This window comes from Streptomyces sp. CNQ329 (assembly GCF_000482585.1).
The window spans coordinates 57,672-115,342 of sequence record NZ_AXVU01000008.1 but is presented as its reverse complement, the minus strand read 5'-3'; the positions used below and the strand labels follow the sequence as shown (position 1 = coordinate 115,342).

The following is a 57,671-nucleotide window of genomic DNA, read 5'->3' as shown; positions in this document are numbered from 1 at the left end:
CCTCGGCGGCGGCCTCCTGCCCGTACGCCTTGGTGAAGCGGGCGACGAAGTTGCTGCGCCGCAGCTCGTACTCCTGCGGGCCCACGGTCTCGATGACCAGCGTCGCCAGCATGCAGCCGAGCTGCGCCGCCCGTTCCATGCTCACGCCCCAGCTCAGCCCGGACAGGAAGCCGGCCCGGAAGGCGTCGCCGACGCCCGTCGGGTCCGCCTTGCGCTCCTCCTCCGGGCAGCCGACGAGGATCGGCTCCTCGCCGGCGCGGTCGATGCGCACGCCGCGGGCGCCGAGGGTGGTCACGCGGGTGCCGACGTGGGTCAGCAGTTCCTCGTCGTCCCAGCCGGTCTTGGACTCGATCAGCCCCTTCTCGTACTCGTTGGAGAAGAGGAACGCGGCGCCCTCGGTGAGGGTGCGGATGCCTTCGCCCTCCATACGGGCGATCTGCTGGGAGTAGTCGGCGGCGAAGGGGATACCGCGGGTGCGGCACTCCTCCGTGTGGCGCAGCATCGCCTCGGGGTCGTCGGCCCCGATGGAGACGAGGTCGAGGCCGCCGACGCGGTCGGCGACGGTCTTCAGCTCGATCAGCCGGGCCTCGCTCATCGCGCCCGTATAGAAGGAGCCGATCTGGTTGTGGTCGGCGTCGGTGGTGACGACGAAGCGCGCGGTGTGCAGCACTTCGGAGATGCGTACGGAGCCGGTGTCGACGCCGTGCCGCTCCAGCCAGGCGCGGTACTCGCCGAAGTCGGCGCCGGCCGCGCCGACGAGAATCGGGCGGGCGCCGAGCTGGCCCATGCCGAAGCAGATGTTGGGCCCGACCCCGCCGCGGCGCACGTCCAGTTTGTCGACAAGGAACGACAGCGAGACGTTGTGCAGTTGGTCGGCGACGAACTGCTCGGAGAACCGACCGGGGAAGGTCATGAGATGGTCGGACGCGATCGAGCCGGAAACGGCAATGTGCACGGCGTACGCTCCTGTAGGCGGGGCAGGTCACGCGGATACGCTCACGCTACCGGGTGAACACCCGCCTCCGGACGGGTTCGACCAGGCCAAAACTACCTGATAGTAGGTCTTACCACTCCTCGCCGCGGGTGCGTACGGTCAGGGCATGCAGAACGAACTGCGGGCCTCCGCCACCCCCCACACGCCGGCGGCCTTCCCCGGCACCGCACCGCTGGAGCCGGACGACGGTCTCGCCGAGCTGCGCACGGACTGCGCCAGAATGGCGCCCCACTGGTCGGGACACGCGCGCACCCCCGAAGGCCACGTCTCGGAGACACGGATCAGCGGTCTCGCGCGGATCATGGTGCCGACGGCCTCCGCGGACCTGCTCCGCGGCATGTCCGAATACGGCGACTGACTTTTCCACCGGACCGGCTTCCGGAGGGAACCGGATCCGCGTGGGCGGCGTCCCATCGGCATCCCGACGAAGGAGCCGAACGGTGAGCACGGAGCACCCCCCAGAGCCCGCCCCCGAGCCCGCCCCCGAGCCCGAGCCCGCGCACGCCCGCGCGGCCGGCCCGGACGGGCGGGACGGCGACGAGCCCGGCACCCCCGGTCATCCGGACGGCGGCGGGCGCCGCCCCGGCATGCTGGTGGCCGCGGCCGTCGCCGCCGCGGTGATGCTGACGGGCGGCGGGGTCGCGTACGTGGTGGACCGGACGGGCGACGGCGGCGCCGGCTCCGGCGGCGGGGAACCGCCGCCGCTGCGCCTCGACGGGCTTTCGCTGGAGTCCGCGGCGGCGCACGCGCGCGGGCCGCTGCGGCTCGTGGGCGAGCTGCCCGACGGGCCGAAGGAGGCACCGGTGTTCACGCCGGAGGGCCGGGTCGGGGCCGCCGACGTGGCGCGGCTCGCGGAGGCGCTGGGGGTGGACGGCAAGCCCCGTCAGGAGGGCGGCGGCTGGCGCGTCGGCGCCTCGGGCGACGGACAGGGGCCGCTGCTCCAGGTCCAGACGGAGGCCCCGGGCGCCTGGTCGTACCAGCAGTACGGGGGGAGCGGCTGCGGCACCCCGGTGCCCGCGGAGCCCGACGGCGGCGATCCGGACACGGCCGTGGCGTCCGACTGCTCGGCACCGGTCCCGGTGCCCGACGACCCGGCGGGCGAGCCGGTCCCGGAGTCGGAGGCCAGGCAGGCCGCCGAGCCGGTCCTTGCCGCGGTGGGCCAGCAGGACGCCGACGTGACGGCCGCCGATCCGTTCGGGGCGATGCGTACGGTGACCGCGGATCCGGTCGTCGGCGGGCTGCCGACGACGGGCTGGCAGACCTCGGTGCAGATAGCCGCGGACGGGCAGGTGACCGGTGGCAACGGCTACCTGGTGGAGCCGGCCCGGGCGGACACGTACCCCGTGATCACCGCGGACGCGGCGCTGAAGGAACTGAACAAGCCCTCCGGCACCGCGGACGACGCCCGCGAGAACCTTGCGGTCGCCCCGGTGTGCGCCTCGGCGGTGCCGTACGACGAGGGCACGGGCCCCGGCAAGCCGCCCGCCGGCAAGGTGGACCCGTGCCTGGGCAAGCTGACGCCGGCCAAGGTGCGCGGCGCCGAGTTCGGGCTCTCCGCGCAGTCGGTGCAGGGGCGGCCGGCACTGGTGCCGTCCTGGCTGTTCGAGGTGACGGGCGACTCGCCGACCCCGTTCCACGGCGGCACACCGGGCACGATCGTGTGGCCGCAACTGGCCGTCGCGCCGGAGTACGTCGCCGCCGCCGAACCGAGCACCCCGCCGGCTCCCGAGCCGGCCCCGCCCACCTCGGCACCGGGCACGGAGCCGGGCGCGGGCCGCGGCTCCGCCGACGATCCCGGCGGTGCGCCGGGCACGGGCAGCGGCTCGGGCAGCGGCTCGGCCCCGGACGCGCCCGGCCGGGTGGAGACGGCACAGCCGGCCCAGCCGCCGTCGTCGGCGCCGGCGGACCGGCCGGAGAGCGGCGGTGCGGCGGAGACCGCGGTGGGCATCGAGTCGTACTCGGTGGACGGACGCACCCTCAAGCTGCACTTCTGGGGCGGAGTGTGCACGGACTACGCGGCGACCGCCGAGGAGTCGGACGGGGCGGTGAAGGTCCGGCTGACGGGCCGGGAGAAGGAGCCGGGCCAGGTCTGCATCAAGATCGCCAAGCGCTTCACGGAGACCGTGGAGCTGTCCGCGCCCCTCGACGGCCGCAGGGTCGTGGACGCGGCGAACGGGGAGCGGGTGGCGGCGAAGTAGGAACCGAGGACTGCCACGCGGGGCGGCATCGCCCACACAAGCGGAAGGCGGCGGAACCGTGGGGGTTTCCGCCGCCTTCCTCCTGCCGGTACGGGCACGGGGCCCGTGCGCTCCGGGCGATCCTCAGCTGAAGGAGTCGCCGCAGGCGCAGGAGCCGGTCGCGTTGGGGTTGTCGATCGTGAAGCCCTGCTTCTCGATGGTGTCGACGAAGTCGATGGACGCGCCGGTCAGATACGGAGCGCTCATCCGGTCGGTCACGACCGAGACGCCACCGAAGTCCTTGACGACGTCACCGTCGAGGTCGCGGTCGTCGAAGAAGAGCTGGTAGCGCAGGCCGGAGCAGCCACCCGGCTGTACGGCGACGCGGAGCTTGAGATCCGGCTGGCCTTCCTGCTCCAGCAGGCTCTTGACCTTCGCCGCAGCGGCGTCGGACAGAATGATGCCGTCGACTGCGGTGGTCTCGCCCTGAACGGTCATTCGCATGTCTCCCGGGTTGTGGACTGCTTGCCGATCGAGTCCAACCGGCCGCGCACCCGATTCATTCCGGCCGGGGGCGCGCATTTTTGCTCCCCTCATGCTCGCATACGCCACCACTTCGGGTCATCCGCCCAAGGTCGCAGGAGGCGGTACGGACCGGTCCGGGCCGCGCGGGCGGCATTCGTCACATTGACGCAAGCACGATCGTCAACCTGACGCTAAGGGGTTATGATTAATAACGTCAATGTGACGAAAACAGAGGTGCCGGCAGCCGGCCGAGACCCGAAGAGAAAGGGTGGAGTGCGCTGTGACCACCGCCCAGGACCTTGATGTGACCCCCACGCCCCTCGCCCTGCTCATGCTCGGCCGGGAGGCGGACCCCTCCAGCGAGCGCGGGGTCGACTGTCCCGGTGACCTGCCCGCCCCCTCCGACCCCGGGCTGGTGGAGCGGGCCCGCGCGGCCAAGGAGCGGCTCGGCGAGAAGGTGTTCGTCCTCGGCCACCACTACCAGCGCGACGAGGTCATCCAGTTCGCCGATGTGACCGGCGACTCCTTCAAGCTCGCGCAGCAGGCCGCCGCCCGCCCCGAGGCGGAGTACATCGTCTTCTGCGGTGTGCACTTCATGGCCGAGTCCGCGGACATCCTCACCTCCGACGCCCAGGCGGTCGTCCTGCCCGACCTGGCCGCGGGCTGCTCCATGGCCGACATGGCCACCGCCGAGCAGGTCGCCGAGTGCTGGGACGTGCTCACCGAGGCCGGTGTGGCGGACGTCACGGTGCCCGTGTCGTACATGAACTCCTCCGCCGACATCAAGGCGTTCACCGGCCGGCACGGCGGCACCATCTGCACCTCCTCCAACGCCGAGCGTGCCCTGAAATGGGCCTTCGCGCAGCGCGAGGCGGACACGGGCAAGGTGCTGTTCCTGCCCGACCAGCACCTCGGCCGCAACACCGCGATACGCGACCTGGGCCTGACCCCCGACGACTGCGTCGTCTACAACCCGCACCGGCCGAACGGCGGCCTGACCGCCGAGCAGGTGCGCGCCGCGAAGATGATCCTGTGGCGCGGGCACTGCTCCGTACACGGCCGCTTCTCGCTCGACTCGGTCGAGGAGGTACGCGCGCGCATCCCCGGGGTGAACGTACTGGTCCACCCCGAGTGCAAGCACGAGGTGGTCGCCGCCGCCGACCGGGTCGGCTCCACCGAGCACATCATCAAGGCCCTCGACGAGGCTCCCGCCGGCTCGAAGTGGGCCGTCGGCACGGAGCTGAACCTGGTCCGCCGGCTGGCCGGGCGGCACCCCGACAAGGAGATCGTCTTCCTCGACCGCACCGTCTGCTTCTGCTCCACGATGAACCGCATCGACCTGCCCCACCTGGTCTGGGCGCTGGAGTCGCTCGCCGACGGCAAGCTGGTCAACCGCATCGAAGTCGACAAGGAGACGGAGCACTTCGCCAAGCTCGCGCTGGAGCGGATGCTGGCGCTGCCCTGACGTCCCGGAGGCACGGGGGTGACGCGGGCCCGGCGCAGGGCGGAGGATTGACGGCATGATCCTGCGCCAGGTCCGCGACTCGAAGGACGACGCCGAGGCCGTGCGCCAGATCGCCGACGCCGCGTTCACGGCCTCGCACGCCGCCAAGGGCGATCCGCCCGAGAAGCTCGGCGAGAGCGAGGCGATCCGGCTGCGCAGCGTCGTTCGGCATCTCGCGCGCACCGACCCCGGCGGCTGCTGGCTGGCCATGGACGACGCGGGCCGGCCGGTCGGCGCGGCGCTGTCCACCAGACGCGAGGGCACCTGGGGGCTGTCGCTGCTGGTCGTCGTGCCGGAAGCGCAGGGCAAGGGGCTCGGCAAGGCGCTGCTCGCGCGCACGCTCGCGTACGGGCGCGGCTGTCTCCGCGGCCTGATCTGCGGCTCCCGCCACCCGCACGCCGCCCGCGCCTACCGCGCCGCGGGCCTCACCCTGCACCCCGCCATGCGGCTGCGCGGCACCGTCGACCACGCCGGTCTGGAGCCGCCGACCGGCGCGGTCGTCGAGGGCGGGCCGGGGCAGCGCGACCTCATGGACTCCGTCGACCGCAGGCTGCGCGGCGGCGCCCACGGCCCGGACCACACCGAGCTGCTGCGCCACTACCAGTGCATCGTCTCCGACGACCTCGCGGGCAGCGGCTACGCGTACCTGCGCGAGGGCCGGGTGGAGCTGCTGGCGGCGACCTCGCGGCGGATCGCGGCGCGGCTGCTGACGGCGGCGCTGCTGAGCCTGGCGCCGGGGGCGGCGGCGCGGGTCCCGCATCTGACGGCGGACCAGGAGTGGGCCGTGGACGTGGGCCTGGCGGCGGGCCTGGAGCTGACGACGGAGGGCTACGTGTGCGTACGGGGCATGCGCCCGCCGGCGCCGTACATCCCGTCGGGGCTGTTCCTCTAGCGGCACGGCCACCCGGCGGGGCCCGGGATCAGGACAGGTCGACGCTCACCTTGTAGAACCTGGTCGTCTGCTTCGCCGTGTTGCCGTTGTTGTCGCTGACCAGGTAAAGGGCGCGGCGGCCGTCCGGCAGGTGCTCGCCCAGGGCCATGCCCTCGATGGTGTCCAGCATGGGGTTGAGCTGAGGCTGCTTGTGAGGTGCCCCGGCGGTGGGGCAGTTCACCAGGTTGGCCAGCGGCTCGACCCGATCAGGTGAGGGGCCCGGCGCCCGGGGGCCGGGCGTCCGCCCGGACAGAGCCTAACCGCCGGGGCGGACGAGGCCCGATTCGTAGGCCAGGACCACCAGTTGGGCCCGGTCGCGGGCGCCCAGCTTGGCCATCGTGCGGTTGACGTGGGTCTTCACCGTCAACGGACTGACTTCGAGCCGGCCGGCGATCTCGTCGTTCGCCAGCCCGCGGGCCACGAGGCCCAGCACCTCGCGCTCCCGGCTCGTCAGTGCGCCGAGGCGGTCCGGCGCGTCCGGGCCGCCGACGGCGTCGGCGGCACCGCCCGCCGCGCTGTCGCCGCCGGCCAGGAAGCGGGCGATCAGCCCTTTCGTCGCCGAGGGCGACAGCAGGGCCTCGCCGTCCGCGGCCACCCGGATCGCGGCCAGCAGTTCGCCGGGCTCGGCGCCCTTGCCGAGGAAGCCGGACGCGCCGGCGCGCAGCGCCTCGATGACGTAGTCGTCGACCTCGAAGGTCGTGAGGATCACCACCCGCACGTGGCGCAGGCTGTCGTCGCCGGAGATCGTGCGGGTGGCGGTCAGGCCGTCGGTGCCGGGCATCCGGATGTCCATGAGGACCAGGTCCGCGTCCGCCTCACGGACCAGCCGCACCGCCTCCGCACCGTCGCCCGCCTCACCCACGACCTCCATGTCCGGCTCGGAGTCGACCAGGACGCGGAACGCGCTGCGCATCAGCGCGTGGTCGTCCGCCAGCACCACCCGGATCGGCCGCGTCCGCGGCGGCGGGACCTCGCTCAACCCTGCTCCTTGATCGCCTCACCGGGCGCGCGGCGCAGACAGCCGCCCGCCCACGCCCCGCGCGGTGTCCGGGCCGTGCCCGGACCCGCGCCGACGGGGGCACCGGCCGGCTCCGTACCGGCGTCCGCGTCCGCGGCCACCCGCAGCGGCAGCCGTACCCGTACCTCGAAGCCCTCCCGGCCGTCCGCGCGCTCGCCCATGGTGCACCGGCCGCCCAGCGCGGCGGCGCGCTCCCGCATGCCGACGAGCCCGAGCCCGCCCGCGCGCTCGCCGTCCCCGACACCGTCGGTGCCGTCCTTCCCGCCGCCGTTGCTCCCCCCGCCGTCGCGTCCGCCGTCCGGCCCGGCGCCGTCCGCGCCCCGGCCGTCGTCGCGGACCGCGATCTCCAGCCCGTCCGCCTCCCGCGACAGGCTCACCACCGCGTGCGCCTGCGCCCCCGCGTGCTTGCGCACGTTCGTCAGCGCCTCCTGGAGCACCCGGTACGCCGCCAGGTCCACCGCCGCCGGCAGCGTGCCGACCACCTCGGCCGCCCGCTCCACCCGCGTCGTCACCGCCGTCCTGCGCGGCCCCAGCTCCGAGGCGACCTCCACCGACACCGGCGTGCCCGCCCGGACGAACCCGTCGACCAGCTCCGTGAGCATCGCCAGCCCGGGCGCGGGCTCGGTGGGCGCGTGCGGGTCGCCGGACTGGCGCAGCAGCCCGACGGTGGTGCGCAGCTCCTCCAGCGCGGTGCGGCTCGCGTCGCGTACGTGCGACAGCGCCTCCTTCGCCTGGTCGGGGCGGCTCTCCATCACATGCGAGGCCACCCCCGCCTGGACGTTGACCAGCGCGATGTGGTGCGCGACGACGTCGTGCAGCTCGCGCGCGATGCGTACCCGCTCCTCCGCGACCCGGCGGCGCGCCTCCTCCTCGCGGGTCCGCTCGGCCCGCTCGGCGCGCTCGCGGATGGCGGCGACCACGGCCCGGCGGCTGCGCACGGCGTCGCCGACGCCCGCGGCCATCCCGGTCCAGCCGAAGACCCCGAGGTTCTCGTCCGCGTACCACGGGCGGTCGCCGAAGAGCATCATCGCGAACGTCAGCACCCCGACGGTGAGCAGCGCGATCCGCCAGGTGGTGTGCCGGTCGGTGCGGGCGGCGACGGTGTAGAGGGCGACCACGACGCTCAGCGCGATGGGCGTCCCCGGATCGCCCGCGGACGCGATGACGTGCGCGATGGTCAGCGCCATCGTGGCGGCGAGCACCGCCCACGGCGCCCGCCGCCGCAGCACGAGGACGGCGCAGGCGGCGGTCGCGAGCACGACCTCGGCGGGGCCGAGGTCGGCGGGCGGTGGCGCGTTCGCCCCGCGGTCCGGGAAGACGGAGCTGATGAGGATCGCGGCGAGTGCGACCGCCGCCAGCAGGGCGTCGGCCGCGAGGGTGTGCGCACGGAGCCGGCGGGGCAGAGCGGCGAGGTGGGTCACGGCAGCGGTGGGTGCAGAGGAGGGCCGGCCCCGGTCCTGACGACCGGGGCGGGAGGCGGCCGAGGCGTTCGTGATGACGGGCCGGGAGTCAGCCGGGGATCAGACCGTCGTCGCTGAGCATCTCCCTGACCTCTTCCAGGGAGGCGTCAGGCGCCGGGAGGATCAGCTCGGACGGCTCCAGCGCGTCGTCCGGCAGCGGGGTGCCCATCGAGCGCACGGCGTCGAGCAGGGCGCCGAGCGTCCGACGGAAGCCGTCCCCGTCGCCCCTCTCCATCTCGGCGAGCAGTTCGTCGTCCAGCTTGTTGAGCTCGGTGAAGTGGCTGTCGTCCAGCTTCACCTGCCCCTCCCCCATGATCCGTACGATCACGGTTTTCTCCCGTTCTTCCGAGCCCGTCGGGGGGCGGTCACTGCTTGTCGAACCGCGGGGCGTCCTGCGGCGGAGCCTGCTGCTGCTGCGTCTGCGCGCTCTGCTGGCCGCCTTCGATCGCCTGCTGCTGCTCGGTGCCGCCACCCGCCAGCTCGGCCTTCATGCGCTGCAGCTCCAGCTCGACGTCCGCGCCGCCGGAGAGCCGGTCCAGCTCGGCGGAGATGTCGTCCTTCGCCATCCCCGTCGGGTCGTCCAGCGCGCCGGAGGCCAGCAGCTCGTCGATGGCGCCGGCGCGGGCCTGCATCTGCGCCGTACGGTCCTCCGCGCGCTGCACGGCCAGGCCGACGTCGCCCATCTCCTCGGAGATGCCGGAGAACGCCTCGCCGATCCGGGTCTGCGCCTGCGCCGCGGTGTACGTGGCCTTGATGGTCTCCTTCTTGGTCCGGAAGGCGTCCACCTTGGCCTGCAGCCGCTGAGCGGCGAGGGTGAGCTTCTCCTCCTCGCTCTGCAGCGTCTGGTGCTGCGCCTCCAGGTCGGTGACCTGCTGGTGCAGCGCCGCCTTACGGGACAGCGCCTCGCGCGCCAGGTCCTCGCGGCCGAGGGCGAGGGCCTTCTTGCCCTGGTCCTCCAGCTTGCTGGACTGGCTCTGCAGCTGACCGAGCTGCAGCTCCAGGCGCTTGCGCGACGTCGCCACGTCGGCGACCCCCCGGCGCACCTTCTGCAGCAGCTCAAGCTGCTTCTGGTACGAGTAGTCGAGGGTCTCGCGCGGGTCCTCGGCCCGGTCCAGGGCCTTGTTGGCCTTCGCGCGGAAGATCATTCCCATCCGCTTCATGACACCGCTCATGGGCCTCGCGCGCCCCCTTCTGACGGACTTCAGCCTCGGCACATACTCTGCAGGTCCCACAGTACGGGCCCTGCTTCCATTACCGCACTGCCTGGGCGCCAATGCGCTCCTCCTGCAGGACGAACCGCCGGGGGTCCGTCCTCCCGCCCAGGGAGTAGACGACCGTAGGGGCTCCCGGTTCGCGCGCCCCCACAGGTAGTGACACGCACGCCGTTGCCGGATCGTTCCCCCTCGGTCTGGGTCGTACACCCCGGTGCCCCTATTCTTGGGCCTGTGTTCGGAAGCCGTTCCAAGGATGACCAGTCCGCTGAGCCCGAGGTGAGCGCGGCGGAGACGAAGCGTGTGCGCCCGGCAGAGGCGCCCAAGGGCAGGCCCACGCCCAAGCGCAGCGAGTCGCAGGCGCAGCGCCGTGCCATGGCCAAGACCCCTGCGACACGCAAGGAGGCGTCGAAACGGGCGCGGGAGGCACGCAGGGCCGACATGGCCAGGCAGCGCGAGGCGCTGGCCACGGGCGACGAGAGGTACCTGCCCCCGCGGGACAAGGGGCCGGTGCGCAAGTTCGTGCGGGACTACGTGGACTCGCGGTGGTGCGTGGCGGAGTTCTTCCTGCCCATGGCCATCATCATCCTGCTGCTGAGCATCACGCCGTCGGCGGGGCTGAAGAACATCTCGCTGCTGCTGTGGCTGTTCGTGATCGTGCTGATCGTCTTCGATTCGATCGCGATCTCCGTACAGGTGAAGAAGCAGCTCAAGAAGCGCTTCCCGGACGAGAGCCACCGTGGCGCCAAGGCGTACGCGCTGATGCGCACGCTCCAGTTGCGCCGGATGCGGCTGCCGAAGCCGCAGGTGAAGCGGGGCGAGCGGCCCTGACGCCGGCGGGCGTACGGGGCGGGGACCGCCGCGTACGCCCGTACCACCCGCGGGCCGCCGGCCCGGTGAGGGACCGGCCGTGACCGGCTTTTACGCGCCCTCCGCCGCCTCCAGGCTCATCGGGCCGTAGACCTCGGCCCCGTCCTCCAGCAGCCGGACCTGCGCGACGCCGCCCTCCAGCAGTTCCTTCCAGACCTCGCCGATCCACGACTCCGCGTCACCCTGGGTCGTGAAGTCATCCGGCTCCACCGCCGGGGTCGCCTCCGTGCCGTCGGCTTTCTCGAACCGCCAGGTCCACGCTGCCATGACTGCCTCCGTCCCACGCCGGATAGTGCGCTCGCAGCGTAACCGAGAGTTCTGAAGCACCGCCCCGCCCGGGCGCGTGGCCGCCGCCCGCGAGACGATCGGGGCGTGGACATCACCCTCCTCGGCACCGGTGCGCCCGCCGGGCTGCCGCGCCCGGGCTGTCCCTGCGCGGCGTGTGCCACCGCCGTCGGGCCCGAGGCGCGGGCGGCGACGTCCGTCCTCGTGGACGAGATCGTGCTGCTCGACCTCACGCCGGGTGCCGCGCTCGCCGCGGCGCGCGCCGGGCGGACGCTGGCGGGCGTGCTGCAGGTGCTGCTCAGCCACCCGCACGACGGGCCCGCCGTGGCACCCCCGGCGGGGGTGCCGGCGCCGTCGCGGGCGCCGGACGGGCAGGAGGTGACGCTGATCAGCGGGCACCGGGTGCGGGCCGTCGCGGTCGACTCCCCCGGCACCGGGTACGAGATCACCGGGCCGGCCGGGGACCGGCTGCTGTATCTGCCGCCGGGTGCTGCCCCGTCGGGCCTCCGGGGGCCGCTGGAACCATACGACCTGGTCCTGCTCGACGTCTGCGGCCGGCCCGGCGCGCTCGCCCGGCTCCGCGCCCACGGCGGCGTCACCGCCGCCACCGACGTCGTCGCCGTCCACCTCGGCGGCCACACCGGCGACGCCTCCGGGCCGGCCCCGCCGCCCGGCCCCGAACTGCACCGGCGGCTCGCCGCCGCGGGGGCCAGGGCCGTACCCGACGGGCAGGGCCTCGTCGCCGGTCACGGTCCGGGCGGCCCCGCCGTGCCGCGGCGCACGCTGATCCTCGGCGGCGCCCGGTCCGGCAAGTCCGTGGAGGCCGAGCGGCGGCTCGCGGCGTTCCCGGAGGTCGAGTACGCGGCCACCGGCGGCACCCGCGACGGGGACGCCGAGTGGGCGGCCCGGGTCGCGGTCCACCGCGAGCGCCGGCCGGCGACCTGGCGTACCACCGAAACCTGCGACCTGGTGCCCCTGCTCGCCGCGGACGGCGCGCCGCCGCTGCTGGTCGACTGCCTCTCGCTGTGGCTCACGGACGCCATGGACCGGGCGGGGGCGTGGGACGGGGGCGACGTACGGCCGCGCGCCGACGAGCTGGTCGCGGCGGTACGCACCACCCGCCGCACCCTGGTCGCGGTCAGCAACGAGGTCGGCTCGGGCGTCGTCCCGGCCACCCCGGCGGGCCGGCTCTTCCGCGACGAGCTGGGCCGGCTGAACGCGGCGGTGGCGGCGGAGTGCGAACAGGTGCTGCTGGTGGTGGCGGGGCAGGTGCTGACCCTGCGGGGATGAACCGATGCCGCAGCCGCCCGCGGACGCGGGGTCCGCAACCGGCCGGGTACGGCGGGCGCCCGCGCCGCCGGCCGGCCGCCGGCCGCCGGGGCCGCGGGGACGATCCGGCGCCACGGCACCGCCCCGCCCGCGGCCCGGGGCGGCCAACCGCGGGGGCAGCGGCGCCCGCGGCGCGGGCTGCGGGTAATCTGCGCCCGTGAGCGGCCTGAATCTGGACGACTTCATCAATGACATCGACCGCCCCGACTCGTCCGTCCGCCGGCGGGCCGAGCAGTGGCGGGCGACCCACGGCCCGCGCCCCGGCGCGCTCGGCCGCCTGGACGACCTCGGCGAGTGGCTGGCGGCGGCGCAGGGCGACGTGCCGGCCAAGCCGGTCGCGCAGCCGCGTCTGGTGCTCTTCGCCGGGGACCACGGCGTCGCCGAGCTGGACGTCTCCGGCCGCACGGCGGGCACCGCCGACACCCTGGCCCGCGCCGCGCTCGACGGCCGGAGCGCCTCGGCGATCCTCGCCCGCCGGTTCGGCGCCGGGCTGCGGGTCGTCGACATGGGCCTCGACTGCGACCCGGAGTCGCTGCCGAAGGAGGTCACCCGCCATCGCGTACGCCGCGGGTCCGGCCGCATCGACATCGAGGACGCGCTCACGGAGGAGGAGACCGAGGCCGCGTTCCGGGCCGGCATGGCGATCGCCGACGAGGAGACCGACTCCGGTACGGACCTGCTGCTCCTCGGCGACCTCAGCGTCGGCGGCACGACCGCGGCCGGCACGATCATCGCCGCCCTGTGCGGCACCGACGCCTCCGTGGTGACCGGCCGCGGCGGCGCGGGCATCGACGACCTGGCCTGGATGCGCAAGTGCGCCGCGATCCGCGACGCGCTGCGCCGCAGCCGGCCGGTGCTGGGCGACCAGTTGGAGCTCCTCGCCACGGTCGGCGGCGCGGACCTGGCCGCGATGACGGGCTTCCTGTTGCAGGCCGCGGTACGGCGCACGCCCGTCGTGCTCGACGGGGTCGTCTCGGCGGCGGCGGCGCTGGTCGCCCAGCGGGTGGCGTTCCGTGCTCCCGACTGGTGGCTGGCCGGCCAGGCGAGCGGCGAGCCGGCGCAGGAAAAGGCGCTGGACCGCATCGCGATCGACCCCCTGCTCGACCACGGCGTGACGACGGGCGAGGGCACCGGCGCCCTGCTGGCCCTGCCGTTCCTCCAGGCCGCGGCGGAACTCTGGTCGGAGCTGCCGGAGAACCCGGCCGAGGCTGAGGCAGCCGTGGCCGAGGGCGCGGTTGACGACATCACCTGACGGGGCGGACCCGGCGGAGGGCTGTGGCCCGGGCCGGGCGGACGAGCCGCACGGCACCGCCGGTCGGCCCGATCCGGCCGGCTCCGCAACCGCCCCCGGCGGCCCCGCCGCACTTCCCGTCGCCCTGCGGTTCGCCTTCGGCACCCTGACCGCGCTGCCCGTGCGCGTCCACCGCTGGGACCGCGCCGCCGCCCGCGGCGGCATGCTCGCCGCACCCGCCGCCGGGCTCGTGCTCGGCCTCCTCGCCGCCGGCACCGGCGGATTGCTGCTGCTCGCCGGCGCCGGGGCGGCCGTCGCCGCCGTGGCCACCGTCGCCCTGCCCGCCGTGCTGACGCGGGGACTGCATCTCGACGGGCTCGCCGACACCGCCGACGGGCTGGGCAGCGGGCGGCCCGCCGCGGGGGCGCTGGCGGTCATGCGGCGCTCCGACATCGGCCCGTTCGGCGTGATCACGCTGCTGCTGGTGCTGCTCGGGCAGGTCGCTGCGGTGTACGAGCTGTACGACGACGGCTCCCGGGCCCGCGCCGCGCTCGCCGTCACCGCCGCGGCGGTCGCCGCCCGCGCGGCCCTGACCCTCGCCGCCCGCGCCGGTGTTCCGGCGGCCCGCCCGGAGGGTCTGGGCGCCGCGGTGGCGGGGGTGCTGTCCGTCCGTGCCGCCGTCGCCGGCGCGGTCGCGGCCACCGCCGTCCTCGCCGGGGCGGCCGGGCTCCTCTCCGGTCCGTACGCGGCGCTGCACACCGCGCTCGCCGTCGCCGCCGCACTGGCGGCCGCCGAGTTCCTGCGGCACCACTGCGTCCGCCGTTTCGGCGGAGTCACCGGCGACGTCTTCGGCGCGCTCGCCGAAACCGCCGCGACCGCCGCGCTGGTCGCCGCGGTCCTGGGTCCCGCCTGAACCCGCCCGCACGGAACCCGCCCCGCGGCGGGACTCCGGCGCACGCACAGCGCGATGCAAGCCTCGTACATACGTCCGGCGCGTCACTCCGCCTGGCGACCGCACCCCCGGAAACCGCCCCTCCCGCCCACCGGCCGGGCCGCTCCGTCCGCCGGGCAGGGCCCGGCCCCGGGGGCCGGCGGCGGGTCCCCGCCACCTGCCCGCACGCGGGCAAACCCGCCGTCAACCCGGCGCCCTCCGCCGGCGTCGTACCGCATACGATGCCGCCTACACCCCCCGAACCCGCACCCGAGAATGGATCCTCACCACCGTGACTGCTCTGACTCTCAGTTCCTCGTCCGCCGCCGGTCTGCGTGCGGACGCCGTCGTCGTGGGTGTGGGCAAGGGCCCCAAGGGCCCCGTGCCGGCACCCGGCGCGGAGACGGTCGATGAGGCGTACGGCGGGAAGCTGGCCGCCGTGCTGGAGGCCCTCGGGGCGTCCGGCGGCGAGGGCGAGGTCACGAAGCTGCCCGCGCCCGACGGCCTCAAGGCACCCCTCGTCGTCGCCGTCGGCCTCGGCGCCGTGCCCGCGAAGGGCGACTCCTACGACACCGAGACCCTGCGCCGTGCCGCGGGCAGCGCCTCCCGCGCGCTGGCCGGTGCGAAGAAGGCCGCGTTCGCGCTGCCGCTGGAGGTCGCCGACGACACCGCCGCCGTGGCGGAGGGCGCGCTGCTCGGCGCGTACGCCTTCCACACCTACCGCGACGGCGGCGCGGACACCGCGGCCGACGACGGCAGGGGCACCAAGGGCGCCAAGGGGAAGAAGGGCAAGGCGAACGGCAACGGCGTCAAGGCTCCGCTCGCCGAGATCGCCCTCCTCGGCGGCAAGCGCGACAAGGCCCACCGCACCGCCGTCGAGCGCGCCACCGTGCTCGCCGAGGAAGTCAACCGCGCCCGCGACCTGATCAACCTCCCCTCCAACGACCTCGACCCCACCGGCTTCGCCGCCGCCGCCCAGCAGGCCGGCAAGGAGCACGGCTTCAAGGTCGCGGTGACGGACGAGAAGGCGCTCGCCAAGGGCGGCTACGGTGGCCTCCTCGGCGTCGGCCAGGGCTCGCAGACCCCGCCGCGGCTGGTCCGCCTGGAGCACCGGCACCCGAAGGCGAAGCAGACGATCGCGCTGGTCGGCAAGGGCATCACGTACGACTCGGGCGGCATCTCGCTCAAGCCCGCCGGCCACAACGAGACGATGAAGTGCGACATGAGCGGCGCCGCGGCCGTACTCTCCGCCGTCTCCGCCGCCGCCCGGCTGGGCCTGCCGGTGAACGTCACCGGCTGGCTGGCGCTCGCTGAGAACATGCCGTCCGGCTCCGCCACCCGCCCCGGCGACGTGCTGCGGATGTACAGCGGCAAGACCGTCGAGGTGCTGAACACCGACGCCGAGGGCCGGCTCGTCCTCGCCGACGCGCTGACGAAGGCGTCGGAGGAGAAGCCCGACTACATGATCGACGTGGCGACGCTCACCGGCGCCATGGTGCTGGCCCTGGGCCACCGCACCTTCGGGATCATGGCGAACGACGACGCTTTCCGGACCCGGATCCACATGCTCGCCGAGGCCGCGGGCGAGCAGTCCTGGCCGATGCCGATGCCGCCGGAGCTGAAGAAGGGCATGGAGTCGCCGATCGCGGACATCGCCAACATGGGCGACCGGATGGGCGGCGGCCTGGTGGCCGGGCTCTTCCTGGAGGAGTTCGTCGGCGAGGGCATCACCTGGGCACACCTGGACATCGCGGGCCCGGCCTTCAACTCCTCCGGCCCGTTCGGCTACACCCCCAAGGGCGGCACCGGCTCCGCGGTGCGCACTCTGGTCGCGATCGCCGAGGAGGCCGCCCACGGCGACCTGGTCTGACGTGCACCGCAGCCCGCCGGCGACGGGTGCCCGGGCCGGCGGGGTGCGGCCCGCGTCCCCGTCTTCCGGCGACAAGTGCGAAGATGGCTGGTGGCAGGACAGGGCCTCAGTAAGAGAGCGGCCGATTTAGGAGCCGCCGCCCGGCCGCACCACGGCCGGCCACCGGCGCACATGCATGGAGGACGTGACGTGGCGAACGACGCCAGCACCGTTTTCGACCTGGTGATCCTCGGGGGCGGCAGCGGTGGCTATGCCGCCGCACTGCGAGGCGCTCAGCTTGGTCTTGACGTCGCCCTGATCGAGAAGGACAAGGTGGGCGGCACCTGCCTGCACCGCGGATGCATCCCGACGAAGGCGCTGCTGCACGCCGGGGAGCTCGCCGACCAGGCGCGCGAAGGCGCATCCTTCGGAGTGAACACCACGCTCGACGGCATCGACATGGCCGGCGTGCACAAGTACAAGGACGGCGTGGTCGCCGGCCTGTACAAGGGCCTGCAGGGACTGGTCTCCTCCCGCAAGGTCACCGTCGTGGAGGGCGAGGGCCGGCTGTCCTCGCCGACGTCGGTCGACGTGAACGGGCAGCGGTACACGGGGCGGCACGTGCTGCTCGCCACCGGTTCGTACTCGAAGTCGCTGCCGGGCCTGGAGATCGACGGCGACCGCATCATCGCCTCGGAGCACGCGCTGGTCCTGGACCGGGTCCCGAAGTCGGCGATCGTACTGGGCGGCGGCGTCATCGGCGTGGAGTTCGCCTCCGCGTGGAAGTCCTTCGGCGCCGACGTGACGATCATCGAGGGTCTGAAGCACCTGGTCCCCGCGGAGGACGAGAACAGCTCCAAGCTGCTGGAGCGGGCCTTCCGCAAGCGCGGCATCAAGTTCAACCTGGGCACCTTCTTCGAGAAGGCGGAGTACACCCAGGACGGCGTCAAGGTGACGCTCGCGGACGGCAAGGAGTTCGAGGCCGAGATCCTGCTGGTCGCGGTGGGCCGCGGCCCGGTCTCACAGGGGCTGGGCTACGAGGAGCAGGGCGTGGCCATGGAGCGCGGCTTCGTCCTCACGGACGAGTACAAGCGCACCAACGTGCCCACGATCTCCGCCGTCGGCGACCTGACGCCGGTACTCCAGCTCGCGCACGTCGGCTTCGCCGAGGGGATCCTGATCGCGGAGCGGCTGGCCGGGCTCGACGTGGTGCCGATGGACTACGACGGTGTCCCGCGGGTGACGTACTGCCACCCGGAGGTCGCGTCCGTCGGCCTCACGGAGGCGAAGGCGAAGGAAACCTACGGTGCCGACAAGGTCGTGGCGCTGAAGTACAACCTGGCGGGCAACGGCAAGAGCAAGATCCTCAAGACCTCGGGCGAGATCAAGCTCGTCCAGGTCAAGGACGGCCCCGTGGTCGGCGTGCACATGGTCGGCGACCGCATGGGCGAGCAGGTCGGTGAAGCACAGTTGATCTACAACTGGGAGGCGCTGCCGGCCGAGGTGGCCCAGCTCGTCCACGCCCACCCGACGCAGAACGAAGCGCTCGGTGAAGCCCACCTGGCGCTGGCCGGCAAGCCGCTCCACGCTCACGACTGAGCCCCGGACACGCCCACCCAACCGCAAAGATCGTTAGGAGCAACCGAAACCATGGCGGTTTCCGTAACCCTGCCGGCGCTCGGCGAGAGCGTGACCGAGGGCACCGTCACGCGCTGGCTCAAGGCCGAGGGCGAGCGTGTCGAGGCCGACGAGCCGCTGCTCGAGGTCTCCACCGACAAAGTCGACACCGAGATCCCCTCCCCCGCCGCCGGAGTGCTGTCGTCCATCAAGGTGGCCGAGGACGAGACCGTCGAGATCGGCGCCGAACTGGCCGTGATCGACGACGGCGCCGGGGGCGCCGAGGCGGCGCCCGCACCGGCCGCCGAGCAGGCCCCCGCGCCCGCGCCCGCCGCCGAGCAGGCCCCGCCGCCCGCCCAGGCGCCGGCCGAGGCCCCGCCCGCACCCGCGGCGCCGCAGCAGCCCGCGCCCGCGCAGGCCGCCGGCGGTGCCCAGGGCACCGACGTCACGCTGCCCGAGCTGGGCGAGTCGGTCACCGAAGGCACCGTGACCCGCTGGCTCAAGCAGGTCGGCGAGCAGGTCGAGGCCGACGAGCCGCTGCTGGAGATCTCCACCGACAAGGTCGACACGGAGATCCCCTCCCCGGCTTCCGGCACGCTGCTGGAGATCGTGGTCCAGGAGGACGAGACGGCGGAGGTCGGCGCCAAGCTGGCGGTCATCGGCAGCGGCGCGGCCGCTCCGGCGGCCCCCGCAGAGCCCGCCGCGCCTGCCGCTCCGCAGGAGGCCGCTCCGGCCGCTCCGGCGCAGCCTGCTCCGGCGCAGCAGCCCGCCGCCCCGGCGCCCGCTCCGGCCCCGGCTCCGGCCGCCGCCCCGCCGGCCCCGCCCGCCCCGCCTGCGCAGCCCGCTCCGGCGGCGCAGCCCGCCCCGGCTCCGGCGCCCGCCCCCGCGGCACCCGCCGCCGAGGGCGCCTACGTCACCCCCCTGGTGCGCAAGCTCGCCGCCGAGTCCGGCGTCGACCTGGCCACCGTCAAGGGCTCCGGCGTCGGCGGCCGCATCCGCAAGCAGGACGTCATCGCCGCCGCCGAGCAGGCCGCCCGCGCCGCCGCCTCCGCCGCCCCGGCCGCCGCCCCCGCGGCGCCCGCGGCGGGCCGGCCCGCGGCGCCCGTGCTGGAGGCGTCGCCGCTGCGCGGCCAGACCGTGAAGATGCCGCGCATCCGCAAGCTCATCGGCGACAACATGATGCGCGCCCTGCACGACCAGGCCCAGTTGTCCACCGTGGTCGAGGTGGACGTCACCCGCATCATGCGGATGCGGGCCCGGGCCAAGGACGCCTTCGCCCAGCGCGAGGGCGTGAAGCTCTCGCCGATGCCGTTCTTCGTCAAGGCCGCCGTCCAGGCGCTGAAGGCCCACCCGGTCGTCAACGCCCGTATCAACGAGGACGAGGGCACGATCAGCTACTTCGACACCGAGAACGTCGGTATCGCGGTGGACACGGAGAAGGGCCTGATGACCCCGGTCATCAAGGGCGCGGGCGACCTCAACATCGCCGGCATCGCCAGGAAGACGGCGGAGCTGGCGGACAAGGTCCGCAACAACAAGATCACCCCGGACGAGGTGTCGGGCGCGACCTTCACCATCAGCAACACCGGTTCGCGCGGCGCGCTCTTCGACACGATCATCGTGCCGCCGAACCAGGTCGCCATCCTGGGCCTCGGCGCCACCGTCAAGCGTCCGACGGTCGTCGACCACCCGGACCTGGGCGAGACGATCGCCGTGCGGCACATGACGTATCTGACGCTCTCCTACGACCACCGCCTGGTGGACGGCGCCGACGCCGCCCGCTACCTGAGCACGGTCAAGGGCCTGCTGGAGGCGGGCGAGTTCGAGAGCGAGATCGGCCTGTGAGGCCAGCGGTCCGGTAGCCGTACGCATCGGCCGCGCCCCCGCTCCGAGCAGCAGCCCGGGCGGGGGCGCGGCCGTGTCCCCGGGCGGTCCTCAGCACGTGTCCCGGTACGCCGTCCCCGGCAGGTACGCCTCCCAGTCGGCCCGCGACAGACCGCCGCCCGCGCGGGCGCACACCGCCTGCCGGGCCCGCTCCGGATCCGCGGGGTAGGCGCGCGGCGCGGTGTGCCGGCCGACCGCGTAGACCTCGCTGCCGTCGGGACTGAAGGACACCGCCAGCAGCTCGTCGCCGGCCGTCGGCAGACTGCCGCCCAGCGCCTGGTTCGACGCGGTGTCCCACAGCCGCAGCGCCCCCGAGTGCCCGGCGACCGCCAGGGTGCGGCCGTCGGGCGAGAACGCCAGCGCCGTCGCCGGTTCCGCGGCGCCCGTCTGCACCCCGCGGTACGTACCGGGCAGCACCCCGAGACGGCGGCGGCCCTCGCCGTCCCACAGGGTGACCCGGCCGGAGTCGTCGCCCGCCGCGAGGAAGCGGCCGTCCGGGCTGAACTCCACGGAGCGCACCCCGTCCTGCGCCAGCGGGCGCGGCGTGACCCTGCCCCGGCGCAGCGCGACGAGCTGGTCGTCGCCGGTGGCCAGCAGCCTGCCGTCGGGGTGCAGGGCCAGCGGGTCGCCGCCGGTGTCCCGCAGCCGCCGTACGCGCTCACCGCGCGAGACGTCCCAGACCTCCAGGGACTCCCGGTCGGGTATGCGGGAGACGATCAGCTTGCCGCCGGCCCCGTAGGCCAGGCTGTTCAGCGGGTTGACCCGCGCGGGATCCGGGGTGACGTCCACGGTCCGTACGATCCGGCCCGTCTCCGTGTCCCACACCCGCACCCGCTCCGGCTCGTCGCCCAGCACGCTGGGCAGCGCGTAGGCCAGCCGCCGGCCGTCCGGGCTGAACGCCATCAGCGGAATGCAGAAGTCCGCGACGGGATCCAGCCCTCGCGGCACCCTGCACGGCAGCGGCGGCGGCGTCTGCGGCGTCCGGCCGCCGCGCATGTCGCGCACCTCGAACACGCCGCGGGTCCCCGAGCGGCGGGCGGTGACCAGCTTGCCGCCGTCCGGGCTGAACGCCGCGCCCTCCAGTTGCCGTTCGCGCCAGCCGGCGCCCGCGATGCCGTCCAGCCGTACGGTACGCACCACGTGCCCGGACAGGCCGCTGAGGTACCGCAGCTCCGTGTTGCCCGGCGTCACGCGCAGCTCCGTCGCGTACTCGCTGACCAGGGGGTGGCGCAGCACCGGGGCCGAGGCGTCGGCCGTGCGCCAGACGATCAGCTCGTCCGGGCCCACGGCCGCGACCAGCGAACCGTCCCGGCTGAACTCGATCTCCGACAGCCCTTCGCGCTCCACCTCCAGCCGCTTCCGGCCGGTCGCCACGTCCAGCACCCGGAAACCGGAGTCGTCCATGACGACGATTCCGCGGCTGTCGGGCGTGAACTCCAGCGCCACGGTGCCGGAATCGCAGGCGTCCCGCACCTCCGGGTAGGTGCGCACCAGGCGCTGCCGCCGGCCGGTGCGCCACACCTCCGGCGTGCCGCTGCGCGGACACACCACCACGAACCGGTCATCGGGGCTGACCTGGCTGAACCCGCCGACATCGCCGCCGCCGTCCGGGGAGGAGAAGAGCTTCTTGCGGGTGCGTACGTCGTAGAGCGCGAGGTGCGTGGGGCTGCCGTCGAAGGACCAGGTGTGCGACAGGTACGTCCGCCCGCTGGGCCCGAACCAGCCCGTCGTGCCGGGGATCTCGCCGCGGCCGGGGCGCAGCCGCACGCCGCCCTTCCTGTCGGCGACAGCGAGGGTGCGGCCGTCGGGGGAGAGCTGGAAGTCGGACTCGTCGGCCGGGCGGCCGAGGCCGGGGCGGGCGTCCAGCCGGCGGTGCGTGGCGACGTCCCAGCGCTCGGTGCGGTCCTTGCCGACGCTGGTGACGGTGCGGCCGTCGCCGCTGAGGAAGCGGTACGCGCCCGGCTCGCCGGACTGCGGCAGGGCGAACGAGCCGGACTCGCGCTGGTGCAGCGCGCCGAGCACGGCGCCTCGGGTCTCCGGGGTGTCGGCGAGCCGCCAGGCGGCGACGCTGAGCTGCATGGCCCGTACGGGATCGGTGAACCGCAGGCTCCCGGCGACGGCGGCGGCGCGGCGGGCCTCGGCGCGGCGGTGCTCGGCGTCGGCGGCGCGGTCCTGCTGCCAGGCGAACGACCCGGCGACCAGCGCGAGCACGAGCAGCGCCACCAGCGTCGTGAGCAGTCCCCGGAACCGCCTCCGCTCCCGGCCGCGGGCGGCGGTGCTGGCGGCGAGGAACGCGCTCTCACCGCCCGTCAGTTCCTGCGGCCGGTCGGCGAACAGCTCCTCGGCCTGCGCGAGCCGGCTGCCCCGGTACAGGGCCCCGGGATCGCGGTCCAGCTCCTCCCAGCCGTGCGCGGCCTCGGTGAGCCGCCGCAGGGCGCGCATGCGCTCACGGTCCTCCTCGATCCAGCCGCGTAACCGGGGCCAGGCGGTGAGCAGCGCCTCGTGCGCGAGGTCGACGACGTCGTCGTCGGAGGTCAGCAGCCGGGCCTCGACGAGCCGTTCGAGCACGTGCCCGACCTCGGCCGCGGAGCCGTCGGGCGCTGCGCGGTGGCGGCCGTCGCCGGAGCGTACGGCCTTTTCGTCCGCGGCGTCCCCGGCGCCGGGAGATGCGCCCTCGCCGGCGGCGGTCGCGTCCGCCGCGATCTCCGCCAGCTCGGCCCAGGGCGCCGGGCGGCGGGTGTCCTGGGAGCCCTCTCCCGGGGAGACCAGGCGCAGCAGGGCGCGGCGGGCGACCTGCTGCCGGGGCGGCGTCAGCTCCCCGTAGACCCGTTCCGCCGTCCGCGCGATGGCACCGCGGACGCCTCCCGCCGCCTCGTACGCCTCCTCCGTCAGCGTCCGGCCCCGCCTCCGGTGCCACGTCTCCAGCAGCACGTGCGACATCAGCGGCAGGGCGCCCGGCTCGCCGTCCACGTCCTTGAGAATGCGTGCCGTCAGGGCCCGTTCGACGATCAGGCCCTCCGCCGCCGCGGGCTTGACCACCGCCTCGCGCAGCTCCGCCGGCGCCATGGGGCCGACGAGTAGCTGGGCGTCGCGCAGCGCCTCGGTCAGCGCGCGGTGCTCGGCGCAGTGGCCGTAGAAGTCGGCCCGCACGGCGATGACCACCCGCAGCCGGCGCGCGGGGTCGCGGGCGGCGAGGAGGCGGTCGAGGAAGGCGGTGCGCTCCCCGTGGTCCTGGCAGAGGGTGAAGACCTCTTCGAACTGGTCGACGAGGAGGTAGGTGTCGCCGTCGGCGGCAGCGGCGTCGAGCACGTCCGCGTGGGTACGGGCCGGGTGCTCGCCGGGCGTGAGGATGCGCAGCGCCGCGGGCGGCGGGCAGACGGGCTCCCCCTGCCGCGCGTCCGGTTCCCCGGGCTCGTCCCCCTCTCCGCTCCTCCGTGACCCGCCGGACTGCAGCGCCGGTACGAGCCCCGCGCGCAGCAGCGACGACTTCCCGCTGCCCGACGGGCCGAAGACGGCCGCGAACCGGTGCGCACCGACCAGCTCCACGAGGTCCGCGGTGAGCCGGTCGCGGCCGAAGAAGCGGTCGCGGTCGCCCGGTTCGAAGCGCGCCAGGCCGCGGTACGGCGGCGCCACGTCGCCGTGCGGCAGCGGCTGTTCCGCCTCCTCCGCCGCCGCCTGCCGCCAGCGCCACTCCCACGCGCCCGGATCGCCGCCGCAGCCCTGCGCGTACGCCAGCGCCACCGCCAGCGACGGCAGCCGGTCGCCGGCGGCGGCCTGCGACAGCGCCGTCACCGAATACGGCCCGCGTGCGGCGAGCTGCCGGTAGGTCGGTCCCCCTGCCTCGGCCCGCAGCTTGCGCAGCTCGTACGCGAAGCGCTGGACCGGGCCCGCGGACGGATCCACGGGCTTCTCGCGCCGCCCCATGGGCGGACCCCCTCGCTCCCCCGCTCCCCTGTTCCCCCGGGTCGTCTCCCACGATAAACCGCGCCGTCGACGCCGTACGACGCCCCTCGGAGGATTGTTCGGGACGGCCGGAACGGGGTGCTGAACAACCTTCCCGACCGATTTAATCGACGGGACCGAACAGAATGAAGGGACTTCCCATGAGCACATCGGGGGGAGGCCGCCGCATACGACAGCGCATCGTATGGGGGGCGCTGACGGCCGCCGCGGGCACCGTGGCCGCCGTCGTCGTGGCCGTGCCGCTCGGCGCGGCGGGCGACGACCGACAGGACGGGGATCCGGGGGCGTCGGCGTCCTCGCCGGCGCCCGGCGCGCTGGGGACGCCGGGCGCGGGAGGACCGGGCACCGCACCGCTGCCGACGGGCAGGACCGGTACGGGCAGCGACCCGCTGACGCCGGACGAGGAGAAGCGGGCCGAGGAACTGGCGCTCGCCGGGGACCGGCCGCTGCGTACGGAGAGCGAGGGCGTCCGGGGCCGCGAGGGCGTACCCCAGCTCGTCAACACCGACCTCGCGGACACTTCCGTGAGCGCGGGCGACGACCGGATCGCCGAGGTGTACTTCTACGACTACGCGCGGGACACGCTCGTCCAGAAGAGCGTCAACCTCAGCAGCAACGAGGTCGTCGACACCGTCGAGTCCACCGGCGCCCAGCCACCGCCGGCCGCACCGGAGGCGGAGGCCGCCGCCGACCTGCTGGTGGCCGACCCCGCCGGCGCCGGCCTGCGGCAGGACTACAAGGCCGCGACCGGCAAGGAGCTGACCGGCGCGGGGCAGTTGCAGGTCCAGGGGATGACGTACACGGCGCGGCCGGGCGACTCCGGCGGCCTGGAGCAGTGCGGGGAGCACCGCTGCGTGCGGCTCTTCACCCGGGTCAAGGACGGCCCGTGGATCGACACCCGCGACTTCGTCATCGACCTGAGCGAGCGGAAGGTGCACCATGCGTAACCCCACGACCCACGGGCCGGACGCGCCCGGCGCCGACCGCGGCGCCGGGCCCGGCGCACCCGCCGCCGGCCGGCGCGGACGCGCCTTCCGGCGCCGCCCCGCGACCTGGCGCGGGGGCGCCGTCGCCGCCCTGGTCCTGCTGCTTCCGGCCGCCGGCCCCGGTGCGCTGCCCACCGCCGGCGCCGCGACGCCGCACGCGCCGCAGGCGGCGGCGGACTGCAGCGAGGAGTACCGGATCACGCACAAGCTGCCCAACGGCACCGAGTGGCAGATGTGTTACCGCAACAACGACTACGCGGGCCTGGTCCTGGAGGACATCTCGTACAAGCCGAAGGGCGCCAACAACGCGGTCCCGGTGCTCAACAGCGCCCGTCTGGGCCAGATACACGTGCCGTACGACGACGGCGGCATCGAGTACTACGACGTCACCGAGATCGCCCTCGGCAGCGCGCCCGTACCGCTGGAGGAGAAGGACTGCCCCGGCGGCACCCGCCGTCCCGTCAGCGTCGGCGGCGAGGCGTACGACGCGGTGTGCGTCACCCAGCAGCCGCGCGGCTTCGCCCACTTCGGCAACAGCTACGACGTCGGCGAGGAGGACGGCCGCAACGACAGCGCGCAGGGCGACGACCTGGTCGTCTACGCGATCCACTCGGCGGGGTACTACTACTACATCACCCAGTGGAACTTCTCCGACGACGGCACCATCACCGCCAAGGAGGGCGCCACCGGCAACCTCTCCCCCGGTGACTTCGACGCCTCGGACAAGCAGGGCTGGCCGATCGGCAAGGACGCGCAGGACCGCGCGACCAGCCACCAGCACAACATCTTCTGGCGGCTGGACTTCCAGATACGGACAGCGCCCGCCCGGCCAAGATCCAGCGGTACGACACGAAGGGCACCGGAACCGGCGAGGGGGGCTACCCGGCGCAGGAGACGACCCGCACGAACGTCACCACGGAGACGTCGGGCAACTCCGGCCAGCACCGCTGGTGGCGCGTGAGCGGCACGGCGGGCAAGAACGGCGACGGGCACGCCCGGTCCTGGGAGCTGGTGCACAGCAACAGCGCCCGCTACGCGGGGCGCAAGTTCACCAACAAGGACGTGTGGTTCACGCAGTACAAGAAGTGCGAGAAGTTCCCGAACCACAACCGGCAGTTCGACGAGAACTGCGCGAAGAACATCGTGGCCGCCACCAACGGCGAGCAGCTCAAGCACCCGATCGTCTGGGTGAACGTCGGCTTCCACCACATCGCCCGCGACGAGGACCAGACGCCGATGCCGGTGCACTGGCAGGGCTTCCAGCTCTCGCCGCGCGACGTGACGAGCATGAGCCCGCTGACGCCGGACCGGCTGCGCAAGCCGCAGTACAACGGTGATCCCTTCGACTGAGCGGTGGCGCCACGCGCGCTGACGCGCACCGCGCGGGCACCTCGCCCGGCGCGCACCCGCGGCGTCCCCGTCCGGCCCCGGTCCGGGCGGGGGCGCCGTATTCTCGTCTGCACCCCCTGCGCGTGCGTGTGAGATCCCGAGGAGATGCCGATGCCCCCTTCCGTCGTCCACCCGTCGTTGCGCGAGCAGATCCGCGAGCACATCGTGGAGGGCGTCGTCAGCGGCCGGTGGAAGCCGGGCGAGCGGATCGTGGAGCGGCGGATCGCGGTCGAGCTGGAGGTCAGCCAGACGCCGGTGCGCGAGGCGCTGCGCGAGCTGGAGAGCATGCGGCTGATCGAGTCGGCGCCGAACAAGGGGGTACGGGTCCGGGACCTGACGGCGGCGGACCTGGAGGAGATCTATCCGGTACGGGCCGGTCTCGAACAGATCGCGGCGGAGCTGGCGGCACCGCGGCTGGCCGAGGACGTCTCGGCGCTGGAGCCGCACGTGGCCGCGCTGCGGGAGGCGGACGCGAAGGGCGACGGCGGGGCGCAGGTCAGGCACACGGTGGCGTTCCACCGGGAACTGGTGCGGGCGTCGGGCAACAGCGTGCTGCTGCACACGTGGGAGTCGCTGGGCATCGAGATCTACACGTCGCTGGCGATCCGCTGGCTGGGCACGCGCCAGCAGTCCTACGCGGAGGAGCACGCGGACATCGTGGGCGCCTTCCGCCGCCGCGACCCGGCGATCGCGGAACTGGTAAAGGCCCACGTCCTGGGCTGCGCGCCGGCCTGAACGGGGGCTCCGCCCCCGATCCCCCGCCGGGGCTCCGCCCCGGCCCCCACGCGCTCCACCCGCGCCCCCGACGCAGGGCGCCCTCCCTCCGGGCCGCGCCCGGGGCCCGCACCACCGGGTGCTTCTCCCCTTCTCCGCACCGGTCCAACCCCGAGCCCGACCACGCTCCCGGCGCTGCAGGCCACGGTTCCCGCCTGCCCGCACCGGCCACATCCGCCCCCGCGACCGTGCCGCCGCGGCGCGCCGCCGCCCCCGCCCGGCGCCGTTGGTCCGCCGGGCCTGCGGCAGGCACTGCGTGCATGGAGGGCTGGCACGGCATGCCGACTTTGGGGGTCCGGACTTATTTTGCCGTCCAACCTTTGATCGATCATCGATCGGAGACTTACAGTTCGGTCGAGGAGGTAGTGCCATGCAGAGTCAGCTCGACCAGCTCCCGGACCGCGACCCGCAAGAGACCGCCGAGTGGCGCGAGTCCCTGGACGCCGTGGCTCAGCACGCCGGCCCCGACCGGGCCGCACAGTTGCTGCGCAGCACCGTCGCGCACGCCGGTGACGCCGGTCTGGACGTTCCCGCGCTGCTGGAGACGCCGTACGTCAACACCATCCCCACGGCCGCGGAGCCCGAGCTGCCCGGGGACCCGGAGCTGGAGCGGCGGATCGCCGCGTGGAACCGGTGGAACGCCGCCGCCATGGTGACCCGCGGGTCGCGGTACGGGCTCGGGGGGCACATCGCCACCTTCGCCTCCGCGGCCTGGCTGTACGAGACCGGGTTCAACCACTTCTTCCGCGGCAAGGACGACCCGCACGCCCCCGGCTCCGGCGACCAGCTCTACGTGCAGGGTCACGCCTCCCCCGGCATCTACGCCCGTGCCTTCCTCGACGGCCGGCTCTCCGAGGCGCACCTCGACCGCTTCCGGCAGGAGGCCGGTGCCGCCGAGGGGCTGCCCTCGTATCCGCATCCCCGGCGGCTGCCGTGGCTGTGGGAGTTCCCGACCGTCTCCATGGGCCTCGGCCCGATCTCCGCGATCTACCAGGCCCGGTTCAACCGCTACCTCGCCCACCGCGGCATCAAGGACACCTCCGCCAGCCACGTCTGGGCCTTCCTCGGCGACGGCGAGATGGACGAGCCCGAGTCGACCGCCGCGCTCGCCCTCGCCGCCCGCGAGCAGCTCGACAACCTCACCTTCGTCGTCAACTGCAACCTCCAGCGCCTCGACGGCCCCGTACGCGCCAACTTCAAGGTCGTACAGGAGCTGGAGGCCCAGTTCCGCGGTGCCGGCTGGAACGTGGTCAAGTCGCTGTGGGGCTCCGCCTGGGACGAACTGCTCGCGCTGGACACCACCGGCGCGCTCGTCCGCCGGCTGCGGGCGGTGCCGGACGCGCAGTTCCAGACGTACGCCACGCGCGACGCCGCGTACATCCGCGAGCACTTCTTCGGCGCCGACCCCGCGCTGGCGGAGCTGGCGAAGCTGCTCGGCGACGACAAGATCCTGGAGTGCTTCCACCTCTCCCGCGGGGGTCACGAGCCGCGCAAGGTCTACGCCGCGTACCGCGCCGCCGTCGCGCACGAGGGCGCGCCGACCGTGATCCTGGCGCAGACCGTCAAGGGCCACACCCTCGGCAAGGGCTTCGAGTCACGCAACGCCAACCACCAGATGAAGAAGCTGACCGGCGCCGAGTTCCGCGACATGCGGGACCTGCTGGAGCTGCCCATCCCGGACAGCGCGCTGGCCGGTGACCTGGTGCCGTACGCCCACCCGGGCCCCGACTCCCCCGAGGTGCGCTACCTCCAGGAGCGGCGCGCCGCGCTCGGCGGTCCCGCGCCGGCCCGCCGGGTGCACCCCGTGGCGCTGCCGGAGCCGGCGGCGAAGCCGTTCGACGCGCTCAAGAAGGGCTCGGGCAGCCAGGAGGTCGCGACGACCATGGCGTTCGTGCGCCTGGTCAAGGACCTCATGCGGGAGAAGGAGACCGGCCGGCGCTGGGTGCCGGTGGTGCCCGACGAGGCCCGTACGTTCGGCATGGAGTCGCTCTTCCCGAGCGCCGGGATCTACTCCCCGCACGGCCAGACTTACGACCCCGTCGACCGCGACCAGCTCCTGTACTACAAGGAGGCGGCGAACGGGCAGATCCTCAACGAGGGCATCACCGAGGCCGGTTCGCTGGCGTCGTTCACGGCCGCGGCCACGTCGTACGCGACGCACGGCGAGCCGATGATCCCGTTCTACATCTTCTACTCGATGTTCGGCTTCCAGCGCACCGGCGACCAGTTCTGGGCCCTCGCCGACCAGTTGGGGCGCGGCTTCGTCATCGGTGCCACCGCCGGACGCACGACCATGACCGGCGAGGGCCTGCAGCACGCCGACGGCCACTCCCCGCTGCTGGCCTCCACCAACCCCGCGGCGCTGATCTACGACCCGGCATTCGCGTACGAGGTGGCGGTCATCGTCAAGGACGGGCTGCGCCGCATGTACGGGCAGGCCGCCCCCGGCGAGGACCCGGACGTCTTCTACTACCTGACCGTCTACAACGAGCCGAAGGTCCAGCCGCCCATGCCCGCGGGCGCCGAGGAGGGCATCGTCCGCGGCCTCTACCGCTACCGGACCGCCGCACTCCCCGCCGGGGCCGACGCCGGGGACGCCCCGCGCGCCCAGGTGCTGGCCTCCGGCACCGCCATCCACTGGGCGCTCGACGCCCAGCGACTGCTCGCCGAGGACTGGGGTGTCGCGGCCGACGTCTGGTCCGCCACCTCCTGGAGCGAGCTGCGCCGTGACGCCCTGTCCTGTGACGCGGCGCAGCTTCGCGGCGAGGACCGGGTCCCCTACGTCACCCGTGCTCTGGAAGGCGCACCGGGCCCGGTTCTCGCCGTCAGCGACTGGATGCGGCAGGTGCCCGACCAGATCGCGCAGTGGGTTCCGCAGGAGTACACCTCGCTGGGCACGGACGGCTTCGGCCTCTCCGACACCCGCGAGGCGGCCCGCCGGCACTTCGGGGTGGACGCGCAGTCCATCGCCGTGGCGGTGCTGGACAGGCTGGCGCGGCGCGGCGAGGTGAAGAAGGAGACCGTCACGCAGGCGGCGGCGAAGTACGGGCTGGCCTGAAGCCCCCCCCCGGAACGTACGGGGCCCGGCCCGCGGGCGCGCGGGCCGGGCCCGTACCGGGACGTCCGGCACTCTCCGCTCCCGGGGGCGGGAGCGGAGGCCGCCGCCGGGCCGCGTATCGCCGGCGGGCGGCCGCCGTGGGCTAGTCCGGCTGGTCCGGGAAGCTGCGCAGCTTCAGCAGCGCCGCGACCAGGCCGCCCCAGACGATCACGATCGCGACGACCAGCATGACGATGGCGCTCGCCGACATCAGTTGCCCTCCTTCACCGGTTCCGGGTCCTCCACGGGCTCCGCCTCCGGCGCCCGGCCGGCGATGTCGCCGTGGTGCCGCCACGGGACCAGCGCGGCCAGCACGCCGACCAGCAGCGCACCGGCGGCGACACCCCAGCCGGCCCAGCCGAGGAACGAGCCGGGGTAGCCGCCGTAGTTCTCGTCCAGCTCGGTGCGCAGGCTGTCGACCATCATCCAGCCGAGTACCAGCGGCGTGATGACCCCCAGGCACACCAGCCACACGCGCCCCATCCGCACCGCGGACGTGGCGTTGGCGTCCCGCTGGAGCAGCGGCAGCCGCCGCAGCACCCAGGCCACGACGACGACCGACACGAGGCCGGCGAGCACGATGCCGTACTGGTTGACGAAGTGGTCGGCGGCGTCGAGCAGCGAGAGCCCGCCGTCGTTGGCGAACGCCAGCACGGACACCACGGTGAGCACGCCGCCGACGAGCGCGACGGCCGTCCTGCGGGACAGGCCCGTACGGTCCTCGACCGCCGCGACCTGCACCTGGACGATGCTCACCAGCGAGGTCAGGCCGGCGATCACCAGCGACAGGAAGAACATCACGCCGAAGAAGGCACCCCCCGGCATGCTGGAGATGATCGCCGGGAACGCCACGAACGCCAGCCCGACGCCCGAGGTCGCCAGCTCGCTCACGCCCACGCCCTGCTGCGCCGCCATGAAGCCGAGCACCGAGAACACGCCGATGCCGGCCAGGATCTCGAACGAGCTGTTGGCGAAGCCGGCGACGAGCGCCGAGCCGGACAGGTCCGACTTGCGGCCCAGGTACGAGGCGTACGTGATCATGATGCCGAAGCCGATGGACAGCGAGAAGAAGATCTGGCCGTACGCGGCGACCCACACGCTGCCCTCGCCCAGCGCCCCCCAGTCCGGCTTGAACAGGGCGTCCAGGCCCTCTCCCGCGCCGTCCAGGGTGACCGCGCGGACCACGAGGATGCCGAAGAAGACCAGCAGCGCGGGGATGAAGACGCGGTTGGCCCACTCGATGCCGCGGCGCACGCCCAGCCAGAGGATGACCAGGGTGACCAGCCACACCCCGAGCAGCGGCCACATCACGCCGGGCACGAAGGTGGAGACGGTGCCCGGTTCGCCGGCCTTGAGGAAGTCCTCGGAGAAGAAGGCGTTGGGGTCGTCGCCCCACGACTCGTCGATGGAGAAGCCGACATAGCGGACGGCCCATGCCAGGATCACCGCGTAGTACGCGGAGATCACGAAGCAGATCGCCACCTGCCACCAGCCGATGGCCTCGGCGGGGCGGGAGAGCTGCCGGTAGGCGCCGGGCGGGGAGGAGCGGTAGCGGCGGCCGATGACGTATTCCATGATCAGCAGCGGGAGTCCCGCCGTCAGCAGCGCCACGAGATACGGCAGGAGGAAGGCGCCGCCGCCGTTGTCGTAGGCAACGTAGGGAAAGCGCCAGATGTTGCCGAGGCCGACCGCGGATCCGATCGCGGCGAAGAGGAAGCCTGCCCGGGTTCCCCAACGCTCACGAGGCTCGTTGGACATACAAAACTCTCTTAATTCTTTAGTGCGGTACCAGAAGACGCTACCAAGCCGCTGCAAGATGGCTGTCATGCGCGCCGCCCGCCTCATCCACCTCGTGCTGCTGCTCCAGTCCCGCCCCTCCCTGACCGCCGCCGAACTGGCGGAGCGTCTCGAGGTCTCCGAGCGGACCGTCTCCCGGGACGTGCAGGCGCTCGCGGAGGCGGGGGTGCCGGTCTACGCCGACCGCGGGCGGACCGGCGGCTACCGGCTCGTCGGCGGCTACCGCACCCGGCTCACCGGGCTGGGGCGGACCGAGGCCGAGGCGCTGTTCCTCTCCGGGGTGCCGGGCGCGCTGCGGGACATGGGGCTGGCGGACGCGGCGTCCGCGGCGCGGCTGAAGGTGTCGGCGGCCCTGCTGCCGGAGCTGCGCGGCGCCCCGGACACCGCGGCGCAGCGGTTCCACCTCGACGCACCGGGGTGGTGGCGGGAGCCGGACGCGCCGGAGCTGCTGCCGGCGGTGGCGGAGGCGGTGTGGGGGGACCGGCGGCTGGCGGTGACCTACCGGCGGCGGCCGGAGGCGGCGGCGGTGGAGCGTGAGGTGGAGCCGTACGGGCTGGTACTGAAGGCGGGGGTCTGGTATCTGGTGGCCCGGGTGCCGGAGGCGGGCGGCGCGTACCGGGTCTACCGCGTGGAGCGCTTCGAGCGGGCGGAGACCCCGGCCGCGGGGGCCGGGAGCGCCGAGGGAACCGACGGTGCCGAGGGAGCCGAGAGGGCGGGCTTCGAGCGGGACGAGGAGTTCGACCTGCCCGGTTTCTGGGCGGAGCGGGCGGCGGCGTTCGCGCGGTCGATCCTGCGGGACGAGGTGACGCTGCGGCTCTCCCCCGACGGCCTGCGGCGGCTGCCGTTCGTCACGGACCGGCTCGCCGCCGAGGACGCCGTGGCCGCCGCCGGGGAGCCGGACGAGGAGGGCTGGACGGCGGTCCGGCTGCGGGTGGAGTCCGCGGACGTCGCGTACACCCAGCTCCTCTCCCTCGGTCCGGACGCCGAGCTGCTCGGGCCGCCGGAACTGCGCGCGCGGTTCGCGGAGGCGGCGGCCCGCACGGCCGCGCTCTACGGGCGCAGCCGGTAGCCCTCCGGGTCACCGGGATCCTCGCCGGCCATGACCCGCTGGAAGTACGGCCAGCTGTCCGCCACGGTGCCGTCCGTGTCCGTGAACCCGTACTCCTTGGCGACCTGCCCGCTGTACAGGGACGCCCCGTTCCACCGCGCCTTGTCCGGGTCCGCGGCCAGCGCCGCCACCGCGCGGCCGACGAGGACCGGGCTCTCGGAGAGCGCGAAGTGCTTCTCCTTGGCGACCGCGTCGCGCCAGTTCTCCTCGGTCACCCCGAAGTGGTCGAGCATCTGTTCGGAGCGCAGGAAGCCCGGGGTGAGGGAGAGCGCGGTGGCGCCGGCGTCCTTCAGCTCGTGGCTGAGGGCGAAGGCCATCCGGATCGGGGCGTTCTTGGTCAGGTCGTAGAAGAACATCTCGCGGTACGGCTTGTTGGCCTCCGCCGTGCCGTCGGTGATCTCGACCAGCAGCCCGCCGCCGGTGCGCAGCAGCAGCGGCAGCGCGCAGTGGCTGGTGATGAGGTGGGTCTTGACGCCGAGTTCCATCATCCGCAGGCCGCGGTCGAGGTCGTACTCCCACATCTTCTTGCCGAACTCGACGAGGTGTTCCCCGCCCCAGACGTCGTTCACCAGCACGTCGAGCCGGCCGTGGTCGCGGTCGATCCGGGCGACCAGATCGCGCACCTGATCGGTTTCGAGGTGGTCGACGCGGACCGCGACGCCCTCGCCGCCGGCCGCGGTGACCAGCTCCGCGGTCTCCTCGATGGTCTCGGTGGTGCGGCCGACCTCGCTGACCTGCTGCCGGGTGGTACGGCCCGTGGCGTACACGGTGGCACCCAGGGCGCCCACCTGCACCGCGATCGCCCGGCCCGCGCCCCGCGTGGCGCCCGCGACCAGGGCGACCTTCCCGCGCAGCGGCTTGTCGGCGGTGTGCGGGACGGGCTTGTCTCGGTTCTGATCTTCGCTCATGCGCACACCGTGACAGCGAATCCGGACATCTTCTGTCTGGTTTTCCGGCGGGTTGCGGAAAGAGGGCTCCCGGGGACCCCGGTCCCGCCGCTCCGCGTGCGTGAGCGCGGCGGAGGACAGATCCTGGATCCGTGATGGAGGAGTCGGAGTTCTGGGAGCTGATCGACGGCACCCGCGAGGCCGCCGAGGGCGACCCCGCGGTCCAGGCCGATCTGCTCGTCGAGCGGCTGACCGGGCTGGACCCGGACGCCGTGACCGACTTCGCCTGTCACGTCGAGTCGCGGATGAACCGCGCCTACCGCATGGACCTGTGGGGAGCGGCGTGGGTGCTGCTCGACGGGGTCAGCGACGACGCCTTCGACTCCTTCCGCGGCTGGCTCGTCGGGCAGGGCCGGACGGTCTTCGAGGGGGCGCTGCACGAGCCGGACGACCTCGCCGACCTGCTGGAGGACTTCGACGAGGAGACGGACGGCGAGGGCGAGGACCTGGCCTACGCGGCGGACGAGGCGTACGAACGGCTGACGGGGCTGAAGCTGCCGGAGCTGGGGCTGCCCGAGGGGCCCGCGGAGCCGGTGGGCGAGCCGATCGACTTCGAGGACGAACGGGCGCTGGCCCGTCGGTACCCGAAGCTGTGGGCGCTCTACCGGGAGGACTGAAGGGCGCGGGTCCGGGCCGAGGGCCACAGGGGGGCGCGCGTCAGGGAAGCGTGCGCCCCATCAGCACGTCGTCCACGTACGCGCCGTCCAGCAGGAACTCCTCCGGAAGCACCCCCTCCACCACGAACCCCTCCGACTCGTACAGCCGCCGCGCGGGTGTGTTGTGCCCCAGCACCCGCAGGGTCAGCCGCCGCGCCCCGGCGGCGCGCGCGTGCTCCGCGCCCGCCCGCAGCAGCGTCCGCGCGACGCCGGTGCCGCGGGCCTCGGGGGCGACGACGAGGCCCTGGATCTGGCGCACGTGGTCGTTGACCGCCAGCGACGTCGGGGGGACGACGCAGATGTAGCCGACGATGCGGGCGGGGCGGGAGGGTGCCTCTCCGGGCAGTTCGGCGACGAGGTAGTCGTCGGGCGGGTGGCGCTCGTCGAAGAAGGGGGCGTCTGCGGCGGGCCGCGCGGTCACCGCGTGCAGCCGCGACCAGGTGGTGACGTCGAGGTTGCGCAGCAGATCCCCGTCTGCGGCTCGCGCGGGCCGTACGCGCAGCTCGCCACCGCCGCCCGCCTCGCCGCCGTGCACGTCAGTCATGCGCTCACTGTGGCACGAGCTGCCGGGGTGGGGCACTTGAGGGCAGGATGGTCACATGCGCATCGCGGTCTCCGGCTCCTCCGGACTCATCGGCTCCGCCCTCGTCCGCTCGCTGCGGACCGACCGGCACGACGTCCTGCGGCTGGTACGGCGGGAGGCGAGCGCGCCGGACGAGGTCCGGTGGGATCCGCAGCAGGGGTACGTCGACGCGGCGCGGCTCGACGGCTGCGACGCCGTCGTGCACCTCGCCGGGGCCGGCATCGCCGACCGGCGCTGGACAAAGAAGTACAAGCGGGTGCTGCGCGACAGCCGGGTCCTCGGCACCGCGGCCGTCGCCGACGCCGTCGCCTCCCTCGACCGGCCGCCGTCCGTCCTTGTCAGCGGCAGCGCGATCGGCTACTACGGCGACACCGGCGACCGCCGCGTCGACGAGACCGCGCCGCCGGGCCGGGGCTTCCTCGCCGGCCTGTGCGAGGAGTGGGAGGCGGCGACGGGCGCGGCGGAGGAGACCGGTATCCGCACCGTCCACGCCCGTACGGGCCTGGTGGTCTCCCGCAAGGGCGGGGCGTGGGGACGGCTGTTCCCGATCTTCCGGGCGGGGCTGGGCGGACGGCTCGGCAACGGGCGGCAGTACTGGAGCTTCATCTCCCTGCACGACCACGTCGCCGCGCTGCGCCATCTCGTCGACACGGAGACGCTCGCCGGGCCGGTGAATCTCACGGGCCCGGAGCCGCTGACGAACCGCGAGGTCACGGCGGCGATGGGGCGGGTGCTGCACCGGCCGACGCCGTTCCCGGTGCCGGCGGCGGCGCTGCGGATGGCGCTGGGCGGGTTCGCGGAGGACGTGATCGGCAGCCAGCGGGTGGTGCCGCGCAAGCTGCTCGACTCGGGGTTCACGTTCGCCTTCCCGGGGATCGAGGAGGCGCTGCGGGCGGCGCTGCGGGAGTGAGGGCCCCGGGGGGCGCGGCGAGAGCGGGGGCCGGAGTGAGGGGGTGACGGCCCGGCAGGGCCTCGCGGGCTGATCCGGGGGGCGGCGGGGGCGGTGTCGCGACTCGTTGCGCCGGGTGTGCGTCCGTGCCCTTGTGGTGCGCACCTGGCCGGCGCCACCATCCGCCCTATCGTCGTCGGGACGCGTCCACGCCGGAACGCGGATACGGCCATGCCCAGTTGGGCATCAAACAGGCGTCCAGAGGCATTCGAGAACACTCGGTCGCGGACGCACAACCCCCGGGAGGCTCCCGTGCCCCATGCCGCAGGAAGCACGGACCCCGTCGACGTCGTCGTCGTAGGCGCCGGACTCGCCGGTCTCTCCGCGGCCCAGCACCTGGTCAAAGCGGGCCTCGACGTGACCGTGCTGGAGGCGGACGAGCAGGTCGGCGGGCGGATGACCACCGACCACGTCGACGGTTTCCGGCTGGATCGCTCGTGGCAGTTGCTCAACACCTCGTACCCGGAACTGCGCCGGCTGCCGGGGCTCGCGGAGGTGCCGCTGTGCCCGCTCGACGGGGACGTGGTCGTGTGCGCGGGCGGGCGGCGGCAGCGTATCGGCGGGTCGAGGGGCACGGGGGGCGCGTTCACGACGGCGAGCGCTCTGGCTAGCGCCGCGCGTGCGCCCCTCGGGGCCGTCATCCACCAGGCGTGGCTCTCCGGGGCACTGGCCCGGCTGGCCACCGTACCCACGGCGCGGCTGCTCGCCCGGCCGGAGCGCAGGGCCGCGGACGCGCTGGCGGCGCACGGGCTGCCGCCGCGGATCGCGGCGGGGCTCCTGCGGCCGCTGCTGGTGGCGCTGCTCAACGACCCGGCGCTGACCACGTCGAGCCGCTCGGCGGACCTGGCGCTGCGGGCCTTCGCACGCGGGCGGCTGTGCCTGCCGGCGGGCGGGGCAGCGACGGTGCCACTGCGGCTGGCCGCGGGGCTGCCGCGCGGGACGGTACGGACGGGGGTGCGAGCGGTGTCGGTGTCGACGACCGCGGTGCGGACGGCGGGCCACGGGGTGCTGCGGTGCCGGTCGGTGCTGGTGGCCACGGGCGCGCGGGCGGCGGCGGGGCTGCTGCCGGGGCTGCGGCTGCCGGCGTTCCACCCGGTGACGGTGCTGCACCACAGCGCCCCGGCGGAGTCGGTACCGGGCGGGGCTGCGACCGTATACGACGCGGCTGCGGCGGATCAGGCGGAGCGGGATACCGCGAGCGGGGAGGGCGTTGCGGACCGTGACGGCACGGTGCGGCCCGGCGGGGTGCGGAGGGACGCGGTGCGGGGCGGTGCGGCCCCGGGCGGCGGACGGGCGGCGGCGCTGCTGCTGGACGCGGAGGGGGCGCGGGGGCCGGTGTCGCACACGGCGGTGGTCAGCGGCGCGGACACGTCACGCGCGCCGCGGGGGCGGGCGCTGGTCAGCTCGGTGGTGCTGGGCGAGCACGCGGTGCGGCCGGCGCGGGTGCTGGACAAGTCGGCGCGGCGGCAGTTGAGCGAGCTGTACGGGACGTCGGCGTTCGACTGGGAGCTGGTGGGAGCGCACCACGACCCGGAGGCGATACCGGCGATGCCGGTGCCGCACGACGTGCACCGTCCGGTACGGGTGCTGTGCGGGCTGTACGTATGCGGCGACCACCGCGACACGAGCACCCCGCAGGGCGCCCTGTACTCCGGCCGCCGCGCGGCCCGGGCCCTCCTGCGCGACTTCGGCCTCACCCCGGCCGCGGACACGGCGGCGGTCCCGGCGGTGGCCTAGCAGGAACGGTTCTCCCCCGGGAGCAGTGCTCCGTGAAGAGAGCGCTGCTCCCGGGGTACCGCCCTGCTTCAGGCCGAGAGCACCGCTGCGTACCGAGAGCACCGCTGCCACCCGAGAGCACTGCACCGAACCGAGAGCGGCCCGCCGGCCCGGAACCGCCCCACCGCGCGCGCCGCGCCTCCTCGCGAGCACCGCTCCACACGCAAGCACCCGCGCGAAGCCCCCCGCCCGGCCGGCCCGCGGGGATCACCCCGCGCCGGCCGGCCGCCCCCGCCCCGTCCGCGAGGCCGCCTCACACCGCCAGCGCCGCGACCCGCTCCCGGTACGCCCGCACCGGAGGTGCGTCGCGGTACGGCTCCAGACGCCGTTCGAAGTCGCGGACGTACTCCGCCGCCCGCGCCGAGCGCATCTCCGCCGCCTGCTGCGCCGCCTCCGCGCCCAGCACACACGCCTGCTCCACCTCGCCGAGCCCCAGCCGCGCCGTGGCCAGCACCAGCCGGCAGAAGACCCGGCTGCGCGCGAACCCGGCCGCCCGGAGCTGCAGCGAGCGCTCCGCGTGCTGCGCCGCCACCCGGTACTGCTGCAGGTCGCGGTAACAGTGCCCGAACTCGTCCGCGAGCTGCGCCTCGTCGAAGAAGCGTGCCCAGTGCGGCGCCTCCTCTCCCGGCCGCGCCGACTCCAGCGCCCGCTCGGCCCGCGCCAGCGACGTCGTGCAGGCCCGCGCCTCGCCCAGCAGCCCGTGCCCGCGCGCCTCCGCGGCGTGCAGCAGCGCCTGCACCACCGGCGGCGCGCCCCCGCCGACGCCCTGCTGCGCGACCCGGGTCAACTGCACGGCCTCCCGGCCGTGCCCCAGGTACACCGCCTGGCGGCTCATCGTGACCAGCACATAGCTGCCGTACGCGCGGTCGCCCGACGCCTGCGCCAGCCGCAGCGCCTGGACGAAGTACCGCTGGGCGAGCCCGTGGGCCGCGATGTCGTACGACGTCCAGCCCGCCAGCCGCGTCAGGTCCGCGGCGGCGGAGAACAGCCGCCGCCCCGTCGCCTCGCTGTACGTGCCCCGCAGCATCGGCTCGACCTCGTGCTCCAGATACCGCACGAGGGCCTGCCGGGCGTGCCCGCCGCCGTACGCGTTGTCCAGCGCCCGGAACATCTCGGCGACCGACCGCATCGCCCCGATGTCCCCCTGCGTGACCCGCTGTCCCGGCGCCCGCGCGCCCGGCACGCCCCACCCCGGCCCCGCGTCACCGCGCCCGCCGGCCACGCCGGCCGCGGCTGCGCCCGCCGGCCCCGGCCCGGTGGCGACGGCCCCCGCCCCGACGACGGCACCGCCGCCGCCGAGTCCCGCCCCCGACCCGCGGCCCTGCGCCGGCACCCGCACCGCGCCCGGCTGCCCCGGGCCGCCTCCCGGCGCCGCGCCGGGGGCTCCGCGCTGCGGCTGGAGCTCGCGCGCCACCTTCTCGTCCGGCCTGCCGATCAGCCAGTCCCGGCTCGGCACCACCAGACCCGCAGGAGTGAACGCGATCTTCCGCAGCTCCGCCTGGCTGCCGGTGTCCTTGCGCCACAGCCCGCTCACGATGTCGATCGCCTCGGCCGGCGTCGAGGCGAACTCCAGTCCGGCGTACACCGGTGCGCAGGCGTCGAGCCCGAGGTCCTGCGCCGTCAGCCGGCGGCCCAGGCGCCGGGTGAACACCTCGGCGATCAGCGCCGGTGTCGTGCCGCGCGGCTGCTGGCCGCGTAGCCACCGGGTCACCGACGTTTTGTCGTACCGCAGGTCGAGGCCGTGTTCGAGTCCTAGCTGATCGACTCTGCGCGCGAGCCCCGCGTTGGAGAACCCGGCCTCGGAGATGAGGGCTGCGAGCTGGCGGTTGGGAGGTCGTTGTGAAGGTCGTTCCGTCGTCACCTGTGGGGTCTCCTGCCTGGCCTCCGGGAACGGCGCGAATGTAGCGACGAAACAAGCCTCACTCGCCGCATTCGTCCCAGCTTCATCCGATCGTGTGAGGACACCTGGGTGCGGGGCGGGAACGTATACCGCCGTACAGTTGCAGGGAGTCGGCTGGAACATCGCCAGCCGCATATGCCGGGCGGCGCATGCAGACCGCCCGGCGCCGAGTGCGCGAACAGCGCGAGGAGGGCACAGTGGGCGAGCTGCGCTTCGTTCACCTGGGGTTCGGCGAGAACGCCGTGGAGTACCTGGAGGCTTGGCAGGAGCAGCGGCGCGTGCACGCCGCCCGCTTCGCCGAGGAGATCCCCGACACCTGTCTGCTGCTGGAGCACCCGCCGGTCTACACCGCGGGCCGCCGTACGGCCGAGGACGAGCGCCCGCTCGACGGCACCCCCGTGGTGGACGTGGACCGCGGCGGGAAGATCACGTGGCACGGACCGGGCCAGCTCGTGGGCTACCCGATCCTGAAGCTGCCGCGCCCCGTGGACGTCGTCGCGCACGTACGCCGGCTGGAGGAGGCCCTGATCCGCGCCTGCGCCGACTTCGGCCTGGCGACCACCCGGGTCGAGGGCCGCAGCGGCGTCTGGGTGCTGGGCGACCCCGTGCAGCAGCGCGGCCGAGATGCAGCGCAGACCGGGGATCCCGAGCGGGGGACGGGGGAGGGACACCCGGCCGGAGCGGAAGCGCGGACGAGCGCGACCGGCGGCACAGCGCAGCGCGCCGAGCTGGGCGGGCTGGCGCTGGACTTCGACCCGCGGCTGACGGACGAGGAGTACGACCCGCGCCTGGCCGGTCCGGAGTACGCGCCGTCCAACGCGGGCCAGCGACGCGAGGACCGCAAGCTGGCCGCGATCGGCATCCGCGTCGCCAAGGGCGTGACCATGCACGGCTTCTCGCTGAACTGCAACCCGGACAACACCTGGTTCGACCGGATCGTGCCGTGCGGCATCCGCGACGCGGGCGTGGCCTCGCTCTCCGGCGAGCTGGGAAGAGACGTACCGGTGTCGGAGGTTCTCCCTGTCGTGGAGAAGCATCTGCGCGAGGTCCTGGAGACGACCGAGCCGCTCCCCCGCGCGGTCTGACTCCACAATTCAGAGGCGTACGCTGGAGAACGCCGAGGAATCGAAAGCTAGGAGCCCGGACGTGTCCGCTGTCGCACCCGACGGTCGCAAGCTGCTCCGCCTGGAAGTCCGCAACAGCCAGACCCCCATCGAGCGCAAGCCCGAGTGGATCAAGACCCGCGCGAAGATGGGGCCCGAGTACAACGCGCTGCAGAAACTCGTCAAGGACGAGGGTCTGCACACGGTCTGCCAGGAAGCCGGCTGTCCCAACATCTTCGAGTGCTGGGAGGACCGCGAGGCGACGTTCCTCATCGGCGGCGAGCAGTGCACCCGGCGGTGCGACTTCTGCCAGATCGACACCGGCCGCCCCGCCGAGCTGGACCGCGACGAGCCCCGCCGGGTCGCCGAGTCCGTCCAGCGCATGGAGCTCAAGTACGCCACGATCACCGGCGTCGCCCGCGACGACCTGGACGACGGCGGCGCCTGGCTGTACGCGGAGACGGTGCGCCAGATCCACGCCACCACTCCGGGCACCGGCGTGGAGCTGCTGATCCCCGACTTCAACGCCGAGCCGGAGCAGCTCGCGGAGGTCTTCTCCTCCCGCCCCGAGGTGCTCGCGCACAACATCGAGACGGTCCCGCGGATCTTCAAGCGCATCCGCCCCGGCTTCCGCTACGAGCGGTCGCTGGAGGTCATCACGCGGGCGCGCGAGGCCGGCCTGGTGACGAAGTCGAACCTCATCCTGGGCCTGGGCGAGGAGCGCGAGGAAGTCGGCCAGGCGCTGCGGGACCTGCACGAGGCGGGCTGCGAGCTGATCACCATCACGCAGTACCTGCGGCCGTCGCCGCGGCACCACCCGGTGGAGCGGTGGGTGAAGCCGCACGAGTTCGTGGAGCTGCAGCAGGAGGCCGAGGAGATCGGCTACGCGGGCGTCATGTCCGGGCCGCTGGTGCGGTCCTCCTACCGGGCGGGCCGGCTGTACAAGCAGGCCATGGAGAAGCGCGCGCAGCCGGCCGCGTGACGCCCGCGGCGCGGCCCGCCGCGGGCTGCGGCCCGCGCCGCCCGGGTGGTCTTCACCCCGCTTTGACCACCGGGCCACCCGCCGGTAACACCGTGGGGTGAGCATGGAACCCGACCCAGCTCCGACCGCTTCGACTTCCGGATCGCCGAGGGGGGCCGTCGTGCCGTCGTCACCGTCGTTACCGTCCTGGCCGCCCCGGCCCAGCGTCGCCGGAGTGCTGCGCACGATCGAGGGCGTGCTGCTCCGCGGCGAGCAGCGCACCGCACGGCGCAACGCCTGGGACGCCGTCCTGGAGGACCGCCGCCGGGCCGTGGCCCGCCGCGAGTCGGAGTCGGCCGTGGGAAAGGCGGATCCCCCGGTGGGCGGTACGTCCGCTCTGTCCCGGTAGCCGCCCCGGCCCTCTCCCGCCGCCGCCTCCCGGCGGCCGTCGCATGCCGGGCCCGGTCTGACCACGGGCCCGGCTGGCCGTAGAATTCGCCCCATGGCCAGCAGTGAACCCACACCCGAGAAGACCGGGCGTCTGAAGCAGATCGCCCTCACGTACAAGATGACCAGGCGGGCCGACCCCAAGGTCGGTCTGATCGTCGCGGGCGTGGGCATCCTGGTCCTCGGTGCCGCCCTGGGCATCGGCTTCCTCATCGGGCACCCGATCTACCTCGGCATCGTCGGTTTCCTGCTGTCGCTGCTCGGCATGGCGATCGTCTTCGGGCGGCGCGCGGAGGCGGCGGCCTTCGGGCAGATGGAGGGCCAGCCGGGCGCCGCCGCGGCGGTGCTGGACAACATGAAGCGGGGCTGGACCGTCACCCCCGCGGTGGCGATGACACGGCAGCAGGACGTCGTGCACCGGGCCGTGGGCAAGGCGGGCATCGTCCTGGTCGGCGAGGGCAACCCGAACCGGCTGAAGGGCCTGCTGGCGGCCGAGAAGAAGAAGATGAACCGGGTCGTCGCGGACGTGCCCGTCCACGACATCGTCGTCGGCAACGACGAGGGCCAGGTGCCGCTGAAGAAGCTGCGGGCCACGATGATGAAGCTGCCGCGGGTGCTGCAAGGTCCGCAGGTCACGCAGGTCAACGACCGGCTCAAGGCCCTGGGCGACCTGATGAGCAACATGCCGGTCCCGAAGGGCCCGATGCCCAAGGGCATGCGCATGCCGAAGGGCGGCGGCAAGCTGCGCTGAGCGCGGCGCCGCGCTCGTACGGGCGCGCAGGCCCCGTCCGGGTACGGGGCCGCGTCTCCCCGTCCGGGGTACGGGGCCGTACCCCGGAAGACGCCCGCGGATCCTGTGGATGCCCGCTCCGGCGTGGATGCCCGCTCCGGCTCAGCGGCGGGCTGCCCCGGGTCGCACGCGGACCGCGAACGGGTTCAGAACCGCACCTCGACGGCGCGGGCCACGCGCTCGTGCAGTCCGCGGGTGTCGCGGTCGAACATGACGGCGGGGATCAGCAGGCAGAGCAGCACGGTCCGGGCGACCGTGGGGGCGACGCCGAGCCGGGCGCCGTTCTCGGCGAGGACACGGATGCGCATGATCCGCTTGCCCGGTGTGAAGCCGAGGGTGCCGACCAGCAGCACGCTCATCACGAAGAAGACGCCCATGGTCCACAGCCCGAGCGTCCGGGTGTCACCGCCGACGAGCAGACCGTAGGCGATGAGCTGGCACAGCAGCCAGTCGATGACCAGCGCCGCGATGCGCCGGCCCACCGGCGCGACCGAGCCGGGCCCGGTCTCGGGCAGCCCCAGGCGCTGGCCCCGGTAGCCGAAGTCGACGCCCATGTCCTCGGCCGCCGAGCGGGGGCCGGAGAGCCACGATCCGATTGCTTGCCGCTTCTCCGCGTCATCCACGTATCCACGGTACTGCCAGGCGCGCGAAGCCCTTCCCCGCCCCCTGCCGGCGGCCCGCGGACCGCATACGATTCCGGCCACCCGGAAGCCGCCGGGGCCGCGTTCCCGGGCGCGGGCGGGGGCCGCGGTTAACATCGGCGAAACAATCGGGTCATGCCCGAGAAATCCCGGGTGCCTAGGCTCGGGCCAGCATGCCGGCACGATGGCACGCCGGTGGTGCGCACCTTGCGCAGGCCCTGCAGGCTTACCCGTCCCCTCGCGGCGGGACAGAGGAGGAGTGGGATGTTCCAGAACGCCGACGAGGTCGAGCGGTACATCACGGACAACGACGTGAAGTTCGTCGACGTGCGTTTCTGTGACCTGCCGGGCATCATGCAGCACTTCACGGTGCCCGCGGAGATCTTCGAGCCCGACGGCCAGCTCATGTTCGACGGCTCGTCGATCCGGGGGTTCCAGGCCATCCACGAGTCCGACATGGCGCTCGTGCCGGACCTCTCCACGGCCCGCGTCGACCCGTTCCGCAAGGACAAGACGCTCAACGTCAACTTCTTCATCCACGACCCGATCACCGGCGAGCAGTACAGCCGCGACCCGCGGAACGTGGCCAAGAAGGCCGAGGCGTACCTCGCCTCCTCCGGCATCGCCGACACCGCCTACTTCGGCCCCGAGGCGGAGTTCTACGTCTTCGACGACGTCCGCTTCGAGACCAAGGCGAACGCCGGCTACTACCACATCGACTCCGAGGCCGGCGCCTGGAACACCGGCGCCATCGAGGACGGCGGGAACCGCGGCTACAAGGTCCGCTACAAAGGCGGCTACTTCCCCGCCCCGCCCGTCGACCACTTCGCCGACCTCCGCGCGGAGATCACCCTCGAACTCGCCGCCTCCGGCCTGCAGGTCGAGCGCCAGCACCACGAGGTGGGCACCGCCGGCCAGGCCGAGATCAACTACAAGTTCAACACGCTGCTGGCCGCCGCCGACGACCTGATGCTCTTCAAGTACATCGTGAAGAACGTCGCCTGGCGCAACGGCAAGACCGCGACCTTCATGCCCAAACCGATCTTCGGCGACAACGGCTCCGGCATGCACTGCCACCAGTCGCTCTGGTCCGGCGGCGAGCCCCTCTTCTACGACGAGCAGGGCTACGCGGGCCTGTCGGACACCGCCCGCTACTACATCGGCGGCATCCTGCGCCACGCCCCGGCGCTGCTGGCGTTCACCAACCCGACGGTGAACTCCTACCACCGCCTGGTGCCCGGCTTCGAGGCCCCGGTCAACCTGGTCTACTCCCAGCGCAACCGCTCCGCCGCGATCCGCATCCCGATCACCGGCGCCAGCGCCAAGGCCAAGCGCATCGAGTTCCGCGCCCCGGACTCCTCCGGCAACCCGTACCTGGCCTTCTCGGCGATGCTGCTGGCCGGCCTGGACGGCATCAAGAACAAGATCGAACCCGCTGAGCCGGTCGACAAGGACCTCTACGAGCTGGCCCCCGAGGAGCACGCCGCGGTCCCCCAGGTCCCGACGAACCTCCCGGCGGTCCTGGAGTCCCTGGAGGCCGACCACGAGTTCCTGCTCCAGGGCGGCGTCTTCACCGCCGACCTGATCGAGACGTGGATCGACTTCAAGCGCACCCAGGAGATCGAGCCGATCCAGCTCCGCCCGCACCCGCACGAGTTCGAGCTGTACTTCGACGTCTAAAGAGCAGCGCCGGGTGCCCCGGGCAGAAGCCCGGAGCCGTGCCCCGGAAGCGTCACGAGGGCCGCGCCCCCGCAGAACGGGGGCCGCGGCCCTCCTCGCATGTCCCGGCGGGCTGCTGCCGGCAGCCGTGCGGACGGCGGCGCCCGGCGGTGGGAAACCGGTGGAGGGAGGCTTCGGGGGTTCGTAGCGTGTCACGCATGCCGATGTCCGTCCTGTACTGCCGTGATCCGTTGAATCCCCGACGCGTGGACGAGCACTTCGCGCAGGAGGCGCGAGAAGTGCGCGTCTGCGGCGGGGCCGTGGGGCTGGTCGACCACGATGCGCTGCTGCAGGGTGATGCCCGGCAGGCCGTCGCACGCGTTCCGGAAGGGCTGGGGAGTGCCTGGTACCGGGGCTGGATGATGCCGGGCGACCGGTACGCCGCGTTGGCCGAGGCGCTGCGCCGGCGCGGCACCGCGTTGGTCGTGTCCCCGGAGCAGTACAGGACCGCTCACGAACTGCCGGGCTGGTATCCGGCGTTCGCCGGCATCACGCCACCGAGCGCGTGGCGCCCCGCCGCACCCGGGGAGAACATGGCCGCCGAGGATCTGGCGGTCCTCGCCGAGGCGCTGCCGCCGGGCCCCGGAATCGTGAAGGACTACGTCAAATCGCGCAAGCACGAGTGGGAGCAGGCGTGCTTCCTTCCCGATCTCGCCGACACGGAGGGACTGACACGGGTCGTGCGGCGCTTCGTGGAACTGCAGGAGGAGTTCCTTGCCGGCGGGGTCGTTCTCCGCGGCTTCGAGACGTTCGCGAAGCCGGAGTCCGTCGCGGACGAAGTCCGCGTGTGGTGGCTGGACGGCGAGCCGAGACTGCTCACGCCTCACCCGGACAGCCCCTTCGAGCGCGCGCCGGTGCCCGGCCTCGACCACGTCCGTCCCGCGGTGCAGCGCCTTGGATGCCCGTTCGTGACGACGGACATGGCTCTCCGTTCGGACGGGGTGTGGCGCGTCGTCGAAGTCGGTGACGGGCAAGTCAGTGACGTCCACCCGTCGACCGCGCGGGGGGAGTTGGCCGGTCTGCTGGCCGGCGGCCCTCCGGCCCGTAGGTGACCGGCTGCGGCCCTCTGCCGTACTCGCCCTGCGCCTCGGCCGGAGGCCGGCCGAGGGGGTGTGAAGCCCTCCGGCCCGCGGCGGTCGCCCTGCCGCGACACGGCCGGCCCGGCGCGGGGTGCCGCGCCGGGCCGGCGTGTGTGCGTCCCCTCGGGGGATGGGGACGTCGGTGGCCGGCCGTCCCGCCGGTCGCGCCGGGCGGGGTCGGCCGGTCGGCCCGTGGGCCCGTCAGCTCGTGGGCCCCTCAGGTCGTGGCCCGTCAGCTCGTCAGCCTGCTGTGGATGATGCCCGCGTACGCCTCCTCGCCCCGGGCGTTGGGGTGCAGCGGTGCGGCCGGTGCGGTGGGGACGTAGCCCTCGATCCACTTGTCGCCCGGGGACTGGCAGGCGTCGTGGCCGCGGCTCGGGGTGAAGACGTCGACGTACTCGGCACCGTGGGCCGCCGCGCGGTCGGCGATGACCTGGTTCATGTGGTTGACGCTGCCCTGGAGCCAGTCGGCGTCGGGGGCGAGCACCGGCTGGTACGGCCAGCAGCCGCCCGGCTTGATGTAGTCGCCGTAGCCGGTGACCAGGACGCGGGCCTGCGGGGCACGGGCGTGGATGCCGTCGAGGACGGCGCCGAGCTTGGGTCCCATGGCCTCGATGCGCTGGGCGACCGTGTCGACGCCGCCCTCCATGAAGCCGTCCTTGCACGGGTCGGCGGCCGGGTTGAGCTGCAAGCAGTCCTCGGCGACGCCGACGAGACCGGCGTCGTTGCCGCCGATCGTCAGCGTGACCAGGGTGGTGTCCGCGCTGAGCGCGTCGAACTGCGGCGGCGCCTCGCCCATGTCCACGTCGAGCAGCGACAGCGACTGCGGCTGCGTCATGTGGTCGGTCCTGGCGCCGCTGCACGTGACGTCGCGCAGTTCCGCGACGCCGAGCCGGTCGGCAAGTTCGTGCGGGTAGTTCTCGGTGGAGCGCCCGCAGGCGAGCGGCCCGGTGGGGAGCGGGATCAGCGGCCCCGAGGCCATCGAGTCGCCGAGGGCGACGTAGACCTCGCCGGCCTCGGCGTCGGCGGCGGCCGGGGCGGCTGTGCCCCCCACGACGAGGCCGGTCGCCGCGGCGGCGCCCAGCGCGCCCTTGAGGAGTTTCGGCACCACGTTCATCGGCGGCTCCCGGCGGTGGGGGTGGATGTGGCGGAAAGTTGTGTCGTGCACATGATGCAGACGGGAAAGGCTGCGCTTAACTGGTCAGTAACGCAGACTTCTCCGGGAGCCGTTGTGACGCGTGACAACACACCGCTGTGTATCGGCGGCAGCCCGGTCGACGCGCGGCTGCGGGCCCGGGTGCCCGCGCTCACCCAGCGCGTCGTCGACCGGCTGCTCACCGAACTGCCCGTGTACGCCGCCCTGCCGCCCGAGGAGGTCGCGGGCGACATCGCCGACATCGTGCAGCGCAGCCTGCGGCTCTTCGCCGACGTGCTCCAGCGCCGCGGGCCCGCACGCGACGACGAGCTGGTACGGCAGCGGGAGTCGGCCGCCCAGCGCGCCGAGGAGGGCGTGCCGCTGGACGCCATCCTCAGCGCGTACCAGATCGGCACGGCGATGGGCTGGGAGGAGATCTCCGCGGAGGCGCGGCCCGCGGACTTCCCCGACGCGCAGGAGGTGCTGCGGCATCTCTTCGTCCTGCAGCGGCAGTTGGTGGCGGCGGTCAGCGCCGCGTATCTGGAGGCCCGGCAGGTGCTCGACGTCCAGGAGCACGCGCCGCGGCACGCGCTGCTGGCCGCGCTGCTCGCCGGCGAGCCGCTGGACGGCATCGCCCGCCGTACGGGGCTGCGCCCCTCCCCGCGGTACGTCGCCATGACCCTGTACGTCGCCCCGCACCCCGACGAGCACTCCCCCGGGCCCCGGTCGCGGATCGCCGCCCGCCGCAAGATCCGCCGGCTGCAGACGGCGCTGAACGGCTTCGCCGGCGAGCCCGCGCTCACCGCGCTCGACGCCGACGGCGGCACCGCGCTGCTGCCGGTGACGGAGGAGCCGGATTGGGCGGCGCTGTGCGGGCTGATCGACCGTACGGCGAGGGCCGTCGGCGCGCCGGTGACCGCGGCGGCGGCGGAGGCCGCGCCGGACGGGCTGCCGGCGGCGGTCGCGCAGACGGCGGACATCGTGGAGCTGGTGCGGCGTACGGACCGGCCGCCCGGCCTGTACCGGCTGGCCGACGTGCTCCTCGACTACCAGCTCAGCCGCCCCAGCGAAGCCCTCACCGGGCTCGCCGACCTGCTCCGTCCGCTGGCCGGCCGGCCGGAGCTGCTGCACACCCTGGAGACGTACCTCGCCCGCGACCTCGACCGCCGCGGCACGGCGAAGGCGCTGCACGTCCACCCCAACACCGTCGACTACCGCATCCGCCGCATCGCCCTCCTCACGGGCCTGACCCCGACGACCCCGGCGGACGCCCGCCGCCTGAGCGCGGCCCTGGTGGCCCGCCGGACGCTTGGGGCCTGACGGCCGGCCGGCGGGGTCGTCGGGCGGGGAGGCGGGGGCGGCCGGGCGCGTGGCGGTGCGGGGATCCTTGCGAGGGGGGGAGCGGGCGCCGGCGGGTTGCCGTGGCGGCCGTGGGCCGCTGAGTGGCTGTCAGCTGACGCGGTTGTAGATCGCCGTGCCGGGGCAGCCGGTGTAGCCGAGGCGCGTGCCGCAGCCGGAGTACTGGCTGGAGCCGTCCCACCAGGTCCATCCGCCGATGGTGCGGCCGTTCAGCCAGGTGTACTGGCCGTTGAGGTTGGCGTCGTAGGTACGCAGGCTCCAGTGGACGTGAGGGCCGTTCGCCGAGCCGCCGGCGCAGAGGTCGGTGCCGATGGTGCCGAGCAGGGCGCTGCCGCCGATCGACGTCCCGTTGTAGTAGGTCGTGTTGTGCATGTGGTAGTAGTCCGTCGAGAAGCCGTTGGGGTGGATCACCCTGGTCCAGCCACCGCCGGCACCGCACATCGAGGTCGCCGTGCCTTCACGGGACGACCGGACACGCCCGCTGGCGTTGCCGCCGGAGAAGTCGAGGCTGCTCCAGTAGCCGGACCCGCCGGTGTGGGAGTGCGGACCGCCGCTGACGGTCATGTAGTAGTCGGGCATCCACGGCAGGAGCAGCCCGCCGGTGTTGGCCGTGGCCCCGGTCGGGGACGCCTCCTTGTCCGGGGTCGTCCTCCGCTGCGCGTAGTCCGTCATGATCTTCCGCTCCGCTTTGCCGACCAGCGGTGACGTCGCCACATGGTCGGCGAACTCGCGGTCGCCTTCGAGGCCCGAGACCCAGCGCCCGTTCTGGCGGTGGGCGATGTAGAGCCAGCCCTCCGGCTGGCCGTGAGCCGTGCGCGAGGCTTCGACGTACGCAACACCGCGGGCCCATCCGGCCGAGACGGTGCGGACGTCGACGACCACCTCGCGGTCCTCGGCGGCGAGTTTGCCGACAGCCTCCGCCGGGGCGAGGCCCTTGGCGTCGTGGGACCGGGAGAGGACATCGGCGGAGACGGCATCGATCAGCGCTTTGCGGCCGGCGCCGAGACGGTCGGCAACTGTGTCCGGCATCTTCACGGTGACACCGGCGGACGGCGACGTGGTGGACGCCGGTGTCGCCAGAGGCTTGACCACCGCTTCCGGGGAGGTCGCCACCGCCGAGGGCGCGGTGGCGACCAGCCCGGTGACGGCGAGAGCGGCGAGGGTGGTTCTCACGGAGAGCCTGAAGAGCATGGGTGGTACTCCATTTCCGTGTGAGAGGGACCAGTCGGGTGAACCGGCCAGCACGATTTTGACAGAGCACGGTCAGGCCGCGCGAGGCATGGATGTCATGGAATCTACGGATGAGGGAGGCATCTCCACCTGCATCCCATCTGTCGATGACCGGCACATCCACCCTTGGTCACTCAGGATCGATGGAGAGGCACCGCTGATCGGGCCGTACCCCGGACCCGCCGTGCGGCGCGGTGCTCTCGGTCGACGAGAGGACGCGGACCCGGCCCTGGAGGGGAGCCGGCCGCTGCTGCCGATCGCCCTCGCTGCCGGCGGGCGACGTACCCGCGGCTACGTCCGGCACGGCGCCGCGGACCCCCGCGGCATGCGCTTCCCGCGGTCCTCGCTCAGCCCGTCATCGAACCGCGCCACGCCACAGATGCGGCTCCTCTGCGTGGGCGGTCACCAGCCAGGCCGGGGAGCGCAGCAGCACCCCCTCAGGGGTGACGTACGGGGCCAGGGCCGCGCGCAGTTCTTCCGTCGCCTTCGCCGTCGTCACCGCGTCGAGTTCCGCCATCGGCTCGCGCACATGCGGCCGGCCGAGGACGAAGGCCAGCGCCTCGTCCAGGTCAGCACCCAGGTCCATCGGCTCGTCCTCGGGCGACAGCCGGACGTCCGCGAAGCCTGCGCCGCCCAGCACCTCGCGTACGCGGTCGGGGTCGGCCAGCGAGTGGGGGCCCGGTTCGTTCGCGCCGCCCGGGGACGGCGGCACGGTGACGTAGCGGCCGAGGGCGGCGCGCGGCACCAGCGAGTACTCGCTCTCCTCCGGTGCCCGCCAGCACACGAACGCCAGCCGCCCGGCGGGCCGCAGCGCGCGGCGGATGTTGGCGAACGCCGCCACCGGGTCGTCGAAGAACATCACGCCGTTCCGGCTGATCACCAGGTCGTACCCGCCCGCGGCGAAGTCGTGGACCTGCGCGTCGGCCTGCTCGAAGCGGACGTTGCCGACGCCTTCCTCCGCCGCCCGGGCGCGCGCCTGCGCGAGCATCGCGGCGGACAGGTCGACGCCGTGGGCGAAGCCCTCGGCGGCGAGCCGCGCGGCGATTCGGGTCGTCTGGCCGCAGCCGCAGCCGATGTCGAGCACGCGGTCGTCCGCGCGCACGCCGGCGCCCGCGAACAGCCGCTCGCCGTAGCGGGACATCGCCGCGTTGTACTGCTCCTCGTACGCGACCCAGTGGTCGCCCGTCGCGCCGTCCCAGTCCAGGGTCCGCGTGCTCTCCGCCACGTCAGCCGCCTCCCGCCGTCTGCCCCCACGTCACGGTCACCGTACGCGCCTGCCGGGCGGGCGGGGGCGTCACCGTACGCGGAACACCGGCCCCCGCGCGACGAACGGCAACGACGCCCCCGCCGGGATCAGAAAGGCGTGCTCCCTCCGCACCCGCAGCACGTCGCACATGCCGTCGGTGATCACCAGTACCGGCGCCGCGCGCGGGAAGTCGTCGGCCCGCTCCAGCAGGTCGAGCCCCGGCTGCAGCACCGTGCCGCCGCGGCCCCGCACCCGCACCCGGCCCGCGATCTCCGTGGCCGGCAGGTAGCCGGCGTCATAGGGCGAGGCGTCGCAGAAGACGACGCGCGCCGCCGGCACGTCACGCGCTTCGGCGTACGACGCGATGGCGCCCAGCGCCTTGCCGAGGAGCGTGCGGTCCATGGACCCGGAGGTGTCGAGGACGACGCCGAAGGTGCAGCGGGCGACCTCTTCCAGCGGGAAGGAGCGGCCCGCGCGCGGGATGTCGGGGTGGCGGCCTGGCGGCGGGCGGGGCGCGCGAAGGTGCGCACCGGCTCGGCGCGGGGCACGAACTCGTCGAACCAGCGGGCCAGCAGCGCGTCCCACGGCAGCGGCGGCTGGGCCAGCGCGCGGATCTCCTCGATCAGGCCGGCCGGCAGCATTCCGCGGCCGTGGTCGCGCTCGTGCAGGTCGAGGCCGCGCTGCAGCCCGCGGCGGTAGAACTCGTCCAGGTCGACGTACGCGGCCGAGGGGTCCCGCGGCACCAGCGGTCCGCCGAGTACGTCGCCGAGTCCCCGGCCGCGCAGGGTGGCGAGCCGGCGGCGCTGGAGCCGCAGGTCGGCGGCGAGGCGGTCGTAGACCTCCTCGGCGGACAGCCCCGCGAGCCGCGGGTCGTGCAGCAGCCCGGGGGGCATCTCGCCGACGCGCATCTCCAGCAGCCAGCCGTTGACGACGTAGTCGGCGGCGACGTTGAAGAGGTACGGGTCGCGCGCGCCCCGGCGTTCGCCGTGGCGCAGGGCGGCGTGCAGCATCTCGTGGCCGAGGATGAAGCGCCACTCGTCGTCGGAGTGGTCCTTGAGCGGGTTGATGTAGATCTCGCCCGCGGCGGCGTCGACGGCGGCGACGGAGATGTCGTGCGCGCGGGCGAGTTCGGCGTCGGCGACGACGGTCATGCCCGCGGCGACGCCGCCGAGCAGCGGGTACGAGGAGACGAACCACTCCAGCGCCCGCTCCCACGGCCGCCGGGGCACCCGCTCACCGGTGAGCGAGTCACGCCGCCCGCCGGCGACCTCCATGGCGGCGGACATCGTACGGGTGAGGGCGTGGGCGAAGTCCTTCTGCCAGTCCGGCGGCGCGGTACCGGTCCAGCCGCCCCACGGCAGCAGCAGCACGTCGGGCTCGTCGCCGGCGGCGCCGCAGCGCTCGTACTCCGCGGGGATGCCGTCGCGCCGCCAGCGCGCGGCGAGGTCCTCCTCGCTGCCGCCGGGGTAGTGGGCGGGCAGGTCGGCGGGCGGGCGGCCGGTGCCGAAGGTGACGAGGAAGCGGTTGACGACGGTGCAGCGGGCGGCCTGTTCGTACCGGTCGGGCTGGGTGCGCGCGCCGCGGGCGGCCGGGGCGTGGCCGAAGCCGAGGTGCAGCAGGCAGTGGGCCAGCGCCCACGTCCACGCGGCGGGCTCGGCGCGCCGGGTGGGGTGGGCGTGGACGGTGCCGTGGGAGTCCACCCGGGCGAGGCCGTGGGCGGGGGCGATCGCGGCGGCGTCGTCCCGGAAGATCGTGGTGCCGGGTGCGCCCGCCGGGCGCGTGGCGCCGGCCGTGCCCTTGCGGACGACCTGCGCGCCGAGGGCGCGCAGCGCGGGGTTCTGCAGGGCCTTGGCGAGCCCGGCGGAGAAGGCGCGGGTGGCCGGGTCGTCGCGCTGCTCCGCCTTCGCCCTGCCGCGCCGGGCCGCCCGGTTCGTGCGGCTCATCGGCGGGCCTCCACCAGGCGCGGCATGTCGCGGGCGGCCTCGACCAGGAACCAGGCGGGCAGCACGGGCTGCCCGTCGGCGTCCTCGGCGATGACGGTCTGCGCCACCTCCACCGATATCTCGGCCAGTTGGACGAGGAGCGCCTTGGCGCGGTACGCGGTCTCGCGCACGGCCGGCGAGGCGTGCTCCTTGCTCGCGGGCAGCTCCTTGACGAGCCGGCCGCGGAACGCCTCGGCGAGGTAGTAGAGCAGGTCGCGGTCCTCGGTGCGGCGGGGCCAGGAGGCGTCGCCCTTGAGAATGGCCTCGACGCCGTACCGGTGCCGGACGATCTTGACGTATCCGCAGAAGGACACGGCGTGCGCGGGCGTGAGCGTGCCGTGCGCGACGGTCTTCAGGGTGGCGTCGTCGAGGGCCGGGCCGAAGGAGTGCAGCGCGTCGGAGAGCATGTGCCAGGAGCGCGGGGTGGAGAACGGCTCCTCGGTCTTGGGCGGCTTGGACCACAGGTGGCCGGGGCGGTCGGTCAGATAGTCCGTCACCCAGGGGTGGATGCCCTGCTCGCCGGCCCAGACGAGCCAGTCGGCCGCGGACGCCTCCAGGTGGACGTGGGCGAGGCGGTTGACGAGGGCGGAGGCCATGGGCCGGGCGAGCGCGTTGTCGGTGGCGCGGTTGCCGGCGCCGATGACGATGCTGCCCTCGGGCAGCTCGTAGCTGCCGATGCGGCGGTCGAGGATGAGGGAGTAGAAAGCCTTCTGCACGTCGGGGGTGGCCGCGTTCAGCTCGTCGAGGAAGAGGCAGTACGCCTCGTCCCGGGCGATGGTCTCCGGCGGGCAGAAGACGCTGCGCCCGTCGCGGATCTGCGGCACGCCGATGAGGTCTTCCGGGGCGAGCTGGGTGCCGATGAGGCTGACACAGTCGAGGCCCAGGGAGTCGGCGAACTTCCGTACCAGCGAGGACTTGCCGATGCCGGGGGCGCCCCAGAGGAAGACCGGACGCACGGTGGCGAGGCCGAGCAGCAGCTCGGGGATCCGGGCCGGGGTGACGGTGACGGCTGCCTGCACGCGGCGGGCTCCTGTTCCGGTTCGCGGTGCGGCGCGCGCAGGGGGTGTGCGCCGTGTCGGGGTGTCCAGTGTGGGCGGTGGGCCGGGCGCTGCGCAGCCGATTTTCCCGCGCCGGGCCGGGGCCGGGCGCGGGCGCGGGCGCGGGGTACGGCCTGGGCCGGGCCCCGCGCCCGAGACGCGGTCAGGACTGGGCGGTCAGGGCGACGGGATCAGATCAGCGGGAGCAGGCTGCGCACCAGCCGGCAGGTGGTGAGCGAGGGCGGATGGACGCCGATGCGATCCGCGGTGTGCCGTATCACCTCGTTGCGGGCGCGCTGCGGGGTGTAGACCCCGGTGTCGAGCAGGGCGATGGCGATGCGCATGGCCTTCAGCATGCGGTTGTGCGCGACATACCACTCACGCGGCATACCTGCCGGAAGCGGCTTCTTGGGCAGGGGTGTCGGGGCGTACGCCACTGGCATGGGCGACCTCCTCGGCCTCGTCTTGGCCCGTCTTCACTCCCTCCATGATACCGCCACAGACTGACAAACTCCCCTGGTCAAAGGTCATTTCGGGATACCAGTTCGAATGCACGGAGGCATACAGGGGCCCGTTCGGCACCGTCCGCCGCCTTCGGGCATGCTGGCACCGATGACCACCACAGAGCCCCGGTTCCCCGCCCGTACCGCCCCCCGCACCCGTACCGTCGCCGAACTGGACGGGCGGCTGTGCGAGTGCCGCGCCTGCCCGCGGCTGGTCGCCTGGCGGGAGGAGGTGGCGGTGACCAAGCGCAAGGCGTACGCCGACTGGGACTACTGGGGCCGCCCCGTGCCGGGGTTCGGCCCGGCGGACGCCGCGATGATGATCATCGGCCTCGCACCCGCCGCCCACGGCGCCAACCGCACCGGGCGGATGTTCACCGGCGACCGCTCCGGCGACGTCCTGTACGCCGCCCTGCACGCCACCGGTCTGGCCAGCCGGCCCACCGCCACCCACCGCGGCGACGGCCTGACCCTGCGCGGCGTCCGCATCACCGCCCCCGTCCACTGCGCCCCGCCCGAGAACAAGCCGACGCCCGCGGAACGCGATACGTGCCGGCCCTGGCTCGTCCGCGAGATCGAACTGCTGCGCCCGACGCTGCGCTCCGTGGTCGTGCTCGGCGCGTTCGGCTGGCAGGCGGCGCTGCCGGTGCTGGGCGGGGCGGGCTGGGAAGTGCCGCGCCCGCGGCCGGAGTTCGGGCACGGGGCGCACACGACGCTGCACCGGGCGGACGGCGGGGCACCGCTGGAGCTGTACGGGTGCTACCACGTCAGCCAGCAGAACACCTTCACCGGGCGGCTGACGCCGGCGATGCTGCGGGAGGTGCTGACGACGGCGGCGACCGCGGCGGGGCTGTAGCCGCCGCGGGTGCGGAGGTACGGGGCCGCGCTTACCGTGTGGCCATGGGAGCGAGTCACGACATATCCACCGCCGTTCCGCGACCCGCCGGGCCGCCTTCGCCGCCGCGGTCCTGCCGGTCGCCGGCGCCCTCGCCCTCACCGCCGCGAATCCTGCCGACGCCCCCGCCCGGCGCCCCGCCGACGACGACACGGGATCGCTCGCCCCGTCCTACCACCGGTCCGTGACGCGGAACGACGGCGGTCGCGAGGTCGCCGAGGCGCAGAAGAAGGCGGGCCGCAAGGCGGCTGACCTACCGGGGCGTGGGGCACACCGCCTACGCCACCGGCAACCCGTGCGTCGACGGCACCGTGAACGACTTCCTGTTCGAGGGCAAGCGGCCTCCGGCGGGAAAGCGCTGCGGCTGAGGGTCCGCTGTTCCCCCTCCGCCCCGCTCACGACGGCTCGGAGTTGAGGCGCCGTACGGCACCGACGGCGTCCCCCAGGGTCATGTGGTTCACGGCGACGATGGTCGGCAGCCGGCCGCGCAGCAGCGCGCACGTCCTGGCGCGACGGACGATGACGTCGGCGTCGTTGACGGCGGCGGCCTCGGCCCGGGGGGCGCCCATGCCGTGGGTGACGAAGTGGTTGAGGAGGAAGAGCCGCTTGCGGGGGTCGCTGCCGCCGCGGTGGGGTGCGCAGCTCAGATCGCCTGGGCGGCGCGCGCGGTACGGGGTCTCCACGGCGTAGTCGTAGAAGTTGCGGTACCAGGGCGCGGGCCCGTCGGCGTCCTCGGCGAAGACCACGAGCCGCCGCCCGGAGTCGGCCATCTCGCCGAGCGTCGGCCAGGGCGCGGCGGGGTCGGGATCGGGCCGGTGCAGATACGGCCCGAGGCCGGCGGTGCGGAAGGCGCGGGCGGTGTCGCGGGGGGTGATGGCGTCCTGGAGGATCAGGGTCACCACGTCCCGCGGATGCGTCTCCAGCCAGTCGCGCAGTTCGATCAGTTGGGCGGCGAACGGGGTGGCGCCCATCCGGCACGGCCCGTGGCACAACCACGTTCCGGGCCGTGGCCGCACGACGGAGTCGACGGCCCGTACGAGGGTGGCCCGCGCGGCGGCGTCGAGCCCGCCGGTGCCGGCGGGAGGCACGAGCCGCTCGGCGGTCTCCCAGTAGTGGGTGTCGAGGAGGAGCGCGCGGGCACCGCGGTCGAGCTGCCCGGTGAGGGAGACGTCCTGGTGCGCCCCGAGAAACCCGTCGGGCACGGTGGCCATGGCGTTGTGCGCCCCGACCTGCACCACCTTGTCGTACGGCCGCCCGCACAGGGCGACGTCACCGTTGCACGCCAGAGCCTCCTCGGAGGGTACGCCGACGAGCACCCAGACCTGTGCGAGGGCGGCGAGGACCGCGGCCCCGACAACGGCCCCGCGGGCCCGGAGGGCCCGGCGGGAGCGGAGGGCCCGGCGGAAGCGGAGGGCCCGGCGGAAGCGGAGGGCCCGGCGGAAGCGGAGGGCCCGGCGGGAGCGGGGTGACCCGTGCGGGGCGGCGCCGGTGCCGGGCGCGGGTGCCGCGGGAGCCCCGGCCGGGGTGGCGCCGGCGGCCGGGCAGCGGGGCGTGCCCGGTGCGGCGGATGTGGTACGGGCAGCAGCGGGCGCGGGTCCCGTCGTGGCGTGACCCGCGCCAGGCGCCGGAGGCTCCGGAACGCGGCACGGGTCGCCGCGGGCGGCACCGGGGCCGGCGGGATCGGTACGGGCAGGAGCGGGTGCCGTCGTGCCGCGACCCCGGGCCGGAGCCCGAGCTCCCGGAGCGCAGTCCGGGTCGTCGGCGGCGCCGGGGGCGGGACGGGCCGGGGCGGAGGCCGCCGGC

The 57,671-nt window shown here is 74.1% G+C and carries 48 protein-coding genes and 2 pseudogenes (2 of these 50 cut by a window edge); 28 read left to right on the top strand and 22 right to left on the bottom strand.

Features of this window, described 5'->3' with window-relative positions; all coding sequences use genetic code 11:
- Nucleotides 1-955, bottom strand: partial view of a carbohydrate kinase family protein gene (locus I003_RS0107650; RefSeq protein ID WP_027770981.1) — the 5' portion only. Its footprint begins 35 nt before the window's first position; 955 of the gene's 990 nt are visible here — the first part of the coding sequence; the start codon lies at nt 953-955; its stop codon lies off the left edge, out of view.
- 145 nt (nt 956-1,100) lie between these two features.
- Here I003_RS0107650 and I003_RS31700 point away from each other — a divergent pair, with 145 nt between their 5' ends.
- Together I003_RS31700 and I003_RS0107640 are read left to right on the top strand one after the other, a co-directional pair.
- Complete coding sequence (locus tag I003_RS31700) at nt 1,101-1,352, top strand: hypothetical protein (RefSeq protein WP_037720331.1); 252 nt, start codon at nt 1,101-1,103, stop codon at nt 1,350-1,352.
- Between the two features lie 82 nt (nt 1,353-1,434).
- A complete protein-coding gene (locus I003_RS0107640) occupies nt 1,435-3,192 on the top strand; it encodes a hypothetical protein (protein WP_027770979.1) in 1,758 nt (585 codons plus the stop codon).
- Between the two features lie 123 nt (nt 3,193-3,315).
- On the opposite strand, the gene erpA is transcribed toward I003_RS0107640, so the two are convergent.
- Nucleotides 3,316-3,669, bottom strand: coding sequence for an iron-sulfur cluster insertion protein ErpA (gene erpA / locus I003_RS0107635; protein ID WP_018837629.1), 354 nt, complete (start codon nt 3,667-3,669; stop codon nt 3,316-3,318).
- A 307-nt stretch (nt 3,670-3,976) separates the two neighbouring features.
- Here erpA and nadA point away from each other — a divergent pair, with 307 nt between their 5' ends.
- Both nadA and I003_RS0107625 read left to right on the top strand, forming a co-directional pair.
- The gene (gene nadA, locus I003_RS0107630) at nt 3,977-5,161 is read left to right on the top strand and encodes a quinolinate synthase NadA (protein WP_027770978.1); all 1,185 of its coding nucleotides are present in this window, start codon (nt 3,977-3,979) and stop codon (nt 5,159-5,161) included.
- Nucleotides 5,162-5,216: 55 nt separating this feature from the next.
- A complete protein-coding gene (locus I003_RS0107625; protein WP_027770977.1) occupies nt 5,217-6,092 on the top strand; it encodes a GNAT family N-acetyltransferase in 876 nt (291 codons plus the stop codon).
- A gap of 28 nt (nt 6,093-6,120) precedes the next feature.
- Here the strand turns inward: I003_RS0107625 and I003_RS35940 are convergent, their stop codons facing one another.
- The 5 genes from I003_RS35940 to I003_RS0107600 form a co-directional block, all read right to left on the bottom strand.
- A complete protein-coding gene (locus I003_RS35940) occupies nt 6,121-6,261 on the bottom strand; it encodes an esterase-like activity of phytase family protein (protein ID WP_158688944.1) in 141 nt (46 codons plus the stop codon).
- Between the two features lie 126 nt (nt 6,262-6,387).
- Nucleotides 6,388-7,110 (bottom strand): response regulator transcription factor, encoded by a 723-nt coding sequence (locus I003_RS0107615; protein ID WP_027770976.1) that lies wholly within the window; start codon nt 7,108-7,110, stop codon nt 6,388-6,390.
- Nucleotides 7,107-8,570 (bottom strand): histidine kinase, encoded by a 1,464-nt coding sequence (locus I003_RS0107610; RefSeq protein ID WP_027770975.1) that lies wholly within the window; start codon nt 8,568-8,570, stop codon nt 7,107-7,109. The genes I003_RS0107615 and I003_RS0107610 overlap by 4 nt, the downstream gene beginning before the upstream one ends.
- A gap of 88 nt (nt 8,571-8,658) precedes the next feature.
- Entirely contained in the window at nt 8,659-8,937 is a 279-nt protein-coding gene (gene pspAA / locus I003_RS0107605; RefSeq protein ID WP_027770974.1) for a PspA-associated protein PspAA, read from the bottom strand.
- Nucleotides 8,938-8,974: 37 nt separating this feature from the next.
- On the bottom strand, nt 8,975-9,781 hold the full coding sequence (locus I003_RS0107600; RefSeq protein WP_078563806.1) for a PspA/IM30 family protein: 807 nt from the start codon (nt 9,779-9,781) through the stop codon (nt 8,975-8,977).
- A gap of 273 nt (nt 9,782-10,054) precedes the next feature.
- On the opposite strand from I003_RS0107600, the gene I003_RS0107590 reads away from it, so the two are divergent.
- Nucleotides 10,055-10,651: a DUF3043 domain-containing protein gene (locus tag I003_RS0107590; protein WP_486584131.1), complete on the top strand. Its 597-nt coding sequence runs from the start codon at nt 10,055-10,057 to the stop codon at nt 10,649-10,651.
- 90 nt (nt 10,652-10,741) lie between these two features.
- On the opposite strand, the gene I003_RS0107585 is transcribed toward I003_RS0107590, so the two are convergent.
- Nucleotides 10,742-10,957: a hypothetical protein gene (locus tag I003_RS0107585; RefSeq protein WP_027770971.1), complete on the bottom strand. Its 216-nt coding sequence runs from the start codon at nt 10,955-10,957 to the stop codon at nt 10,742-10,744.
- A gap of 105 nt (nt 10,958-11,062) precedes the next feature.
- Between I003_RS0107585 and I003_RS0107580 the strand changes: the two genes are divergently transcribed.
- From I003_RS0107580 to sucB, 6 genes are all read left to right on the top strand, one after another.
- Complete coding sequence (locus tag I003_RS0107580) at nt 11,063-12,265, top strand: bifunctional adenosylcobinamide kinase/adenosylcobinamide-phosphate guanylyltransferase (RefSeq protein WP_027770970.1); 1,203 nt, start codon at nt 11,063-11,065, stop codon at nt 12,263-12,265.
- A gap of 196 nt (nt 12,266-12,461) precedes the next feature.
- Nucleotides 12,462-13,556, top strand: coding sequence for a nicotinate-nucleotide--dimethylbenzimidazole phosphoribosyltransferase (locus I003_RS0107575; RefSeq protein ID WP_027770969.1), 1,095 nt, complete (start codon nt 12,462-12,464; stop codon nt 13,554-13,556).
- Nucleotides 13,540-14,448, top strand: a complete 909-nt coding sequence (locus I003_RS0107570; protein WP_027770968.1) for an adenosylcobinamide-GDP ribazoletransferase — start codon at nt 13,540-13,542, stop codon at nt 14,446-14,448. Before I003_RS0107575 ends, I003_RS0107570 begins: the two co-directional genes overlap by 17 nt.
- 310 nt (nt 14,449-14,758) lie before the next feature.
- Nucleotides 14,759-16,336 carry a leucyl aminopeptidase gene (locus I003_RS0107565; protein ID WP_027770967.1) on the top strand — a complete coding sequence of 526 codons (1,578 nt, stop codon included), beginning with the start codon at nt 14,759-14,761 and terminating at the stop codon, nt 16,334-16,336.
- 189 nt (nt 16,337-16,525) lie between these two features.
- A complete protein-coding gene (gene lpdA / locus I003_RS0107560) occupies nt 16,526-17,914 on the top strand; it encodes a dihydrolipoyl dehydrogenase (RefSeq protein ID WP_027770966.1) in 1,389 nt (462 codons plus the stop codon).
- Nucleotides 17,915-17,965: 51 nt separating this feature from the next.
- Nucleotides 17,966-19,777: a 2-oxoglutarate dehydrogenase, E2 component, dihydrolipoamide succinyltransferase gene (sucB, locus tag I003_RS0107555; RefSeq protein ID WP_027770965.1), complete on the top strand. Its 1,812-nt coding sequence runs from the start codon at nt 17,966-17,968 to the stop codon at nt 19,775-19,777.
- Nucleotides 19,778-19,867: 90 nt separating this feature from the next.
- Here the strand turns inward: sucB and I003_RS0107550 are convergent, their stop codons facing one another.
- A complete protein-coding gene (locus tag I003_RS0107550) occupies nt 19,868-23,740 on the bottom strand; it encodes an nSTAND1 domain-containing NTPase (protein WP_027770964.1) in 3,873 nt (1,290 codons plus the stop codon).
- A gap of 179 nt (nt 23,741-23,919) precedes the next feature.
- On the opposite strand from I003_RS0107550, the gene I003_RS0107545 reads away from it, so the two are divergent.
- From I003_RS0107545 to aceE, 4 genes and pseudogenes are all read left to right on the top strand, one after another.
- On the top strand, nt 23,920-24,726 hold the full coding sequence (locus I003_RS0107545) for a hypothetical protein (protein WP_486584130.1): 807 nt from the start codon (nt 23,920-23,922) through the stop codon (nt 24,724-24,726).
- Nucleotides 24,719-26,115 (top strand): annotated as a pseudogene (locus I003_RS31695) (copper amine oxidase). Before I003_RS0107545 ends, I003_RS31695 begins: the two are co-directional and overlap by 8 nt.
- 150 nt (nt 26,116-26,265) lie before the next feature.
- Nucleotides 26,266-26,889, top strand: a complete 624-nt coding sequence (locus tag I003_RS0107535; RefSeq protein ID WP_027770962.1) for a GntR family transcriptional regulator — start codon at nt 26,266-26,268, stop codon at nt 26,887-26,889.
- Between the two features lie 409 nt (nt 26,890-27,298).
- A complete protein-coding gene (gene aceE / locus I003_RS0107530; protein ID WP_027770961.1) occupies nt 27,299-29,986 on the top strand; it encodes a pyruvate dehydrogenase (acetyl-transferring), homodimeric type in 2,688 nt (895 codons plus the stop codon).
- Nucleotides 29,987-30,128: 142 nt separating this feature from the next.
- Here the strand turns inward: aceE and I003_RS34575 are convergent, their stop codons facing one another.
- Together I003_RS34575 and I003_RS0107520 are read right to left on the bottom strand one after the other, a co-directional pair.
- On the bottom strand, nt 30,129-30,236 hold the full coding sequence (locus I003_RS34575; RefSeq protein WP_078563802.1) for a methionine/alanine import family NSS transporter small subunit: 108 nt from the start codon (nt 30,234-30,236) through the stop codon (nt 30,129-30,131).
- Nucleotides 30,236-31,783: a sodium-dependent transporter gene (locus tag I003_RS0107520; protein WP_027770960.1), complete on the bottom strand. Its 1,548-nt coding sequence runs from the start codon at nt 31,781-31,783 to the stop codon at nt 30,236-30,238. The genes I003_RS34575 and I003_RS0107520 overlap by 1 nt, the downstream gene beginning before the upstream one ends.
- Nucleotides 31,784-31,850: 67 nt before the next feature.
- Between I003_RS0107520 and I003_RS0107515 the strand changes: the two genes are divergently transcribed.
- On the top strand, nt 31,851-32,891 hold the full coding sequence (locus I003_RS0107515; protein WP_027770959.1) for a WYL domain-containing protein: 1,041 nt from the start codon (nt 31,851-31,853) through the stop codon (nt 32,889-32,891).
- On the opposite strand, the gene I003_RS0107510 is transcribed toward I003_RS0107515, so the two are convergent.
- The gene (locus I003_RS0107510; protein ID WP_027770958.1) at nt 32,873-33,838 is read right to left on the bottom strand and encodes an SDR family oxidoreductase; all 966 of its coding nucleotides are present in this window, start codon (nt 33,836-33,838) and stop codon (nt 32,873-32,875) included. The genes I003_RS0107515 and I003_RS0107510 overlap by 19 nt on opposite strands.
- A 134-nt stretch (nt 33,839-33,972) precedes the next feature.
- Between I003_RS0107510 and I003_RS0107505 the strand changes: the two genes are divergently transcribed.
- Nucleotides 33,973-34,494, top strand: coding sequence for a DUF4240 domain-containing protein (locus I003_RS0107505; protein ID WP_027770957.1), 522 nt, complete (start codon nt 33,973-33,975; stop codon nt 34,492-34,494).
- Between the two features lie 40 nt (nt 34,495-34,534).
- Here the strand turns inward: I003_RS0107505 and I003_RS0107500 are convergent, their stop codons facing one another.
- Nucleotides 34,535-35,077, bottom strand: coding sequence for a GNAT family N-acetyltransferase (locus I003_RS0107500; RefSeq protein WP_037720328.1), 543 nt, complete (start codon nt 35,075-35,077; stop codon nt 34,535-34,537).
- Nucleotides 35,078-35,132: 55 nt separating this feature from the next.
- Here I003_RS0107500 and I003_RS0107495 point away from each other — a divergent pair, with 55 nt between their 5' ends.
- Together I003_RS0107495 and I003_RS0107490 are read left to right on the top strand one after the other, a co-directional pair.
- Nucleotides 35,133-36,026 carry a TIGR01777 family oxidoreductase gene (locus I003_RS0107495; RefSeq protein ID WP_027770955.1) on the top strand — a complete coding sequence of 298 codons (894 nt, stop codon included), beginning with the start codon at nt 35,133-35,135 and terminating at the stop codon, nt 36,024-36,026.
- Nucleotides 36,027-36,317: 291 nt separating this feature from the next.
- A complete protein-coding gene (locus tag I003_RS0107490) occupies nt 36,318-37,802 on the top strand; it encodes an FAD-dependent oxidoreductase (protein ID WP_027770954.1) in 1,485 nt (494 codons plus the stop codon).
- Between the two features lie 292 nt (nt 37,803-38,094).
- Here I003_RS0107490 and I003_RS0107485 read toward each other — a convergent pair whose 3' ends face one another.
- Nucleotides 38,095-39,702 carry an NsdA family TPR-like regulatory protein gene (locus I003_RS0107485; protein ID WP_027770953.1) on the bottom strand — a complete coding sequence of 536 codons (1,608 nt, stop codon included), beginning with the start codon at nt 39,700-39,702 and terminating at the stop codon, nt 38,095-38,097.
- 236 nt (nt 39,703-39,938) lie between these two features.
- Here I003_RS0107485 and lipB point away from each other — a divergent pair, with 236 nt between their 5' ends.
- From lipB to I003_RS0107465, 4 genes are all read left to right on the top strand, one after another.
- The gene (lipB, locus tag I003_RS0107480) at nt 39,939-40,826 is read left to right on the top strand and encodes a lipoyl(octanoyl) transferase LipB (protein WP_027770952.1); all 888 of its coding nucleotides are present in this window, start codon (nt 39,939-39,941) and stop codon (nt 40,824-40,826) included.
- Between the two features lie 61 nt (nt 40,827-40,887).
- On the top strand, nt 40,888-41,826 hold the full coding sequence (lipA, locus tag I003_RS0107475; protein ID WP_027770951.1) for a lipoyl synthase: 939 nt from the start codon (nt 40,888-40,890) through the stop codon (nt 41,824-41,826).
- A gap of 214 nt (nt 41,827-42,040) precedes the next feature.
- Nucleotides 42,041-42,214: a hypothetical protein gene (locus I003_RS36385; protein WP_486584129.1), complete on the top strand. Its 174-nt coding sequence runs from the start codon at nt 42,041-42,043 to the stop codon at nt 42,212-42,214.
- Between the two features lie 93 nt (nt 42,215-42,307).
- On the top strand, nt 42,308-43,003 hold the full coding sequence (locus I003_RS0107465; RefSeq protein ID WP_027770950.1) for a DUF4191 domain-containing protein: 696 nt from the start codon (nt 42,308-42,310) through the stop codon (nt 43,001-43,003).
- A gap of 185 nt (nt 43,004-43,188) precedes the next feature.
- Here the strand turns inward: I003_RS0107465 and I003_RS0107460 are convergent, their stop codons facing one another.
- On the bottom strand, nt 43,189-43,665 hold the full coding sequence (locus I003_RS0107460; protein ID WP_037720324.1) for an RDD family protein: 477 nt from the start codon (nt 43,663-43,665) through the stop codon (nt 43,189-43,191).
- Nucleotides 43,666-43,947: 282 nt separating this feature from the next.
- On the opposite strand from I003_RS0107460, the gene glnA reads away from it, so the two are divergent.
- Complete coding sequence (gene glnA, locus I003_RS0107455) at nt 43,948-45,363, top strand: type I glutamate--ammonia ligase (RefSeq protein WP_027770948.1); 1,416 nt, start codon at nt 43,948-43,950, stop codon at nt 45,361-45,363.
- 197 nt (nt 45,364-45,560) lie between these two features.
- The gene (locus tag I003_RS0107450; RefSeq protein ID WP_027770947.1) at nt 45,561-46,454 is read left to right on the top strand and encodes an ATP-grasp domain-containing protein; all 894 of its coding nucleotides are present in this window, start codon (nt 45,561-45,563) and stop codon (nt 46,452-46,454) included.
- A 259-nt stretch (nt 46,455-46,713) separates the two neighbouring features.
- Here I003_RS0107450 and I003_RS0107445 read toward each other — a convergent pair whose 3' ends face one another.
- Nucleotides 46,714-47,598 carry an SGNH/GDSL hydrolase family protein gene (locus tag I003_RS0107445; protein WP_027770946.1) on the bottom strand — a complete coding sequence of 295 codons (885 nt, stop codon included), beginning with the start codon at nt 47,596-47,598 and terminating at the stop codon, nt 46,714-46,716.
- A 114-nt stretch (nt 47,599-47,712) separates the two neighbouring features.
- Between I003_RS0107445 and I003_RS0107440 the strand changes: the two genes are divergently transcribed.
- Nucleotides 47,713-48,936 (top strand): helix-turn-helix domain-containing protein, encoded by a 1,224-nt coding sequence (locus tag I003_RS0107440; protein WP_027770945.1) that lies wholly within the window; start codon nt 47,713-47,715, stop codon nt 48,934-48,936.
- Between the two features lie 129 nt (nt 48,937-49,065).
- Here the strand turns inward: I003_RS0107440 and I003_RS0107435 are convergent, their stop codons facing one another.
- The 5 genes and pseudogenes from I003_RS0107435 to I003_RS0107415 all read right to left on the bottom strand — a co-directional run bounded on the left by I003_RS0107435 (nt 49,066) and on the right by I003_RS0107415 (nt 54,913).
- Nucleotides 49,066-50,166, bottom strand: a complete 1,101-nt coding sequence (locus I003_RS0107435) for a peptidoglycan DD-metalloendopeptidase family protein (protein ID WP_027770944.1) — start codon at nt 50,164-50,166, stop codon at nt 49,066-49,068.
- Between the two features lie 394 nt (nt 50,167-50,560).
- Entirely contained in the window at nt 50,561-51,430 is an 870-nt protein-coding gene (locus I003_RS31690) for a class I SAM-dependent methyltransferase (protein WP_037720321.1), read from the bottom strand.
- Between the two features lie 69 nt (nt 51,431-51,499).
- Nucleotides 51,500-53,394, bottom strand: a pseudogene (locus I003_RS31685) (vWA domain-containing protein).
- Nucleotides 53,391-54,452: an AAA family ATPase gene (locus tag I003_RS0107420; protein WP_027770943.1), complete on the bottom strand. Its 1,062-nt coding sequence runs from the start codon at nt 54,450-54,452 to the stop codon at nt 53,391-53,393. Before I003_RS0107420 ends, I003_RS31685 begins: the two are co-directional and overlap by 4 nt.
- Before the next feature lie 209 nt (nt 54,453-54,661).
- Nucleotides 54,662-54,913 (bottom strand): hypothetical protein, encoded by a 252-nt coding sequence (locus I003_RS0107415; protein ID WP_051368131.1) that lies wholly within the window; start codon nt 54,911-54,913, stop codon nt 54,662-54,664.
- A 169-nt stretch (nt 54,914-55,082) separates the two neighbouring features.
- Between I003_RS0107415 and I003_RS0107410 the strand changes: the two genes are divergently transcribed.
- Both I003_RS0107410 and I003_RS34565 read left to right on the top strand, forming a co-directional pair.
- The gene (locus tag I003_RS0107410) at nt 55,083-55,829 is read left to right on the top strand and encodes a uracil-DNA glycosylase (RefSeq protein WP_027770941.1); all 747 of its coding nucleotides are present in this window, start codon (nt 55,083-55,085) and stop codon (nt 55,827-55,829) included.
- A gap of 302 nt (nt 55,830-56,131) precedes the next feature.
- Nucleotides 56,132-56,236: an alpha/beta hydrolase gene (locus I003_RS34565; protein WP_486584128.1), complete on the top strand. Its 105-nt coding sequence runs from the start codon at nt 56,132-56,134 to the stop codon at nt 56,234-56,236.
- A 27-nt stretch (nt 56,237-56,263) separates the two neighbouring features.
- Here the strand turns inward: I003_RS34565 and I003_RS36380 are convergent, their stop codons facing one another.
- Nucleotides 56,264-57,671, bottom strand: the final stretch of a protein-coding gene (locus I003_RS36380) for a phosphoinositide-specific phospholipase C-related protein (RefSeq protein WP_486584127.1). 1,433 nt of this gene lie beyond the right edge of the window; the window shows 1,408 of its 2,841 coding nt (coding positions 1,434-2,841); its start codon lies off the right edge, out of view; the stop codon is at nt 56,264-56,266.

Excerpts from the sequence above, each read along its gene's own strand:
- I003_RS31700 (WP_037720331.1), top strand. The coding sequence starts at position 1,101 with ATGCAGAACGAACTGCGGGCCTCCGCCACCCCCCACACGCCGGCGGCC.
- erpA (WP_018837629.1), bottom strand. The coding sequence starts at position 3,669 with ATGACCGTTCAGGGCGAGACCACCGCAGTCGACGGCATCATTCTGTCC.
- I003_RS0107625 (WP_027770977.1), top strand. The coding sequence starts at position 5,217 with ATGATCCTGCGCCAGGTCCGCGACTCGAAGGACGACGCCGAGGCCGTG.
- I003_RS35940 (WP_158688944.1), bottom strand. The coding sequence starts at position 6,261 with ATGCTGGACACCATCGAGGGCATGGCCCTGGGCGAGCACCTGCCGGAC.
- I003_RS0107600 (WP_078563806.1), bottom strand. The coding sequence starts at position 9,781 with ATGAGCGGTGTCATGAAGCGGATGGGAATGATCTTCCGCGCGAAGGCC.
- I003_RS0107585 (WP_027770971.1), bottom strand. The coding sequence starts at position 10,957 with ATGGCAGCGTGGACCTGGCGGTTCGAGAAAGCCGACGGCACGGAGGCG.
- sucB (WP_027770965.1), top strand. The coding sequence starts at position 17,966 with ATGGCGGTTTCCGTAACCCTGCCGGCGCTCGGCGAGAGCGTGACCGAG.
- I003_RS0107550 (WP_027770964.1), bottom strand. The coding sequence starts at position 23,740 with ATGGGGCGGCGCGAGAAGCCCGTGGATCCGTCCGCGGGCCCGGTCCAG.
- I003_RS0107545 (WP_486584130.1), top strand. The coding sequence starts at position 23,920 with ATGAGCACATCGGGGGGAGGCCGCCGCATACGACAGCGCATCGTATGG.
- I003_RS0107535 (WP_027770962.1), top strand. The coding sequence starts at position 26,266 with ATGCCCCCTTCCGTCGTCCACCCGTCGTTGCGCGAGCAGATCCGCGAG.
- aceE (WP_027770961.1), top strand. The coding sequence starts at position 27,299 with ATGCAGAGTCAGCTCGACCAGCTCCCGGACCGCGACCCGCAAGAGACC.
- I003_RS34575 (WP_078563802.1), bottom strand. The coding sequence starts at position 30,236 with ATGTCGGCGAGCGCCATCGTCATGCTGGTCGTCGCGATCGTGATCGTC.
- I003_RS0107520 (WP_027770960.1), bottom strand. The coding sequence starts at position 31,783 with ATGTCCAACGAGCCTCGTGAGCGTTGGGGAACCCGGGCAGGCTTCCTC.
- I003_RS0107515 (WP_027770959.1), top strand. The coding sequence starts at position 31,851 with ATGCGCGCCGCCCGCCTCATCCACCTCGTGCTGCTGCTCCAGTCCCGC.
- I003_RS0107510 (WP_027770958.1), bottom strand. The coding sequence starts at position 33,838 with ATGAGCGAAGATCAGAACCGAGACAAGCCCGTCCCGCACACCGCCGAC.
- I003_RS0107505 (WP_027770957.1), top strand. The coding sequence starts at position 33,973 with ATGGAGGAGTCGGAGTTCTGGGAGCTGATCGACGGCACCCGCGAGGCC.
- I003_RS0107500 (WP_037720328.1), bottom strand. The coding sequence starts at position 35,077 with ATGACTGACGTGCACGGCGGCGAGGCGGGCGGCGGTGGCGAGCTGCGC.
- I003_RS0107495 (WP_027770955.1), top strand. The coding sequence starts at position 35,133 with ATGCGCATCGCGGTCTCCGGCTCCTCCGGACTCATCGGCTCCGCCCTC.
- I003_RS0107465 (WP_027770950.1), top strand. The coding sequence starts at position 42,308 with ATGGCCAGCAGTGAACCCACACCCGAGAAGACCGGGCGTCTGAAGCAG.
- glnA (WP_027770948.1), top strand. The coding sequence starts at position 43,948 with ATGTTCCAGAACGCCGACGAGGTCGAGCGGTACATCACGGACAACGAC.
- I003_RS0107450 (WP_027770947.1), top strand. The coding sequence starts at position 45,561 with ATGCCGATGTCCGTCCTGTACTGCCGTGATCCGTTGAATCCCCGACGC.
- I003_RS0107445 (WP_027770946.1), bottom strand. The coding sequence starts at position 47,598 with ATGAACGTGGTGCCGAAACTCCTCAAGGGCGCGCTGGGCGCCGCCGCG.
- I003_RS0107435 (WP_027770944.1), bottom strand. The coding sequence starts at position 50,166 with ATGCTCTTCAGGCTCTCCGTGAGAACCACCCTCGCCGCTCTCGCCGTC.
- I003_RS0107415 (WP_051368131.1), bottom strand. The coding sequence starts at position 54,913 with ATGCCAGTGGCGTACGCCCCGACACCCCTGCCCAAGAAGCCGCTTCCG.
- I003_RS0107410 (WP_027770941.1), top strand. The coding sequence starts at position 55,083 with ATGACCACCACAGAGCCCCGGTTCCCCGCCCGTACCGCCCCCCGCACC.